We start from the raw sequence: 43113 nt of genomic DNA, 5'->3' as shown, positions 1-43113 counted from the left end.
GCGGCGGCGCGGCCGGCGGCGGCTCCTTCGGCGTGTATATCTACAACGCCTCGTTCGTCTCGCGTGACTCGTCGCTGCGCAGCGGCGCCGGTGGCGCCGGCGGCAACGGCGGCCCGGGCGGCGCGGGCGGCACCGGCGGTCTCGGCCGTTCCGGCGGTACCGGGGTGGACAACTGCGGCACGCCGGGCGTCTATTCCTCCGGAGGCGAGGGCGGCACCGGCGGCAACGGTGGAACGGGCGGCGTCGGCGGCGCCGGCTCGGGCGGCACGGGCGGTCCGAGCGCCGCCGTGTTCCGCAGCGGTGCGGGCTCGTCCTACTCACCGGGGACCACGACCACCACGCAGGTCGGCAACGGGGGCGCCGGAGGCAGCATCGGCACCGTCCCGCTCGGCACGCAATCGGCCAAGGGCGATGCGGTAGCGCTCCTCGTCTCCTCAACGGCCGGCGCGGCGCTGTCGGACTTCGACGGCGACGGCGTCGTCGACAACGCCGACAACTGCCCGACGGCACCCGCCGCCGGCGGGGCGAACGGCTGCCCGGTGCGGCCGCCGGCGCTGGTGGACACCGATGGCGACACCGTGCCCGACACACAGGACCTGTGCCCGACGGTGCCCGTGAACGGCGCGGACGCCAACGAAGATGGCTGCACGGACGTCGTCGCGACGCCGACGCCGACGCCGACGCCGACGCCGACGCCCACGGCGACGGCGACACCGTCACCGACACCGACACCGACGCCCACCCCCACGGCCACTGCCGCGGCGACGGTTCAGGCCAGCAGTTCGCCGCCTCCGTCAGGGATCGACGGTGACGGTGACGGGTTCTTCGCGGGGCAGGACTGCAACGACGCCAACTCCGCGATTCGCCCCGGCGCGACGGAGATCAAGGGCAACCGGATCGACGAGAACTGCGACGGCACCGCCGAGCCGTTCCCGACGCTCACGTCGGGCGTGGTGACGAAGTGGAGCTCGAACGGGAACACGCTCAAGCTCACCGTGCTCCAGGTCACGCAGCAGTTCCCGGCGGGTTGGAAGGTGCAGATCAAGTGCGCCGGCAGTCCCAGGTGCGCATTCCGCACCAAGAGCCTGAAGGCCGGCAAGGTGTCGCGCGGCGCCTCGAACGTGCTCACCTCCCTGACGCAGAAGCAACGCAGCTTCAAGGCCGGACAGACCGTCGAGGTCTGGGTCAGCGCGCCCAACTTCAACACGAAGGTCGCGCGCTTCAGGCTGCGCAAGGGCAAGATCCCCACGACGGAGCCGTTCTGCGCCGCTCCCGGCCAGATCACGCCGACGAAGACCTGCAACTGATCCGGTGATAGCTCGCGCGCGCCGGCCCAACCGGGCCGGCGCGCAGCGGGACGATCAGGGCGTCGTCGTGGAGAGCGTGAAGGTCAGCGTCTTCGTGTAGGCGCCGGTGCGCAACGGGTCACTCGCGCCGATGTGCTGCTGGAACGTCAGCGCGACCGGGTCGTTGCTCGCCGGCCGGGCGTAGACCAGCAGGGTCGCCGCGGTCACATCCGCGAACGCCCCGCCGGAGCCCGACGGGCTCGACGCCTTCGCCTGCAGCGCCGACGGCAGCGAGAACGTTCCGTTGACCAGACGCCCGGTAGCCACGGCGCTCGGGTCGGCGACACTGAGCGCCGCGTCACCCGCGGTACTGACCACGTTCGCGGTCATGTTGGCGACGTAGTCCTTCGCGACCCCCGGTGTGAACGCGCCGAAGCTCGCCGGCGCGCCGAGCGAGAGCCCGAGCGTCGCAGGCACCGTGCCGCTCACACCGCCGGACGCGGTGGTGGACAGGTTCGCGACCTCGGTCCGAGCGTCCGCGACGCTGCCGTCGGTGCCGGTGATCGAGGTCTTGACGGTGAAGCGGCCCTTCTCGGCGTAGGTGTGCGTGCCGGCGATCGCGAACGCGCCGTTCCCGCCGGTCACCACTCCGGCCGAGTGGGTGCCGTCGCCCCAGTCGAGGTCCGCGGTGAAGCTGTCGGCCGCCGCGGTCAGGTCGGAGTTCGTGAAGCTCGCCACGGGTCCGTCGAAGCGGCCGGTGATGTTCGCGGCGGGCGCTCCGGACGCGTCGAGCCGGCAGGTCGGCACGCGCCAGGCGCCGGTGCGCCCGAAGAACGGGCCGCCCGTGCGCGAGGCATCGCCGTAGCCGCCGAAATACCAGAACGTGCAGTCGTCGGTCGGGTCCTGTGCGATGTTCGACCAGTCCTCCCAACGCGAACCGCCGGCCGCGCTGATGCCGTCGATGATCACTCCGTCGCGATAGCTCATCGTGTTCAGCGGGTCATCGGGTTGGCGCGCGGTGTAGCGCTGGCCGACCGGCACACACTCGGGCGCCACGCACATGAACGCGGCGTTCGAGACCGTCGACGTGCTCGTGTGAACGAGCGCGAGAGGTCCGGTCAGCGTCACGCCCGTCCCACCCGCGCCGGCGGTGCCGACGCTCTCGACGGTCGCCGTCTCCAGGGCCGCGCCGGTGCCGATGTTGATCTTGCGGCCGGGCGCGAAGTTGATGTTCGCCCCGCTGACGCCGGCCACCTTGATCGTCGTGTCGCCGACGGCCGAGGCCGCGGCGAGCGTCGTCGCGATCGGCAGGAGGTACGGGCCGCCGCCGTAGGAGAATGCGAGCGCGATGTCGCCCTTGCGGTCGATCGCCGGGCTGCCGAGCCACCGGTAGTGATTGTCCGGCGCGTACGTGCTGTGCTGGTACAGGTACGGATCGCGTGCCCCGTCGAGGCGCAATTCGTACCAGCGCTCCCCACCCGCTCCGGCCTGCGTCCGGATCGAGTGCAGCATCACGATCGACTCCGTGCCGCCACGGTTGCGGTAGACGGCCCGGTGCATGAGCTTGTCGCCCTGAGAGTCCAGCCGCGTCGTGCTTCCCGGCTGCGGCACGCACTGCGTCAGCTGTCCGTCGCAGAGGAAGTGGTACGGCGACACCGTGATCTTCGCGGGGCCGGTGAACGTGGACTTCGACGGGTCGGCGAAGTCGACGTGGAACTTGTAGCTATAGATGCCGTCGTCCTCGAAGATGCCGCGCAGCTGATAGCCGCCGGCGGCGAAGAAGTGCTCGGGCGCCCCGGCCGGCGGGAGGCCCTGGCCGTCGAGGTCCGCCGGCTCCATGAAGCTGACCGCAGGGACGATGATGCACTGCTCCGTGGCGTCCAGGCCCTGCAGCATGCGGACGCGGTCGACGGCGCAGGCGTGCTTCTCGATCACGGTGTCGCCCGTGCTCGTCGCGTTGTAGTACGCGTCCGGCCAGACGGCCACGCGCGGGTAGTCGGGAAACAGCGAGCGGCGGAAGACGTAGCGGTAGAACGGGCCGGTCGGATCGGTACCGACGCTGACCGCGTGGCACATGGCATAGAGCCCGCCGACGCGGGTGAACGACGGCGTCGTGAACAGCCAGCGCTGCGCGAGCTGGTCGTAGCGGATGTGGCCGTCACCGCTGTTGGTGCACGCCCCTTGGCCGATCCCCGGCTTGCCCTGCGTGGTCGTCGTGACGGTCCCGGCGATGTCGCCGGTGACGCTCAGCTGCGGCACATCGCCCAGCCCCGTCTCGCGCGCGCTGCCCAGGGGCGTGAGCGCGTTGAAGGTCACGGTGTAGCCGGTGTCGGCGACCGTGCCGATCGCCACGGTCGTATCCGCGAGCCAGTTCGACACGCCGGGCGTTCCCTTGACGGTCTCGCGGACAGTGCCTGAGCCGTTGACCACCGCGAGCGGTAGGAGGTCCTTGCGCGCGCTCGCGCCGGCGAAGGTGAGCGTGTAGCCGGTGTCGGCGACGGCGCCGACGGTCGCGACGGTACCCGCGGGCAGGAGGCCCGGCGCGCCCTTGACGGTCTCGTCGACGCTGCCGTTGGACACGCCGAGCGGGCTGACGTCGAGCCCACCGGTGAACGTCAGCGTGAAGCCGGCGTCCGTGACCGTGCCGGCCGTCACGTTCAGGGTTGCGGGCCAGTCCGCGACCGGCGCCGAGGCTTTCGCGACCTCGCGGTTCGTCGCGGCGCAGGCGGCCGCGGCCGCGGCGCAGTCCCCGAACACGATCTCGACCGGCGGCACGTCCTTGCCGGCGCTCGCGCCGCCGAACGTGATCGTCGGACCTGTCGTGTTGCTCGCGCCCGTCACCGTCACGGTCCCGGCGAAGCCGAAGATCGCGTTGATCTCGTCGCTGACGTTCTGGTTCGTGACCGGCGTCGCGTCTCCGAGCGCAGAGGCAAACCCCAGCGGACCGGTCAGCTTCCCGCCGATCTTGATCCGGAACGTGTTGCCCGGGTTGGCGGCATTGAAGTTCGAGAACGTGATCGTCTGGACCTCGTTGCCGCCCTGCAGTGCATTCTGGATTCCGGCCGGCGTGTCGTTTTGGCCGCGAACGATCGGGATCGTCGCGTGGCCCGCGTAGCTGAGCGTGTACTGATTGCCGCTCGGAGCGACGGTCTGGACCTCGCTCGTGCCGTTGAGCGCGGTGAGGATCGCCGCGGCCGTGTGATTGGTCCCGCGCACGAACGGCGCGGACACGGCATCGCCGTACTTGAGGTTGTACGAGCTGGTTCCGGTGAAGTTCGTCAGTGCGACCTGCTGCTGCTCGTTGCCGCCCTGCAGCGCCGCCTGGATGCCGGCGGCGGTGTTGTTCTGCCCACGCGTGATCGGCACCGATTCGGCGCCGTCGTAGTTCAAGCGGTACGCGGCGCCGTCCGCGGTGTAGCCGGAGAGGGCGATCTGCTGCACCTCGTTCGTGCCCGCGAAGATGCTGTTGTTGTTGACCGGTCCGAAGAGCGTCTGGCCCGTCTTGCTCATCACCTTGAACTGCGAGTTGCGCATCACGACGATCGAGTCGGGGCCCGCGGCGATGTTGTTGTCTGACGTCGAACCGCCGTTGAGGCCGTTGTCGAAGCTGGTCACGGTGGCGATGGCGGGACGGGGGCCGAACGAGGTCTGTTCGGCGTCGCCGGCATCCGGCAATCCGGGCTGCTGCTGGGCCACGTCGCGCGCTTCGATCTCGGTGCCCTGGCTCAGGCCGGCGGCGTGTTCGAGCACCTCTTCGCTCACCGGCGCCTCGGCCGGCTGTGGCGCGAGGCCACGCAGCGACGCCGAGCGGTCGTGCACCGCCTGAGTGGTGACCTTGGCGAGCTGGTTGATCGGGGCGGGCGGCTGGACGGAGTCCACCGAATGGGTCGTCGCGACGACGCCCAGGGCGAGAACGGCGAGCAGGACAAGCGGAGCACGCATGCCCATCTTGCGCTTCGTGACCATTATGTGACGAACGCTACAAGTGGGTGAGACCCACGGTCAACCGGCGCCGGGAGCAAACACGGCGCCGGTTCTTCGACATCTGCTGGTACGGGATCAATCGCCCGATTTCGACTACGCGGAGACGATCACGCTGAAGTCGCGGGAAGTCGACAGGCCGGAGCTGCCGGTCACCTTCAGCAGGGTGGTTCTCTACAGCAGGCCGAGCTCGCGCCCGCGCGCGACCGCGTCCTCGCGGCTCTTGACGCCGAGCTTGCGGAACACCATGCGCGTGTGGCTCTTGACGGTGTTGAAGGAGACGTAGAGCTCGGCGCCGATCTCGTGCTGCGAGAGGTCGGTGGCCAGCAGCCGCAGCACGGCGATCTCCCGGTCGCTCAGCTCGCCGTCGCCATCGGCGGCTTGCGGCGTCTCGCCTTGGGCGCCGAGCGAGCGCTCGATGCGGGCGAGCCGCGCGACGAGCGCATCGCGCGCGACGAACCCCGGCCGCACGTCGGGAACGTGGACGTTGGTGGCGACGAGAACGAGCCCGGGCGACGTCGCCGGGGCCTCCGCTGCGTTCAGGTTGACCCCCCTCATGCGCGCGAAGATCGCAATCCAGATGACACGCCGCGGCCAAGGCGGCGAGCGAGGCGCCCGTCAGGCAGCCAACGTGGCCGTGAGCGTCAGCATCGCCGCGTCTCGCGCGACCGGCTCGTCCTCGCGGCCCTGCACGGCTCAGCGCGCCGCGGAACGGCCTGCCTCCGCAGAATCCGCACCACGGCTTTCGCTCGGGCGACCACCGGCAGGATGGCGCCCCGCTCCGCGGGTGGGGCGCCGGGCGCAGCGGGCAAGTCGATCAGGTCCGTCGCCGGCGTTGCCGGCTCGCCCGGCGCTTCGACGCCGGGCGTGATGATGTCGACGATGTTCGTCAGTCTGCCCGGATCGGCGTCAGCGTTGACGGTCAGCACAACGTTAAAGCTCGTGCTCTTGCTCGGGGCGAGGCGCGCGATCGAGAGGCAGCGCGCGCGTCCGCGGCGAGTCAGCGTCCGGTCGGAGTGCGCGAACGTCGTGTGGCGCGGGACGAGATCGCACACGCGGAGGTTGCGGGCGGCGAGTTGACCGCGATTGCGGACGCTGATGTTGTAACTCACGCGGGAGCCGGCCGTCGCCGTCGCCGTGTCGGCGTCCTTCTCGACCGGGGTGTCGCACCCGGGCGGGCCCGCGCCGTTGGAGGTCGTGGTCGTCACGTTGTCGAAGAGGTAGCCGCCACCGACAAGGCTTGGGACCTCGCCGCCGCTGGAGCGGAACTGCAGGCTGTTGATGGCGGGGACCGGCTCCGGGACCGTGCGATAGAAGTTCTCCCAGGTCGTGAAGCATTGACCGAGGTCCCGACCGTCGATGTAGATCCGCACGAGGTCGTTGTCCGAGCCGGGCTTGAGCTTGATCCAGAACTTGATCGTGTGCGGAACGCTGCGGTCGAGCACCCCGGCGCCGTAGGCAACGAAGTCGCCATCCTCCTCGGGGGTGTCGTAGACCGTGGCCTGGATGCCGTCCGCGGTGTCTCTCAAACCGACGTAGGACATGCGCCCGCCGCTGCCGGAGTCCGGGCTGATGGTCATATTGAGCCCAGGCTGGCGGGCTGTGGGGGTCTTGGAGATGAACGAGAACTGGGCGGTGTACTCGGTGTTGGCCTCGCTCTCGCCGGCCGCCGCGGCAGTTCGCTTGGAGTACGTCTGGTAGAAGAACTCGCCGGTCGGCTCGTTGTAGGCGTTCGAATGGCGCAGCGATTGGGTGCCGAACGCAGGCGGAGCGCCGCTATTGACGACGACCGCCTGGTCATAGCCAAACGGCAACGCGGGGATGTCCCCCGGCTTTGCGCTCGTCCAGCCATCCTGTCCATTGACGGAGCCAGGACTGAAGCCGAAGGGCTCGAAGTTCGTCGTGACCGAATCCGCAACCGCGACTCCGGTTGCCGGCCCGGCAACACCGACGAGCGCGGTCAGCAGGACGATCACCCAGCGAGATGGGGCGGAACGAGCAACGGAATTGCGACTGAGCACGACGACCCTCTCTCCTGGCCTCGAACCTCACCCGGCACGTTGGCGCGCCGCCGCTATCGAGTCATCACCCGATGCGGGTGATCGGGAGCGACGGGTCCTCGGTCGCCGTCGTGTGCGCACGCGAGGATCTTGCAGGCGCGCAACCCTGGCGAGACCGCCTACCGAGCCTGCCGCTCCCGCCGCGATGAGCGTCCGCGGCGCCGCGGTCCTCGGGATCGGGTCGATGGTCGGAGCCGGGATCTTCGGGGTGCTCGACGTGCGCTTCCCGTCGTCGGGCGGGCTGATCGAATACCTCGTCGCCGGGTTCGGCGACGGGCGCCTCGTCGGCATCGCCGGGTACCGCCCGCGAGCGGATCCCGAGGCGAACATCGTGATCGCGCTCGCCGCCATCGTCGTGCTGGCCTTCTTCGCGGTCGACACGCTCCGCAACGATCCGATGACGTTCGTCGCGATCCTCGCGCTCACCGTGCTGGCCGTCGTGCTCGAGCGCACCTGGAAGGGCACGCCCGCCGAGGCCGGTGCCCCGGCCGCGGACGCCGAGGCGGTTGAGCGCTTCATCCAGACCGGATGATGCGCGCGGTCGCCCCGGGACGCATTGTCACCGCCATGTCCGCGCCGACAGACCCCACGCCCGGTCCGTCCACCAACGGGGCTCCCACCACGCCCGCCCAGCCGACGGGGAGGGAGACGTTCCGCGGCGGGGCGTCCGTACCACCCGACCCGCTCGCGGCACCGGATCAGCCGCCCGAACCGCGGCACCGGCCGTGGGCCTGGATCGCGGTCTGCGCCGTGCTGGCGATCGCGGTGCTGGGCGTGACCATCTGGGCGTTCAGCCTGCAGTCCGATCTCGACAGCCAGCGCGACCAGACCGCAGCGGCGCAGCAGCAGGCCGACCAGGCTTCGTCCGAAGTCGACCAGCTCACCCAGGACGTCAACGACGCGCTCGACCAGGCCGGCGCGGCGGGCGCCGCCCTCAAGGAGCAACTCCAAGGCGCGTTCGCGGATCTCAAGGACCGGTTGAACGCGCTGAAGGGCGACGCCGAGCCGCCCGCCGAAGGGTCTCAATCGCCCGCGGCCTCAGCGACGCCGACGGCGTCCGCGGCGATTCCCACGCCCACCGCGACCCCCGCGGAGAGCGCCACGCCTGACGGGACCTAGTGGCTCAGACGGAGCCCCGCTTGCGTCGCGCTCCGCTCGATCTACTGAAATCTACAACTGTTTTCGTTCGGACATTTAGTTCCCTGCGCCATCAGACATCCTTGAGCGCTCGCCGCCTTCAGACGCGGGAAACGGCGTGCAATGGCGCTCCCCACGCTTGACGCTCGGCCGGGCTCCTGGGAGGTTCAGAGGGAACCGCCTCGGCACACGACGCAAGGAGAGCGGTCATGGCACTTCACGACTCCATTGCGATGGGCGACGGGTCGGCCGCGGAATCGCTCGGGGATACGACCGAGCCGATCGGCGAATCACCGACTGGCAAGCGGCCCACGAGCGGTTGGCGTGAGGAGACACGCCGTAAGGCGGCTGAGATCGGCGATTTCGTCACGTGGCTCTCGGCGAGCAAGCAGGTCGCCGAACGAGCTAGCGGCCTGGAGACGGCGATCAGGGAGCACCTCGCGGCTGCCACACGCGTGGCGGACTACCCGGCCATCTCGATGTGGCGCAGAAGTCTGACGTGGGCGGAGAACGCCTGCATCGAGTCCGCGCTCGGCCATGTGGACGCAGCAGAAGCGTCGACGATGCGCATGACCGCGGTCGAGACGCTCCACAGACAGCTGCCGTCGATCCAGGCCCAGGTGTTCCGGTACCTGCCGAAGTCCGACCCGCGACGGATGCGGGTCGACGAGATCGTGCACGACGTGAAAGGGCGGCCGCTGCAGGAAGACGAGAAGGAAGCGCTCGTGCTCGCCTTTCACGCCGCCGGGTCTCAGCGGCTACGCGAAGTCGTGAGACTCGGGGCATTCTTCGTGGTGCTCGTCCGCGCCACGCTGTGTGTCGCGGTGCTCGCGGCCGTGATCGGACTCGCCGGCGGTATCTGGCCGAAGGCGCTTCCGCTGTGCTTCTTTCCCCAGGAGAAGAGTCTCGTCGCCTGTCCAACGGAGCAGTCACGGGCGCAGGTCAACGGGGCTCCGGTGAATACCGCCGGCGGAGATCTCGACGACGGATTCGACGCGACGGTCAGCCGGGCCGACTACGTGCTCGTGGAGTTCGCCGGATTGATGGCGGCGGCTGTCGTCGGCATCGCCGCCCTGCGCGGGATGCGAGGGTCGTCGACGCCATACAGGGTCCCGATCGCCCTACTGCTGCTGAAGCTTCCAGCGGGCGCGATCACGGCGGTCGTCGGGCTGCTGCTGATGCGCGGCGGGTTCGTGCCGGGACTCAGCGCGCTCGACAGCTCTGCGCAGATCATCGCCTGGGCGATTGTCTTCGGGGCTGCGCAGCAACTCGTCACCGGGCTCATCGACCAACGCGCGCACGGCGTGCTCAATGACGTTGGCGGGCGCGGTGCGTCAGGCGATCGAGCGATGAGTACCGCGGATCAATGACGCGACGTGCACACGCTCGGTCAACCCAACCAGCGTGCAGCCGGTTCTCGAACGGCGCGGGCCGTGTCCCACAGCGCTGTGGTGATCTCCGCCTCGCGCGCGGGTGACATGCGCCCGCTCCCGCAGGAAGCGGTCAGGAGCGACTGCTCGCCGCCGGCCTCGACGACGGCCAGGGCCTCTCGCAACCGTTTGACCGCGTGCAAGCCGTGCTCTGGTCGGTGCGGCTGGACGACCCCCCACGCCACGCGGCCGCCGCGCGCGAGCAATCCGCGCAGCGCGCTCGCGGCGCTGCGGTCCAGTGGCGAGAGCGCGAGGTCGAAGGAGAGCACGTCCGGCTCGGCCCGGGTGACCGTCTCCCACGGAACCGGGCCGCAGAGATGGAGGCCCCAGTGCGGCGCGACGGCGCGCAGCGGATCCCACACGCGCTCGATGTCTTCGGTGCCGAACACGTGCAGCGCCGGCTCGTCGACGACGAGCAGCGTGTCGAGGCCGCGATCGCGCAGCGTCCGGATCTGCGCGGAGACGTTGGCCGCGAGCCAGACGGCGAGCTCGTGTGCCAGCGCGAGCGCCTCGCGCCGCGACGGTGTCCCGCTCGCGCGCGCGAGCGCGCACGCGAGCGTCGCGGGACCGGTGACCTGGAGCTTGACCACACGATGCGCGGGCGGGGAACGGTCGAGCTCGCACAGGAACGCGTCCCAGGCTCGCGGCCGTTCGCGATCGCGCGCCGGCGACCAGCCGCAGCGGCCCGGGTCACCCCCGAGCCACTCGCTGATCATGTCGCCGTCGAGCCGTGGGAGCTGCGGGCAGAACGGCACGTCGTACGCCGTCGCCACGTGGGCGACGGCGTGGTCGACGGCGTTGAACGGGAGGCTCCCGACCCCCGTGGTCGCCCAGGCCGGAAGCCGGTCGAGCGCGTTCATGCCCGCACGGCCGCGCGGCGACGGTGGGCGGCCGCGACCATGTTCGTCAGCGCCTGCCGCACCTCGTTCCACCCGCGCGTCTTGAGCCCGCAGTCGGGGTTGACCCAGAGCCGGTCGCGCCCGACCCGTGCCTCGGCCAGCTCGAGCAGCCGCTCCAGCTCCTCGACCGATGGCACGCGCGGCGAGTGGATGTCGTAGACGCCCGGACCGATCTCGTTCGGGTACTCGAGCGAGCCGGTGAACGCGTCGAGCACCTCCATGCCCGAACGCGAGGCCTCGATCGAGATCACGTCGGCGTCCAAGCGAACGATGTGCTCCATCATCTCGTTGAACTCGGAGTAACACATGTGGGTGTGGATCTGGGTGTTGGCTCGCGCCGGCGCGACCGTCAGGCGGAAGCAGTCGACCGCCCAGCGCACGTAGTCGTCCTGCTCGCCGCGGCGCAGCGGCAGCCCCTCGCGCAAGGCGGCCTCGTCGACCTGGATCGCGAAGCAGCCCGCGGCCTCGAGGTCGGTGACCTCGTCGGCGATCGCCAACGCGATCTGGGTGCAGGTCTCGCGCCGCGGCTGGTCGTCGCGCACGAACGACCACTGCAGGATCGTCACCGGCCCGGTGAGCATGCCCTTCATCGGCCGGCTCGTCAGTGACTGGGCGTACTGCCACCAGCGCACGGTCATCGGCTCCGGGCGCGACACGTCGCCGTAGAGGATCGGCGGCTTCACGCACCGGCTGCCGTAGGACTGCACCCAGCCGAACTGCGAGAACGCGAACCCGTGCAGCTGCTCGCCGAAGTACTCGACCATGTCGTTGCGCTCGGGCTCGCCGTGGACGAGCACGTCGATCCCGAGCTGCTCCTGATGGGCGACGACCTCGGCGATCCGCGCCTGCATGAAGCGGTCGTACTCGGGCGCGCCGAGCTGCCCGGCCTTCAAGTCCCGGCGCGCTGCCCGGATCTCCGCCGTCTGCGGGAACGAGCCGATCGTCGTCGTGGGGAGCTCCGGCAGCGACACGCGGTCGCGCTGCGCCTCGCGGCGCGAGGGGTACGGCGCGACGCGGTCGTAGTCGCCCGCCGACAGCGCACCCGCGCGGGTCCGCACCGACGGGTCGTTGGTCAGCGGCGAGGTGCGCCGCGCGCTCGTCACGGCGCGGTTGTCGGCGAGCAGCGCGTCGCGGTCGCCGTCGACCGCTTCGCCGAGAATGCGCAGCTCGTCGAGCTTCTCGCCGCAGAACGCCAGCCACGGGCGGATCTCGGCGTCGATCGCGGTCTCGCGCGCGGCGTCGTAGGGCACGTGCAGCAGCGAGCACGACGGCGCGATCGTCACCCGGTCGCTGCCGAGCTTCGCGACCGCCGTGTCGATCGGGTCCAGCGCATGGTCGAGGTCGGTCGTCCAGACGTTGCGCCCGTCGACCACCCCGAGCGAGAGCCGCCCGGGAACCTGGTCGAGGGCGGCGGCGAGCTGCTGCGGCGCCCGCACGAGGTCGAGGTGCAGCTCTGCGGCGGGCAGGGCGAAGACGCGCGGATCGGCGGGCGCGAAGTACGTCGCCAGGCAGAGCTCGACCGGGGCCTGGACGAGCGCCGCGAACACCTCGGCGTACGCGTCGAGCTCCACCGGCGAGCGATCCAGAGCGAGGCACGGCTCGTCGAGCTGCACCTCGCGCGCTCCCGCGGCCGCCAACTCGCCGAGCAGCTGCACGTAGACCGGCACGAGCGATTCCAGCGGCGGCTTGTCGCCCTTCGCGAGCGCGAGGAACGTTAGCGGCCCGAGCACCACCGGGCGCGTGCGGATGCCGAGCGCCGCGGCCTCACGCAGCGGCTCCGTCCAGTGCGACGCGTCGAGCGCGAAGCGCTGATCGCCGACGAGCTCGGGAACGAGGTAGTGGTAGTTCGTGTCGAACCACTTCGTCATCTCCAACGGCCGCCGCGTCGCGGTCCCGCGGGCGTGTGCGAAGTAGTCGCCGGGGTCCAGGACGCCAAGCGCGCACGCCGTATCCAGCACGTGGTCATAGAGGCTGAAGTCCCCGGCCGGGATCACGTCGATCCCGGCCGCGCGGGCGCGCTCCCAGCCCGCGCGGCGAAGTCCGCGCCCGGTCTCCTGGAGCTCCTGCGCCCCGGTCCGACCTGCCCAGAAGGACTCCAGAGCGAATTTCAGTTCGCGATTCGGGCCCACGCGGGGAAGGCCCAGGACGGCGGTACGTGCCATCGATGTACGACTCCATTTGTGCCGTGCAGCCCTGTCGCGAGGCCGCGTTTTCGGTGCCCCGAGGGGCGGAGTCGACAGGTCTTCGGGCTTGGACGCGATCGGACGGCCGCCTTCCCAGACCGTGGTCCAGTGGCAGTGGCCGTGTCGCGCGTCCCTACCGCTGCGCGCCAGCTCCGGATTTCGAACCGGATTCCCTGACCCGTTGCTTCGGGTGCGATCGACTCCGGCGCGAACGATACAACGGCCGCCCTCGGTCTACCGCAGCGTCAGCGTCTGGTTGACCTTGCGGTACGTGCCGGAGCCCGTGGGCAGCGTCAGGACCAGCGTGTAGCGACCGGCCTTGGCGTGCAGGCGCAGGGACGCCACTGCCGGTCAGCTTGCAGGAGACGGTGAACTTCGCGGTCTTCCCCGCGGGTCCGACAGGCCCGGCCGGGCCGGCGGGACCGGGGGCGCCGGCCGCGCTCACCACGGTGGTGTCGCCGGCCGGGCCGGTCGCTCCCGTCGCGCCGCCGGGACCGGTCGGGCCGGCGGGACCGGCGGGGCCGGCGACCGCCGGCGGGAGGTCGAGGCGCACCAGCGCCGCGCGGTCGGTAGGTCCGGCCGAGGCCCCGGCGCGGAAGGCGGCGTCCACGACCTTCGTGCCCCCAAGCGCCTGCGGCTGCGTCGCTGAGACGCGGCCCGTCAGAGCGGTGCGACGTCAGTGATGTGCGCTTTGAAGAACGGCGCGTAGCGCGGGGTGTCGAACCACCAGCCGACGCTCGCCCGGCTGGGCAGCACGAGGTCGCCGAACCGTCGCTCGGCGTCGACCTCGCCTCCGAAGGGGAGGTATTGGAACGTCTTCTCGCCGGCGTTGCCCCAGCGAAGGGCGCTGACCGTCCGCAGCGCGCCGTGGTCGTCGATGCGCAGGCGAACCTCGGGATGCTCGGGGGCGAGGTCGAAGCGCGCGACGAGCGTGTGCTCGGTCTCGGCTCTCCAGGCCACGCCGCGATGCGGCAGCACGCTGGGCGGCGCGAAGACGACGCTCTCGATCGCCGCCCGCGTCGCCGCCGAACGGGCCGTGTCGACGTCGGCGCTGCGAAAGAGGGTCACGCGCCCGAGCAAGCGACCCTCGGTGCGACCGACCGCGTCGGCGTAGCGGTCGGTGACCTCCAGCGGCGTCAGCCGCCCGCGCCCGACGCGGGCGCGCCAAGTGAAGGATCGACCGTCGACCGTCTGCTCGGCGGTGAACGGCAGCCACACGCCGACCTTGATGCGACCACGCATCGTCATGCTGACGCCGTTGCTCAGGGGCGCGCCCTCCCGGATGGCATGCGTGAAGTACCGGCGGACGGGCTCGTCGAGACCGGCGAGCATGTCCGCGCTGAAGCAGCGTGCAACGTCGGGGCTCGTCGTCATGGCCGGCTACGTGAGCCCGGTGGCAGGCCGCGGCGGAAGCGGGTCGGCCGGCAGCGTCTCGGACTCCGGCTCGTGGTCGCCCATGTCGAGCCGGAACGGCGGGTACGTGTCCGTCATCAGCGCGGCGTAGGCGGCGACGCGGAACACCCACCGGTTCATGCCCATGACGAAGTCGAAGATCGCCCGCGGGTACCGGCCCGTGAAGAGCAGGAAGACGCCGGCGATGCAGACCAGAAGACCGATGAGGCCGCCACCGGACGTCCACATCGAGTTGTCGCTGGAGGCGTTGAAGCCGGCCCAGGCACCACCCGCGAAGATGGCGACGATGAAGTACTGCGGCAGCGCGAGCAGCCACCACTTCACGAGCGCGAGGCCGCGCGAGAGCGACTGCGGATACTCGACCTCCAGACGCGCCGGATAGTCGGGCACGTCAGCGAGCGTGAACGGTGGATAGCGATCCGTGCCCAACGCGCTGTAGGAGTAGAAGCCCACGCGCCACGACCAGCGCAGCACGCCGAGGTTGAAGTCGAAGATCGCCCGCGGGTACCGGCCCGTGAAGAGGATCGCGACGAGCGCGACCACCCACAGCACGATGAACGCGACCCACAGGAACGCGAGCACGATCACGTGCGGGATCACGAGCAGCCACTTCACCAGCCAGCGCCAGCGACTGAGGTCGGCGTGGAGGTCGCCGTCGAGCCGCACCGGGTACGGCGACGAGGAAATCGGGGTCATGCCAGGTCCTGTCGTTGCGGGGCGTCAGAGGAACTGCGGGTGGCACGTGCCGCGACGCTCTCACACTGGCCCGGTGGCGCCATCCGTATTAGTCCCGCCGCCCGCGACTGTGATCTACGCGCGTGGGTCCGATCGCGCCGAGCCACCTCGAGTCCTGCGTGCCAGCCAGGTGCTCGTCCCCGGGGTGGTGGCCGAAGCCCATCGGCCGCCAGTCCCGCGGAGGAGATCAGCCAGGCGCCGACCGAGTTGGAGTTCCACATCTCGCCGGCCTTCAGCTCGTCGCGGCCCCATACCGGCCGCGGAACCTCGGCGACGAGGCCGAGCAGGCGACGAGCGACCTCCGGATCCGTCGTCAGCCGTCGCGGCCCGCCGACCGCCGCGCCGAGGTCCGGGATGGATCCGTTGCGCCAACGGCGGATCTCGTAGCGAAACACCCGCAACGCACCGAGGTGCCGGCTGCCGACGGCCCCGGTGCCGACGACGCCGCGACTCGCGCTGTCGGCGTCCGGCGACGGTGCGACTTCGATCGTGTAGCGATCGCCGTCGAGTTGCACGACGATCGCGGCGTGGTAGAGATCACGACGCCGGCGGCGTCGCCGCGCCGCGTCGATGGCCTCGAAGACCTGTCCGTTGAAGCGCACCGAGTGACCACCGGCGCCCAGCGGGATCCAGTAGAGGTCCACGGCCGCGAGAACCACGTCGGGCGCGGCAGGGGACGGCTTCGCGTTCATGACCCGACGGTACGCGCCGGTGCGACCGCCGCCATCGGGTGAACGCCCGTCCGTCGGGCGGGAAAACCCCGCAGCCGTAGCCGAGGTTCAGGGCACGAGCGCGCCAGTCGGCAGCACGTATCGCGCCGGGCCACGGGACGGTGTGACTCCGCCTCCGAACCCGGACCCGTGCAGCCCGCGCGGCGGTGCGGCCGGGGCGGCGAGCTCCGCCGTGCCCTCATGGTCGGTGATCCACCGGAAGATCGCCGCGCTTCCAGTGCCCTCGGCGAGGATCGCCGAGCGTTCGATCACCGAGCCGCCCGACCGATGCGGGCGCGCCAGGCGCGCAACGACCCGGCGGATCTCGTCGTCGTCGGAAAGCTTCTTGCCGTGCATGGTCATGCTCCTGTTCGATCGTTCTCCGGCGCACCGGCGAGCTTGAATTGCATCCGCAGAAGGAGACCGGGGCGCGACAGGCGGGACACGATCTCCAGGACGTCGGTCACCTGGGCGATGAGCGGCAGACCGAGCCCGAGGCCAGGCGAGTCGTGGCGCGGGAGCAGGCCCCGCCCCTCGTCGTCGACCTCGACCACGAGCATCGCGTTCGCTCGGCGGGCCCGCACCTCGAGCCATCCGGGGGCGTCGGCGTCGAGGTAGGCGTGCATCACCACGTTCGAGCAGGCCTCCGTCACGGCGAGCGCCAGCGAGGAGCGCACCTGCTCCGGCGCCCCTTCGGCTTCCGCGAAGCCGGTCACGGTCGCGCGGATGAGCGGCACCGCGCTCGGCTCGGCGATCACGCGAACCACCATCGTGCCCTCGCCCGCGCCGTCCACGGTCCACCGTCGCCGCGAGTCCGTTCCCTCGGGAGCGAGGGCGACTTCGCGCACCGGGTGTCCCCGGCGGCGCAGCTCAGCGCAGGCCGCGGGCATTCGCTCCGCGATCACGCCCGGCCAGCTGGCGACCAGCCCTGGGCTCTCGGGGTGCTCCAGCGCGCGAGCGCGGAGCGCGCGCAACAGCTCGTCCATCGTCGCCGCCGAGAAGCCGCGGGGCGGCGCGGGCGCGCTTCGGGTGGCTCGGATCGGACGCACAGTGTCCTGCTTTCCTCGCCCCTTCAAGCGATGGAGCGCGCAGAGGTGGAAGGAGCGGAGGGCCCGAGCGCTTACCTACAGGATAGACCCCCCGGACGGTCTCGCCGGACCATGCGCGTGGCAGTAGGAAAGGGCGCGTAATCCGACACGGTGTAGGACATCGCCGATACTCTGTTGAGAATGAGTCTCAACACGGTGTATCCCTACGTTCAGCGCGGCCTCGCCGAAGTGCTGCTGCTGAGCGTCGCCGCAGGGGTGCTCGGCACGTGGATCGTGATGCGCGGCCTCGCGTTCTATTCGCATGCGGTCGCCGCCGCCGCGTTCCCGGGCGTCGTGCTGGCCGCCGGCCTCGGCTTCGCGCCGTTCGCCGGTGCCCTCGGCAGCGGCGCGCTGGTCGCGCTCGGCGTCGGCGGCCTGTCGACACAGCGGCGCCCCGGCTATGACGTCCTGACGGCCCTGGCGCTGGTCGCGGCGCTGGTCGTCGGCGTCGTCCTCGCCTCCGACGTGTTCCACTCCGGGTCGGAGGTCGACACGCTGCTGTTCGGCAGCCTGCTCTCGATCACGGGCCGGGATCTCGTCAGCGCGGGTGTGGCATCGGCCGCCGCGGTGCTCGGGACGTTCACCCTCGGGCCGCGGTGGTTGGCCGCCGGCTTCGATCCGACGGCCGCAAAGGCCCTCGGGGCACGTCCCCGTCCGGCCGATCTGGCCCTGCTGGCGCTCGTCGGCTTCGCGGCCGTGGCCGCACTGGCCGCGGTCGGCGCGCTGCTGGCCACCGCGCTGCTCGTCGTGCCCGCCGTGACCACGCGTCTGTGGGTGCGGCGCGTCCTGCCCTGGCAGCTCGCGACGGTCGCGCTCGCGGCGGTCGAAGGCGTCGCCGGCGTCTGGCTCTCCCTGCGTACCAACGCCCCGCCCGGGGCGACGATCGCGACGCTCGCCGGCGCGGTCTTCTTGCTTTCGGCCCTCTGGAAAGGACGCCAATGAATACCCGCATCGCCCTCACCACCCTGCTGCTCGGGCTCGCCCTCGCGGCGTGCGGCAGCGAGGACCCGCCCGGAGCCGCCAAGGAGCGTCCGCTCGTGGCCGTCACGACGACCCAGCTCGGCGACATCGTCCGCGAGGTCGCCGGCACGGACGCGCAGATCCATCAGCTCCTGCAGCCCAACAGCGACCCGCACGAGTACGAGCCACGCCCCGCCGACGTGCAGGCCACGGCCGGGGCGAAGCTCGTGGTCGAGTCCGGCAACCTGCTCGATCACTGGATGGGTGACGTCGTCAAGCAGGCCGGTGGCAGCCCCGCGGTGCTGACGATCGCCCCCGACCACACGCCGTTCAAGCTCCCCGGCCAAGCGGAGGAGGGCGAGTTCGATCCGCACTGGTGGCACGACCCGCGCAACGTCGAGGCCGCGGTGACCGCGATCCGCGACGAGCTCACCAGGGTCGCGCCCGGCAACGCGCAGGTCTACAAGGCCAACGCCGACGCCTACCTGAGCAAGCTCAAGGCGCTCGACGCGGGGATCGCTGAGTGCATGAACCAGGTGCCGGCCGCCGAGCGCAAGCTGGTCACCAGCCACGACGCCTTCAACTACTTCACCAAGCGCTACGGCATCACCGTCGTCGGCGCGGTCATCCCGTCGCAGTCGACGCAGGCGCAGCCGTCGGCCGGCGAGGTTGCCAAGCTCGCGGCGCTCGTGCGGCGCGAGCACGTCAAGGCGGTGTTCCCGGAGAGCTCGATCAACCCGGCGCTCGCGAAGACGCTGGCGCGGGAGACCGGGGCCAAGGCCGACTACGTGCTCTACGGCGACACGCTCGGACCCGAAGGCTCCGACGGCGACACATACCTGAAGATGGAGGCGGCCAACGCGAACGCGATGGTCAAGGGCTTCACCGGAGAGCAGCGGGGATGCTCGATCAGCGGCCTCTGATCGAGGCGCGCGGCATGGCCGTCGGCTACCGCGGCGGCCCGCTCGTGCTCGAGGACGTGACGCTGGCCGTCGCCCGCGGTCAGCGGGTCGGCATCCTCGGGCCCAACGGCGGCGGCAAGACGACGCTGATGCGCGCTGTACTCGGCGAGCTCGCCCCGCGTCGCGGCGTGCTGTCCGTGCGCGGGCGCTGCGGCACGGTCCCGCAGACCGAACGCTCGCGCCTGGACTATCCCGTCTCCGCCCTCGACGTCGTGCTGATGGGCGTGATCGGGCGCGGCCCGTGGTGGCGCCGCCCGGGACGGGCCGACCGTGGGGAGGCGCTCGCCGTGCTCGAACGCGTCAGCCTCGCCGAGCACGCCCGCGTGACGTTCGGCGAGCTGTCAGGCGGCCAGCGCCAGCGGGTGCTCGTCGCCCGCGCCCTGCTGCAGGACGCGGACGTCGTGCTCTTCGACGAGCCGTTCACGGGCATGGACGCGCCCAGCGCCGCGCGGCTGATGGGACTGATCGACCTGCTCGCCACCGAGGGCCGCGCGGTGCTCGTAGCCACGCACGACGTCGGGCAGACGCTCGCGTGGGATGCCGTGCTGTGCTTGAACGGACGCCGCGTGGCCTTCGGACCGCCCGCGGACACGCTGACCGAGGACGTGCTGCGCGCGACGTACGGCCACGCGCTGGTCCGGCTCCCATCCGGCGGCACGTTCGCCGTCGCCGCGCATGCTTGACGCGCTTCTGGACCCCTGGCGCGAACCGATCCTGCGCGAAGCGCTGATCGAGATGGTCCTGGTCGGCGTCGCCTGCGGCGCGCTCGGCGTGTGGATCGTGCTCTACGGGCTCTCCTACAGCGCCGAGTCGCTGGCGCACGCGATGTTCCCCGGGCTGGCGGTGGCGGCGCTGGTGGGCGTCCCGCTGGTGCTCGGCGGCGCGGCCGGGCTCGCGCTGGCCGGCGTGCTGATCGTGCTCGCCGGGCGGGTGCGAGGCATCGGCGCCGACAACGCCGTCGCCGTGGTGATCACGACGCTCTTCGGCGTGGGCGCGCTCCTGGCGCTCTCGCCCGCCTCGCCGCCAGGGCTCCAGGGCCTGCTGTTCGGCGACGTGCTGGCCTCGAGCACCTCCGACCTCGCCCTCGCCGGAGCGCTCGCGGCCGCCGTGCTCGCGGGGATGTGGCTGGTGCACTGGCGGCTGCTCGCCGTCGGCTTCGACCGGCTCGGCGCCCGCGGTCTCGGCGTCGACCCGCTGGGCGTCGAGCTGGCGCTCTTCATCCTGCTCGCGGGAGCGGTCCTGGTCGGTGTCCAGGGCTTGGGCAACCTGCTCGTCGTGGCGGCGCTGATCGGGCCGGCGGCCGCCGCGCGGACCGTTGCACGCCGGGTCGCGCCGATGATCGTCACCGCGTGCGCCATCGGCGTCGGCGCGGGCATCGGCGGCCTCTACCTCTCCTACTACGCGGGGGTCTCGGCGGGCGCGGCGATCGCCGGGCTGCTCGTGGTGGCTTCCGTCGTGGCAGCGGGGTTGGGCCGCGCCCGCAGGCGCGGCCCAGACGGGGGTTTCCACGCTCAAGACGGGGTCTAAGACGTCGTGAACGTACGGCGATCTTACTCCTACATCTTGTAGGTATCAAGCCCCGAATGCGTCGCGCTCATGAGCTTCGACAGGCTGTAGGAATTCGACCCTTTCGGTGGCATACTGCCGAGGTGGCCGATTCCCAGTCGATCCAAGGTGAGCTCCAGGGTCAGGTGATGGCGGCGATCTGGCGGCTCAACGCCGGCACCGTCGAGCAGGTCCGCGAAGAGCTCCCGTCGCGCTACCAAGGCGCGTACAACACCGTCCAGACCGTGCTGAACCGCCTCGCCGAGCGCGGCTTGCTCGAGCGGGTCCGCGAGGGTCGCGGGTTCGTTTACAAGCCGCGGGTGAGCGAGGCCGAGTATCTCTCGGGCAGCATCCGCAGGACGCTGTCCGGGGCGTCGAGCGGCGCGCGCCAGGCCGCGCTCGCCAGCATCATCAGCGGCCTCCGTCCCGAAGAGCTGTCCGAGCTCGAGCAGCTGGCACGCGAGGCCCGCGACAAGTGATCGGCGTCGCGGCCGGAGTCGTCGTTCTCGCGGCGATCGGCCTTCCGCATCTGTTGCGGCTGGAACGGACTCCAGCGGGCTTTGCGGCCGCGATCTGGCTGAGCGTCCTGCTGCTGCGCGCGATGGCGTGCCTGGCGGCGGCCGTCGCGGCCGAGCTGTATCTCCCCGTCACCGGGCTGGTCACGCCGCTGGAGAGCTGGTGCGTCGCGGGCTCGACCGCGCTCAGCGGCCACGACGCCGCCGACTTCGTGCTCGCGCTTCCCGCCCTGACCCTCGCGGCGTCGTTGTGCGGAGTGATGGCCGGGCTGTGGCGCGCGTCGCGGCGCGTCCAGACGCTGCTGCGCACGTCGGTCGTCGGGCCAGGGCCGGATGGCAGCCTCGTGGTGGCCGATGGCGCGATGCTCGTCGCGGTTGCGGGCCTGCGACGCCCCAAGGTCGTGATCTCGGCCGGCGCGCTCGTCGAGCTCGACGACGACGAGCTCCTCGCCAGCCTGGCCCACGAGCAAGGCCATATCGCGCTCCGCCACCGGTATCTGCTCGTCGCCGGTGAGCTGGCCCGCGCGGTCGCGCGCTTCCTGCCGGGCACGCGTGCGGCGGCGCGCGAGCTGCTGTTCTCGCTCGAGCGCGATGCGGATCGCTACGCGCTCGAGCGCAGCCACGACCCGGCCGTGCTGGCGTCGGCGATCTTCAAGGCCGCGCGCGGGTCCACCGCGCCGGCGATGCTGGCCCTCGGCGGCGGCGTGGTGGTCCGCCGCGCCCGGCTGTTGCTCGAGGCCGGCGCGCAACCGGCGCATCTGGGGCTGATCGCGCTCGCCCCGGTCATGGCGGCGTTGGTCGCGGCAAGCGCCATCGCGCTCCCGTTCGTCGCGCACGCGGGCTACCACCGCTCCCACGAGCACGGTCATGCGTGCTCGACGTCTCACAGCGTGTAGGTCGAACGTTCGGCCAGACCGGCCGCGGACGATACCTACTAGTTGTAGGGATTGCTGGGCTCGGAGACCTTGTCGAGGGCCGTCGCGGCGACGCTGAGCGTTGAACCGGGCTGTCCCGCCAGCGTCCCGCGGACGCGAACCCAGGCGTCGACCGGGGTGGGCGGCTCGCCGGCGGGCGGCGTGATCTTCACGCTGTAGGCCGTCGCATCCGCCGCGCAGCAGCTGACGAAGAACCGCGAGAGCTCGAGCTGGCCGCCGGGAAGCTTGTCGCGGGACACGAAGCCGACAAAATCGACCGCCTTGCCGGTCGCGAGGTCGTTGGCCGCGGCGTACTTGGCCGAGTCGGCCGCCCAGGCGATCTCGTAGAGGCGGATCTCGCCGTCGACCGGGGCGTCGATCGGCGCGGGCGGGTTCTTGGTGCGCTTGTTCTTGACCGCGAGCGCGCCGAGTGAGGGCGCGGGGACCATCAGGGCGAGCAGGATCGGGGCGATCAGCAGGCCGTTCGCCCCGACCTCACGGGCTGAAGCGGCTCGCGGGTGGCTGCGCGCGCCCCAGAGGTACGCGACCGCGACGAGCGGCAGGGTGAGCGCGCCGAGGGTCACCACCCACGCGGTCTTGGGGCCGATGTAGGTCGTCGCCCGCCCGCTGATCCAGAGGTAGGCGAAGAAGGCGCCCCAGGTCGCGAGCGCGAGCCCGCGGACCACACGTGTCCAGTCCCAGTTCATCCCGCCACCGCCTGAAAGACCATCGAGCCCGCCACGACGACGGGCACCACCACGAGCGCGAGCTTGAGCACGAACGCCCGTCCGAACGTGCCGCCGTAGAGCAGCGCGAGCTTGGTGTCGAGCACCGGCCCGGCGGCGAGGAACGCGAGTTGCGGGCCGAGCGGGAACTGGATGAACGACACCGCGACGAAGGCGTCGGCCTCCGAGCAGAGCGAGAGAAAGAACGCGAGCACGATCATCAGCAGCGCGCCGATCACGGGTGAGGTGAGCACGCCGGTGAAGACGCTCTGGGGGATCACGGTCTGCATCGCCGCCGCCAGTGCCGCGCCGAGCACGATGAACCTGCCCATCAACAGCAGATCGGCCGCGAGGTGGTCGACGAAGCCCCGCGCGCGCCCATCCCCGTGGTGGTGGTGCTCGTGCCCGGGATCGTGGGCGCGCGCGTTGTCGACCAGCTTGCCGGCGCCGCCGCGGGCGATCAGCGTGCCGGCCGCAAGCGCCACGACCAGCCCGAGCGTGGCGCGCCCGATCACCATCTCCAGCGCCCCGCGCCCGCGATAGGCGACCGCGGTCGAGAACAGCACGACCGGGTTGATGACCGGCGCGGCGAGCATGAAGGCGATCCCCGCTGCGGGATGCGCGCCCCGCACGATCAAGCGCCGCGCGACCGGCACCGATCCGCACTCGCACACCGGCATCGCCAACCCCGCGAGCGCCACGCCGGGAATCTGCAACGGCAAAGGCAGCCGCGCGATCGCGGCAAACCACCGCTCGGGGACGAACACCTCGATCGCCGCCGACACCGCCGCGCCGAGCAGCACGAACGGCAGCGCCTCGACCGCGATCGACGTCCCGATCACCAGGAACGTCTGCACGCGTGCGAGATCACCCACCTGCAGCAGACGGCCTGCGGCGATCAGCAGCGCGATCAGCGCGAAGCCGCCGATCGCCACGCTGCGACGCCGCCGCGACAGCACGCCCCAGGTGCCGGCGACCCCGAGGGTCAGGAGACCGGGCAGGGCGACGCCGAGTGCGCGGTCGCTGGGGTCGAGCGTCTGCGAGAGCTGCACGGCGGCGACCGTCCCCGCGACCAGCGCAGCGCCGAGCAGGGCGGCGGCACGCCGATCGAGCCCGCCGGCGAGCGCCGCCAGCACGACGAACGGCAACCAGCACCAGAGATGGAAGGGGACGTACGCGGGCGAGAAGCCGAGGCCGCGCCAGCTTTCCATCCACACATAGGGCGAGAGCGCCACCGCCGCGCCCAACGCCGCGATCCCCGGGACGCGCAGCCGCGGGACGCGGGCGTTGATGAGGAGTCCTGCCATCGGGGCATCGTCTGTCTCTCACCACACACCGGTCTAGGGGTCGCAGGTGTGGAGTTAAGTCCACACCTCCGTAGGAACACGAGGTAGGTCGCAAATGCCTTGCGGACGAATGATCGACAGCTAAGTCCTAAGGTCTGTAGGATCATTGCGCGATGAATCGCGTTCAGGACATAGGCGAGTCCGCCGTGGTCGGCCGGCTCGCTCAGAGCCGGATCGTCGCCGTCGCGGCGCTCGACGATGCCGAGCAGATCGAGGCCGTCGGCGCCAGCCTCTCCCGCGGCGGCGTTCCGTGCCTGCAGCTCGCGGAGTCGCGCAGCGGCGCGATCCGGGCCGCGCGGCGCGTCGATGGCCTGCTGGTCGGCGTCGGGAATATCCGGACGACCGACGCGGCCGGGATCGCCGTGCGCGCGGGCGCGCACTTCGCGACGGCGCCCGTGACCGACATGGAGATCGTGCACGCATGCCGCGAGCTCGAGCTCCCGTTCTTCCCCGGGGTCGCGACGCCGAGCGAGATCGGGCGGATGCACGCGCTGGGCATCCGCACCGTCTGTCTCTTCCCGGTCGACCTGCTCGGCGGGCCGGCCTTCGTCGAGACCGTCGCGGCGATCTACCCGGAGATGCGCTTCATCGCGAGCGGGAGGATCGGCCCGGAGTCGCTGCGCGGCTACCTGCAGCTGCCATCGGTGCTGGCGGTCGCCGGCAACGGGCTCGTGCGGCCAGACCTCGTGCGGACCCGCCACTACGAGCGCATCGAGTGGCTCGCGGGCGAAGCGGTCCGCGCGCGGCGCGTGACCCGTCCCGCCGCCGCGGCCTAGAGGGACGAACGTCAACTGCGCCGGGTGGGGGAGGGGGAGTGGCGCGCCGGTCGCCGTGGTTGACCGTGCGCGTTTGAGGGCCGGATCGCGAGTTTCGATCAGGTTCGCACTGGTCGAGTTGGCGCGCTGGCGGGGGTGAGGAACAAATGAGTCCTCACAGGACGCATTTGTTCGTCACCCCCCACGCGCATGACTTCGTTGCTCGCCGAAACCGATCACCGCAAGGCCCGGCGCGGACCGGGGTGTCAGCACCACGCCCGTAACTGTCGGTATCCCAGCACGGCACTTCGACCCCAACAGAGCCGCGCACCGAGGCGGTCCACGACAGTCGGACCCGGAGGGTGCGCCACTCCCCCTCCCCACCCGGCGCAGTTGACGTTCGTCCCTAGCCGCGCTCGAGGCGCGTCACCAGCTCCAGCACGCTCTCACCCACGGCGTCGATCGCCTTCGGGGACAGCTGGTCGATGCCGTCCTGGAGCGTGTGGCCCGGGTAGCTCCAGTCGATCAGGTCGATCGCCGGCACCCGCGTCTCGAGGAACGGCGTGTGATCGTCGATGATCGCGGTCCCGGTCTCGTCGGGGAACACCGACTGCTGGCCGACGGCGCCCGCCGCCGCGCGCAATGCGTTCCACAACGGCACGTCCGACGTCCCCTCACGCGGGAGCCGCAGACCGCGATTGCCCACGTAGTCGAGCAGAATCATCTGGGCGGTCTCATCCGGATGGGCGCGCACGTAGGCCCGCGAGCCGCGGAGCCCGCTGTTGGCGAAATCGGGGTCGTCCTCCGGCAAGCCGCTCGGCGGCTCTTCGCCGTCGAAGAGCACGAACGTCACCTCGCGCGCGTTGCGCGGGCGCGGCATCCGGGACAATGCCCGGCTGAGCTCCACGACGATCGCGCTGCCCGCCGCGCCGTTGTTGGCTCCGACGAATCCCTTGGGCTTGACGAGCGTGTCGTAGTGGGCGCCGACGACGATCCCCGGCCGGCGTCCCGGGAGCCGGGCGACGACGTTGCGCAGCCCCGGCTGGCCGGGGATCGCCTCGAACCGGCCGCCGGGCATCCGGTCGCGTAGCCGCACCGCCAGGCGGCGGAGCTGCCGCGACCCGGCCGGACGCTGGCCTGCGGCCACCTGCAGCTCGATCAGCGACCAGGCGCGGCGCTCGTCGAACCGTGCGGGCGGCGGAGACGCTGATCCACATCCGGCGAGCAGTAGGAGCGCGAGCGTCGCCACCGTCTTCGTTCGGTTCATCGCCGCCATTGCGCAAGATCCTACGAGCCGTAGGTCAACTGCGGAGACATCTCCACACCTCGCACCCCTCGCGGGACGCCAGAGAGTCTGGGAGCTTCGCTCAGGAGAGTGGTCTGAGTGCAAGATGACCGGAGGGATTCATGGTCGGGAGAGGGTCAGTAGGTCTCACGACGAGGCGCGCGCGAGTGACGGCGCTGCTCGGTCTGGCGTTGGCGTCGCCCTTGGGAGCGAGCCAGGCGTTCGCGCAGCTGCCGGACGACGCGGGGCGGCGATTGGTGATGGTCACGGCGGACACCCGTGACGAGATCGACCAGCTGCAGAGCAAGTACGACGTCGGCTATGTCGGCGAACCGACCGAGGCCGCCGTCTACCTCAACGACGCAGAGGAAGGCGTGCTGCGCGCGGAGGGCTACACGATCGGCGAGACGATCGCGGATCGCAACACCTGGCTGGCCCGCAAGGCCGAGATCGCGGCGACGGACGAGGCAGAGCGCAAGGCGCGGGAGTACGCCGTCGAAGGCGCTCCGGCCGCGGGCAAGGCCAAGGGTGCGGTGGCGCCGCCGGGCGAGACCGTGATCATGCGCGCGTACACCTTCACCAACTACGCGGGCAAGTTCCTCTACGTCGAGGCGCACAACAAGGCGACGACGCCGACCACCGGCCCGGTGCTGACGATGGCCTACGCCGGCCCGGACGGCGTCTTCCGCACCGGCGTGAACATCAACAACAGCGCCATCACGCCCGACGGCAACGACTCGGCCAGCACGGGCAACAAGCTCGTCGACGCCGGGCAGTACATGTACCACCGCATCCTGCTGCCGCTGCGCGGCGACGACGCGAACCTCAAGGCGTCCGACATCACGGTCCGCGTCGCGGCCAGCACCGGGTCGGTCGACACGAGCTCCGTCAAGGAGTGGGCCGGGGCCGAGCTGCCGACGCGCGCCGGCGGCTTCCTGAAGGACTTCATCACCAAGTACATGGACCCGACCGAGGCGTACGGGCGGCTGGACGCGCTCGCCGCCGAGTTCCCGGACATCGCCGAGATCGTCCCGCTGCCGGAGAAGTCGCCCGGCTACCAGCGTCCCGCGATGGCGATGATGGCCGGGACGACGGCGTCAGGCTCCAACCCGGCGACCGCCAACCAGCCGCTCGCGGTGCAGCTGTTCTCCAAGGCCATGGGCCATCTCGGCGGCAACCTGATCAGCGCCGAGTTCAAGCACCCGGGCTCGCCCAGCTCGGCGCTCGGCGTGACCGTCACCGGCAACGACATCGTGGTGAACCTGGCGACGGACGCCGCCGGGGCGCCGAGCAGCACGGCGGCGCAGGTGGTCGCCGCGATCAACGGCAGCGAGGCCGCGAGCGCGCTCGTCACCGCCTACACCTACGCCGGCAACGCGGGCGCGGGGATCGTGCCGGTGCGCGCCAAGGTGCAGCTGTCGGACTTCCTCGCCGCGCCCCCGAGCGTGCAGCGCGGGCCGTTCCCGATGCGCGTCATGCGGATCGGCAAGCACCGCGACGGCACGAAGACCGGCGTGTTCATCTACTGCGAGCAGCACGCGCGCGAGTGGGTGACGCCGATCACCTGCGTCGAGACCGCCGAGCGGCTCGTGCGCAACTACGCGATCGACCCGACGACGAAGGCCTACGTCGACAACCTCGACATCTTCATCCTCCCGTCGGTGAACCCGGACGGGTCGCACTACTCGTTCTACGACTCGAGCGTCCAGCGCAAGAACCTCGTCGACTACTGCCCGGTCAACGCCGCCAGCGGCGCGATCGGCGGGCGCAACAACTGGGGCGTCGACCTCAACCGCAACAACAGCGTCGGGTCGCTCTTCGACGGCTACTCCGGCGCGAGCACCAACTGCACGAACGAGACCTACTCCGGGCCGTTCGAGCAGTCCGAGCCCGAGATCCGCAACGAGCACTGGCTCGTGGACACGTTCCCGAAGATCAAGTTCGCGATCAACATCCACACCCACGGCGGGTACTTCATGTGGGCGCCCGGCTCCTACGTCCAGCAGGGCCGCGTGACGCTGCCGGCGCCGAACATCGGCATCGAGAACTACTTCTTCGACGTCGCCGACGAGATCCTGTCGCACATCCGCTCCTCGCGCGGGACGGTGATCCTGCCGCAGCGCACCGGCCCGATCGCGGACGTCCTGTACTCCGCCGCGGGCAACTCGGCCGACGATCAGTGGTACCGCAAGGGCATCGTCGCCTACTCGTTCGAGGCCGGCGCCCAGCGGATCTCGGTCAATCAGACCACGGGCGCGGTGACGCGCACGAACGTCGGCTTCCAGCCCTGCTTCGGCGGGCCCGGCACCAACGGCGGCCAGGGGTCCACGTGCGGGACCGTCACCACGCCGAACCCGCTGCTGGTCAACGAGGGCCATGACTCGGCGATGGAATTCGCCGAGGGCAACTACGGCCTGCTCCAGGGCGCGTACGAGTTCTCGCAGGACGCCACGCCGCCGGTGACGACGCTCGACTCGGGCAACGTCACGGTCTCCAACCAGCCGATCGCCTACCGGTTCACCTGGCCGGGCGAGTCGGCCGTGATCCGCTACACCACGGACGGTTCCACGCCCAACGCGGACTCCCCGCAGTACCAGAACCAGGGCGCGCGACGCCCCGGCGAGGTGCTGACCGTCGGCAGCACCGGCAAGACCACCGTCAAGTGGTTCGGCACCGACATGAAGGGCAACGTCGAGGCCGTGCGGTCGCAGACGTTCCTGATCGAGCAGACGCCGCCCTCGGTGACGATCGCCAACCCGGTCGACGGGGCCGTGTACACGCAGGGCCGGCCGGTGCCGGTGTCGTTCGCCTGCGCGGACGAGGCGGGTGGGTCCGGCGTGGCCGACTGCGTCGGCTCGACCGCCAACGGCGCGACCCTGCCGACGGACACGCCGGGGACGTTCACGTTCACCGTGACCTCGCACGACGTGGCCGGCAACGTCACCACCGCCACGCGCTCCTACACGGTCATCCCGGCGGTCAACACGAGTGGCAACACCAGCGGGACCGTGCCGGCGACGCTGTCGCTCACCCTCGGCGCGGCGGCCTCGTTCGGCCCGTTCACGCCGGGCCTGGCCCACGACTACACCGCGGGCACGACGGCGACGCTGATCTCCACGGCGGGTGACGCGCTGCTCTCGGTCGCCGATCCGAGCGCCGTGGCGACCGGCCATCTGGTCAACGGGTCGTTCTCGCTGCCGCAGCTCCTGCAGGCCCGCGTGGGGTCGGCGGCGTTCGCGCCGGTCGGCGGCTCGGCGGCCCCGACGCCGTTGCTGGCGCTCTCGAACCCGGTCAGCAACGGGGTGCAGACGGTCGACTTCAAGCAGTCGATCGGGGCCACCGACGCCCTGCGCACCGGCCCGTACAGCAAGACGCTGACGTTCACGCTGTCGACGACGGCGCCGTAGAGCATCGCTCGGCGGGGGAGGCGGTCACGCCTCCCCCGTGGCGATGCCCGCAGGCATGCGCTCCACGCCCGGGAGCAGCTGGACGAGCGCCGCCACGGCCAGCGAGACGCCGACGATCGCGGTCACCGCCAGCTCGAATGCCCCCGCGAAGTCGCCCGCGGCACCGAGCGCGCCGTAGAACACGGCGCCGATCACGGCGACGCCGAGCGTGTTGCCGACCTGCGTGGCGGTGGACAGGACGCCGGTGGCGGCGCCCGCGTCACGCGCCTCCATCCCCGCCAGGACGGTCGAGACGAGCGGGGCGGTCAGCAGGCCCATGCCGATCCCGTCGACCACCAGCGCCGGGATCAGCACGCCGGTGTCGCCGCCGAGCCCGATCGCGCCGACGGTCAGCGCCAGCGCGCCCAGGCTCGCCGCGCGGATGACGCCGCCCAGCGCCAGCGCCTGCTTGCCCAGCCGCGGCACGAGCTTCTCGGAGGCGATCGACGCCGCCAGGTAGCCGACCGCCAGCGGCGTGAACACCAGGCCGGAGCTCAGCGCGTCCAACCCGCGGCCCTGCTGGAGGTAGACCGCGAGGACGAGGAAGAACGACGCCATGCCGGCGTAGAAGACGGTCGTGCTCACCAGCCCGACCACGAACGCCCGCTTGGCGAACAGCGCGGGCGGCAGCAGCGGCGCACCGCCGCGGGCGGCCAGCCGGCGCTGCCAGGCGACGAAGCCGGCGAGCAGCGGGCCGGCGGCGGCCAGCGACACCCACGTCCACAGCGGCCAGCCGCGCTCGCGACCCTCGGCCAGCGGCAGGACGACCGCCACCAGCGCCGCGGCCACCAGCACGGCCCCGCCGATGTCCAGCCGGTCGCGTTGCGCGCCGCGCGACTCCGGCACCACGCGCGGGGCGAGCGCCAGCGCGACGGCACCCACGGGCAGGTTCACGAGGTAGCAGCTGCGCCAGTCCAGCCCGAACACGTCGAAGTGGATGAGCAGCCCGCCGATCAGCTGGCCGCTCGCCGCGGCCAACCCCATCACGAGGCCGTAGAGCGTGATCGCGCGCACGCGCGCCTCACCCGCGTAGGTGACGCCGATGATCGCCAGTACCTGCGGGGAGAACAGCGCCGCCCCCAGGCCCTGGACGATCCGCCCGGCGATCAGCACCGCCGGATCACCCGCCACGCCGCACACCGCCGAGGCGAGCGTGAACAGCGCGAGGCCGAGCATCAGCGCCCGCCGGCGGCCGATCAGGTCACCGAGGCGGGCGCCGACGATCAGGCACGACGCCAGCGCGATCGCGTAGCCCGTGACGACGAGCTGGATCTCGCCGTCGGAGGCCTGCAGGTCGCTCTGGGTCGCCGGGATCGCGACGTTGACGATGAAGAAATCCAGGACGAAGATGAACGTCGCGGCCATCAGCACGGCGAGAGCCAGCGCCGGCCGCTGCTTGGTCTCGGTCATGCCAAGCAGCGTGCCGGGCACCGGGGCGCCTGTCGATTACGTCCCAGGTAATGCGGCTACGGCATCGTCGTCGCCAAGGTGAAGGTCAGCGTCTTGGAGTAGGCGCCGGTCCGCAGGGCGTCGGTGGCGCCGATGTGCTGGTTGAACGTGATGGTGATCGTGTCGTTGGACACCGGCGCCGCCCAGGCGGCCTTCGAGAACGACACCTGTAGCGGTGACGGCAAGCTGAACGTGCCGTTGGTGAGGCGGCCCGGATCGCTGACGCTCAACCCCGCGTCGCCTGCGGTGGAGATGACCGTGGCGGTCGTGCTCGTCGTGTAGTCCTTCGCGAGGCCGGGCGTGAACGCGCCGAACGTAACGGGTGAGACAACGGAGAGCGCGAGCGTCGCGGGCACGGTCCCACCCACGCCGCCCGGGATCGTCGTCACCGGGTCGCACGCGTCGCCGAGCCCGTCCTTGTCGCTGTCGAGCTGGCCGTCGTTGGCGACCTTCGAGCAGTTGTCGACCTCGTCGAGGCGGGTGTCCGCGTCGCTGTCGCCGACCGTCGAACGCCACGCGTTGACCAGGAAGTGCGAAGCCATGCCGTCAGGCTCACGCGCGATCCAGCCGTTGCGGGTCGTGCTGGTGTGCCACGGATCGACCACGACGCTCGGGGGGTTGGGGAACGGGTCCAGGTTGAACACGAGCAGGCGGGTGTCGAACGGCGGCTGGCGGTTCTCGGCGAACAATGGATTCGTGCGGTCGATCGGCTCCGGCGGGATCGTGTACTTCGGCAGCGGGCAGGACGGAGCCAGCTCGAGGGCGAGGTACGCGTAACACGTGCGTGCGAAGAAGGCGTCGTGCGCGTGGATCAGTGCGAAGTAGCGATCCGCAGGCGTCGCCACCGGCTTCTTCACCCACCCGTGCTTGGCGTCGGTCCACCCGTGAAAGAGCGACACGCGGGCCATTTCGTGCCCCGCCGCCATCAGGACGGCCTCGCCGGCGCCGAGCGACGCGCCGCTGATCACGGTCTTCTTCCACACGGGCACCGGCTCCACGCCGCTCGAGTCGACGAACTGCGACCAGCCCTCGGCCGGGAAGGCCCCGGCGAGGTAGGAGAGGACCTTGTTCAGCCGGTTCTCGATGCTGTTCGGCCGGTCGATGTCGACGACGCTCGACTCTCCGCGCCCGTCGAGAATCTCCATCCGGGCGTTGATGGCGCAGTCCGGCGGCGCCTCACTGGCCTCCACCCCCGTCCCGCATCCGGCGGGCGGTAGCGCCGCGATCGGCGCCTCGTTGCGGTATGCCAGGACGATCGTGTGGTAGCCGAGCCGCGCCATCTCGCTACCGAACTCGGTCCAGTCCGTCGGGACGTTGGTCGCCCCGCCGCCGGGGAGGAACACCAGCAGCTTCCCGACGCGCCGAGCCGGATCGGCGCTCAGCCAGATCAGATTCGACCCGCGCGACGTGGCGATGCCCGGATCGTTGACGTTGGCCGCGACCGTGTGCGTCGGAGGCAGCACCTGAGCCCGAGCGTCGGTCGCGGACGCGGACAACACCAGCACCGCGAGCGCCAGGAGGCTTCGCCGGAGGGTCATGCTGTCTCCTCTCTGGAGACTTAGGGTGCAAGCGAACCTAACCGCTTAATGCCCCCTGCGCAAGCTCACGCTCCGCTCATGCCGCGACCGTCTCGTCGGCGCCGCGGAGGTAGGGCGCGAGGTAGCGGCCCGGCACCTGCGCCGGCTCGTCGTTCCCGGCGCCGTCGCCGACGGGGATCGGCGCCGCGGTGCCGGCGAGCAGCGTGGCGCGCAGGACCGGCGTGAACGGCTCGCTGCCGGCGGGAGCCGCGATGGCTGCGGCGACCGCGTCGGCCTGCTGGCCGGCCACGCTGCCGTGCTTGACCGGGTAGTCGGTGGCGTCGCCCGCGGCGTACACGTCTTCCAGCCCTTTCACGCGGCCAAACCGGTCGACCGGGATGAGCCCGAACTCGCCACCCGCCGGGATCCCGGCGATGCGCAGGCCGCGCACGAGCGGCAGCGCGACGATGCGATCGGCCGAGATCGAGCCGCCCGCCACGCGCACATCGCCCTCAACGACCCGGGCCGTCTGGCCCGCGATGAAGTCGATGCCCGCGGCCGCGAGCGCCGCGGCAACCGTCGCGCTGGCCTCGGCGCCGAACGCTTCCAGCGGCCGGACCTCACGGGTGATCAGCGACACGCGAACCGTGTGTCCGCTCTTGGTGGCCAGCAACGCGGCGTCGTAGAGCGGCACCAGCCAGCCCGCGCGCGAGGGCGCGACGAACGCGACGCTGCGCACCCGCCCACCGGCGATCTCCTCGCGCAGCGTCCGCAGCTCCTGCGACTCGACCGTGCCGCCGAGCGCGATCACGCCCTCGAACGCCGGGACCGTCTGGGCGCCGTGGGCGAGCACGAGGCTGTCGTACGGCAGCGGATCCCCGCGGCGCAGGACGACCCGGCGCCCCACGGGGTCGACGGAGGCGACGGCCGCTTGGACCAGCGTCACGCCCAGGTCGTCGGCGATCGCCCTCAGCGGGCGACGATGCGCCCCGTGGCGACTGGGCACCGCCGCGACGAGCGCAGGCTGCAACACGAAGTCCGGTTGCGCGGCGACAAGGGTGATGTGGACGCGATCGCCCGCCGCCTCGCGGAGGGCGAGGACCAGCTCGAGCGCCGCGATCCCACCCCCGACGACGACGATCTCGGCAGTGGGCGAGCTGGTGGGCATCCACCCACCCTACGCGCCCACGTGCGCGGGGCCGTTCGCGGACGGCCTCCAAGTGTGCGGGAAACCCGCACGGTTGCCGCGTGCGTCACCCCGATGACGCGCCCGGGCGACGCACCTACGGTGACCGCACCGGCCGGGCAGCACCAACGAAACAAGGACCCACCATGAGCACCATCCTGATCGGCGTCGACGCGTCCGGGCGTTCTGAAGACGCGATCGCGTTCGGCCGCGACCTGGCCGCGGTCACCGACGCTCATGTGGTCGTGGCGTGCGCTTTCCCCTATGACGACCTGCCGGCCCGCGGGTCCAACCCGCCCTACCGCGAAGCGCTCGGCGACGAGGCGGAGCGGATCGCCGGCGCCATGCGTGACCGCCTCGACGGGATCGCCACCGACCGGACGCGGCTCCGGATCGTCGCGAATCAGTCGCCGGCGCACGCCCTGCACGACCTGGCCGTGGCGGAGCACGCGGAGATCATCGTCGTCGGTTCCTCGCATGCGGGCCGTTTCGGCCGCGTCACCCCTGGCACCACCGGCGAGCGGCTTCTGCACGGGTCGCCGTGCGCGATCGCCGTCGTGCCGCACGGGTACGGCGCCCGCCATGACCGGCCGATGCGCCGGATCGGCGTCGCCTACGACGCGTCGGACGGCGCCGAGCTCGCGGTGACCGCGGCGGTCGAGCTCGCGCGCGCCCTTGACGCCGGACTCGAGATCATCGGCGTCGTCGCGGCCGCGGACGACACAACCTCGGGCACAGACGTCGAGCGCGACGCGCAAGCCGCCCTTGACGCCGTCGCCGCGGAGCTCCCTGCTGTCGGCTTGTGCCTCACAGGCGACCCGGCCGCCAAGCTCGGTGAGCGCAGCGCCGACCTCGACCTGATGCTCGTCGGCTCGCGCGGCTACGGCCCGCTGCGGTCCGTGCTCGTGGGCGACGTCAGCGGACGGTTCGTGCGCACCGCCGCGTGCCCGGTGATCGTCCTCCCGCGAGGCGCCGGCGCGCCGCTCGGAGCGCTCTTCGCTCGCGCTCCGGCGGTCGCGGCGTGAGCGCCGCCGGTTCGCACAGCTTCGAACCCACGGACCGCGCCGAGCGGCTCGTGTCGAGCCTCGACGAGACCCTCAACACGCTGGCCGCTGTGGGCGCGCCGCCGCGACGGCTCGCCGAGCTCGCCCGCTTCTGCCACGCCGCGTTGGAAGGGCTCGGGCCGGAGCTCGCGCAGCGCGGGACCTCGCGCGAGAACCTCTCCGTCCCGCGCATGCGAGGCGGAGATCCGGCGAGCGAGCCGCTGCTCGCCTTCCTGTGCGCCTTGCGCGCGCTCAGCCGCGCGAAGATCGAGTTCCTGCGCGCGACGCAGCTCGCGGGCACGGCCGGAGACGATCGCTCGATGCGCGGGGTCGAGCTGATCGGCGTGGCCGAGCGCTTCGCCTGGTGTGCGCGACTGCCCAGCGTCGTCTGCGTCGCCGGGCTCGCTGCCAGCGGCAAGTCGACCGTTGCCGGGGCACTGGCGGCTGCGGCCGGGCGTTCCGTCGTCTCGTCGGATCGCGTCCGCACCCGTCGCGCCGGGCTCGACCCGGACGAGCGCGCGGTGCACAGCTCATACGGCGACGAGGAGAGCCGCGCGGTCTACGTCGAGCTCGCGCAGTGCGCGGCCGACGCCGCCGACCGCGACGGCGGGGTCATCGTCGACGCGACGTTCCGCCGGACGAGCGATGTCGACGCCTTCGCCGCGGCGGCGCCGATCACCTCGGCGGCCGAGTGGGTGGTGTGCGAGGCGCCCCCGGCCGTGTTGATCCAGCGCGCCCACGCACGCGAAGTCGCCGGCGCGGATCCCGGCTCCGGGCCGTCGGTCGTCGCCGCTGAGCTCGCCGGCCACCGCGGGCGATTCGTCGCTCCCGTCGCGCCGTTGGTCCGGCTCGACACGACCCGACCGGTTCCCGACCTGCTCTCAGACCTCGCCGGCGTGCTGGACGCACGGCTGGCCCGCCAGATCACCGACGAAGGGACTCCGTCGTGAGCACCATCCTCATCGGCATCGACGGCTCGGAGCGCTCCGAGGAGGTGATCGCCTTCGGCGGCCGCCTCGCGAACGCCTCCAGCGCCGACGTCATCGTCGCCGGCGCGAGCCTCCGCGACGATGTGCTCGACCGGCTCGAAGGGATCGCCCCGGGACGCGTGACGATCCGGCCACTCGACCACGCGTCGCCCACGCGCGCGCTGTACGACCTCGCCGAGGCCGAGCTCGCCGCGTTGATCGTCGTCGACTCCACCCCGGGTGGCATGAGCGAGCGGTTGTTGCACGGCGCGCCGTGTGCCGTCGCCGTCGTTCCGCATGGCCCCCGCGCCGCGGCGCCGATGGGTCGCATCGGCCTCGCCTACGACGCGTCGGAGGAAGCGCGCGCCGCCGTGACCGGCGCCGTCGATCTCGCGCGCGCACTCGACGCCGAGCTCGAGGTGCTCGGCGTCGTCTCGACCACGGGCGTCGGCGCCATGCTGCGCGGCGCGGAATTCCGCACGATCCGCAAGGACCTCGAACACTCGGTCCAGCACGGCCTCGCCGCACTGATGGCCGGGCTCGAAGCCGACGTGACGGCGACCAGTCACCGGTTGACGGGCGACCCCGCCGAAGTGCTCTGCGAGCGCACCGCCGATCTCGAGCTGTTGCTGATGGGCTCGCGCGGCTACGGCCCGCTGCGCTCCGTCCTCGTCGGCGGGGTCAGCGGACGCGTCGCGCGTGCCGCGCAGTGTCCCGTGATCGTCGTCCCGCGCGGGGTCGAGGCGCCGCTCGGCGCGCTCTTCGCCGGCGATCGGACTGCCTGCTAAGTACCCAGGTCATGCCGAGCCGGGTCCTCGCCGCGGTTGATGGCTACCAGCGCAGGCACCGCTGGCTCGGCTTCCCGATCGCCGTCGTCTACAAGTTCTTCGACGACCAGGGCAGCTACCTCGCCGCGCTGATCGCCTACTACGGCTTCCTGTCGCTGTTTCCGCTGCTGCTGCTGCTCGTGACGATCCTCGGCTTCGCGCTGGACGGCAATCCGGACCTGCAGGCCGACCTCTTCAACTCCGCGCTCGCGCAATTCCCCGTCGTCGGCACGCAGCTGCGCGAGAACGTCCACTCGCTGACCGGCAGCGGCGCCGGGCTGGCGATCGGCATCGTCGTGCTGCTCTACGGCTGTCTGGGCGTGGCGGGAGCGCTGCAGAACGCGTTCAACCGCGCCTGGGCGGTCCCGCATCACCGGCGCCCCAACCCGATCGTCGCGCGCCTGCGCAGCCTGCTCCTGCTGCTCGTGCTCGGCGCGGGCGTGCTCGTGACGACTGTGCTCGCGGCGCTCACCACGGGCGCGGACGCCTACGGCGCCGACGTCGGCGGCGCCCTGCGCATGGGCGCCATCGTGCTCGCGGTGCTGGCCAACTTCGGCCTGTTCACGATCGCGTTCCGCGTGCTCACGGCGAGCGAGATCGCCACGCGCGACCTGCTGGTCGGCGCCGTCGTGGCCGCCGTCGGGTGGCAGGCGATGCAGATCCTCGGCACCTACTTCGTCACCCACTCGCTGAAAGGCACGCAGGAGGCCTACGGCGTCTTCGGGCTGGTGCTCGGCCTGATCGCGTGGATCTACGTGCTCGCGCTGCTGACCGTGTTGGCGACCGAGATCAACGTGGTCATCGCCCGGCACCTGTGGCCGCGGGCGCTGCTCACGCCGTTCACCGACAGCGTCGAGCTGACCGGCGCCGACGAGCGCGCCTACACCGGTTACGCCGGGAGCGAGGCGCGCAAGGGCTTCGAGGTCATCGACGTCGGCTTCGAGAAGCCGGCCGGCGATGACCCGGAGCGGTGACTAGGCGACGGGAGCGGGCTCCTTGACCGCCGTGCGCTCGAACTTCGGCGTGGTACGGACCGCCGCCGCCTTGCGGCCGAGGCCGCCGAGGGTGAGGACGAGGAACCCGATGCCGCTCAGCAGCAGCGCGAAGCCCATCACGATCGCGAACGTCGCCACCTGCTCGGCGAAGTACGCCGTGTTGAGGGCGGTGGTGAGCGCCGTCTCGGTGACCCAGATCTGGCGCGCCTGGTTGGCGACCGGCTGCTTGGTCTGCGGGTCGAGGGCCGCCTTGGCCTTGTCGTCGGTCGGCTTGCCGGCGGAGTCGAGGTACTGGCCCATCTGCGAGTAGGTCTTGCCGTCGGTGGCCTCGAGCGTGTGGTGGCGCATGATCTTCGCGAACGCCTGCGCCTTGGCGCCGGTGTCGACGAGCTGACCCGGGATGGTCGAGTCAGGTGTGCCGACGATCTGCTCCGCGGCGAGGTCCGTGCGAACCGTATGACGTCCGTTGAAGCCGGTGTAGATCGCGCCGATGCCGAACGCGATGAGGACGACGCTGGCAACGATTCCGCCGTACTGCAGGAGTTTTCTCATGCCTCCATCTCACTGCCAAACGGCTCGCGGCACATCAGCAGTCAGGCGCTCATCGGCTGCGGGAAACCCGCAGCCGACGGGGGCTATACGCGGTACAGGAACGTATAGCGAGCGGACTTGCCGCTCTGCATCCACCCCTCGAGGCAGTACCGGCAGGTGGTCCCGTCGTCGGCCGGGACGTCGAGCGTCTTCGGCGGGCGGCCCTCGATCACCTCGGCGTCCTGCGTCCCGCCCGCGAGCGGACCGTCCTCGAAGCTGGCGATGATGGTCGGAGCAGACATGGTGTTGAAGGCACCCTACTCCGCCGGCGGACGGCGCCGATCAGTGCAGGCTCAGGACTTCGACCGGGTGCGTGTCGGCGACGACGCGGGACTCGACCGGGATGCCTTGGACGTGGCCGAAGTCCTCGTCGAGGCTCTGCAGGTAGCCCGCCAGCTCGCGGCCGGCGATCTTGGCCGGCGGCCACCACAGCGCGCGGCCCGCGACGGCGGACTCGTCGGCGGCCACGTCGCGGCGCAGGAAGCGCGCCCAGCGTTCGGTCAGCAGCATGCCCCGCAGGACCGGGCTGAACGGGACCGGCTCCAGGTCGGCGCCGGCGCGAGCCGCGATGTGCTCCGCCGCTGCGTCGGCCTGCTGGCAGGCGAGTCCGCCCTGCTTGACGGGGAAGGCCGTGACGTCACCCGCGGCGTAGACATCTGGCGCTCCGGTCACCTGGCTGTAGCGGTCCGTGACCAGGAAGCCGTCGCCGTCCGCGGGCAGACCGCTGATCGCCGGGCCCTTCAGGCGCGGGAGGGTGACGACGCGCTGGACGGCGAGCTCCTCCCCACCGGGCGCGAGGTGCAGATGGCCGTGCTCCAGCCGCTCCGTCCTGCTCGAGGTGTGCATCACGATCCCCGCCGTGGCCAGCAGCTCCGCGACCTCGCGCGAGGCCTCGGGACCGAACAGGGCCAGCGGCGAGTCCTCGAGCGTCACGAAATGCAGTTCCGGATTGACGCCCATCTCGAACGCGCGCTCGGCGAGCATCAGCGCGAGCTCGTACAGCGGCAGCGGCCAGGCACCGCCCGGCGGAACCACGAACGTGACGCGCTGCGTGTAGCCGCCCTCGATGTCCTGGACGAGGCCGTGCAGCGCCTTGGCCGCGTTGAGCGAGCCGTCGAACGCGGTCTGCCCGCGAGCGGGCGCCACCGGCACGGCGCCGGCCGCTACGAGCAGCACGTCGTAAGCGATGCGCTCGCCGTCGGCGGTCCGCACGGTGTGCGCCGCCGTGTCGACGCTCGCCAGCGTCCCCAGCCGATGCTCGAACCCGGCATCGGTCGCGAACCGGGCGATCGGATAGTCGATCGCGCCCCCGGCGGCGAAGGGCTCGAGCACGCTCAGCGGGCGGTAGTTGAACTCGCGGTCGGGCGCCAGGAGGGTCGTGACGACGCGCTCGCCCGCGAGCCGGTGCAGGCTCAGCGCGGCTTCGAGCGCCGCGGGACCGCCGCCGGCGATGAGGACGTTGGTGGGCATGCAAGCCACGCTACGTCCGCGCGAGCGCCCACGGGACCGGGAGAACGCCGCTCCCGCGCGTGGAAAACCCACATGCCGGCACGGGCAACCCGAACTGCGGCTCCTCCGGCCCGGGCTGCGGGCTTCCACGGATGGACGCCGGCGCGGCGGCGCTCACCCTGCAGGAATGACCTCCGCCGCTCCCCTCCACGTCATTCCGCACCGGCTCGGGACCTGGCACGTGCAGCGCGAGGGCGAGGAGGAGCCGCTCTCCGAGCACGGCAGCGAGACCGAGGCCGAACTGGCGGCCACGCGCGACGCGGGCGGCGCCGACGTCTTCGTCCACGACCGCTACGAGCGTGTCCACATCGCCGGCTGCGCGGACGAGTAGACCTACGCCGGGAACGAGCCGTGCACGGTGGTCCCGGCCACCGACGACTCGACACGCATCGCGCCGCCGACGAGGCCGGCGCGCTCCTTCATCCCGACCAGGCCGAAGCCATCGCCGCGCCGGGCGGGATCGAAGCCGCTGCCGTCGTCGGCGATCTCGAGCTCGATCGTGCCGGGCGCGCGCCGCATGCGGACCCGCAGGTGCTCGGCGCGGGCGTGCTTGGCCACGTTGGTCAGGGCTTCCTGGGCGAAGCGGTAGATCGTCGTCTCAAGCTCGGGGTCGAGGCGTTCTGACCCGATCTCGAGATCGCCGGTTACGTCGAGGCCCTCGACGGTGCCGATGCGCGCGAGCAGGCTCTCCAGCGCCGGTTTGAGGCCGAGCTGGTCGAGCGCCGCGGGCCGCAGCTCGGTGATCAGCGTGCGCACCCCTTCGATCTGTTCCTGGATCCGTTCGGCGACCAGCCCGACCGCGAGGTCCACGCTGCGGCGATCGGCATCCGGGCCGGCAGACGCCAAGAGGACGCTCAGGCCCGCGAGACCCTGCAAGGTGTCGTCGTGCAGCTCGCGCGCCCAGCGGCGGCGTTCGCTCTCCGCCGCCGCCAGCGAGTCGTGCAGGCGCTCGCGCTCGACCGTCTTGGCGGTCGCCACCGCGGTCGCGGCGCTCGCCGCGAACGTCACGAGCAACGACTCCTGCGCGGCGTCGAACTGGCCGTCGCCGGTCATGCTGTCGAACGCCGCGAGCATGCCGAGCGCGTGCTGGCGATACACCAGCGGCACCAGCATGCCGGTCTCGGCGCCCACGACCCCGAGCCCGGCGTCCTCGAGCCGCAGCATCGTCTGCGCGTCGGTCATGCGCGTCGGGCCCGCGGCGGAGAGGACCTCCCCCGCGGCCGTCCCTCCGATCGGGATCCGTGAGCCGACGGCGCGGCTCTCGACCTGGCCCGCGCTCGCCGCGACGACGAGCTCCGTCCCCTCGGCGAGCAGCAGCACGAGCGAGCGAGCGTCGATCAGCGCCCGCCCGCGCGTGACGATCAGCTCCAAGACGCGACCCACGTCGGTCTCGGTGCCGATGGCGCGCACGATCGCGGTCGTCGCCTCGAGCCCCTCAACCGCGCGCTCGAGTTCCTGCTTGCGCACCTGGACGCCCTCGTAGAGCCGGGCGTTGTCGATCGCGATCCCGGCCCAGCCGGCCAGCACCGTCGCCGTCTGCTCATCGGCCGCCGTGAACTCGGTCGCATCCCGCTTCTCGGTCAAGTGCAGCGCGCCCCAGACCTCGCCGCGGATCACGATCGGCACGCCGAGGGAACTGCCGGTGGCCGGACGAGCGATGACGCCGATCGCGGCCTCGCGCGCGCCGGTCAGCTCGGTCGCGACGTCGAGCAAGAGCTCGAGGATGCCGTCGAGGTCGAGGTGCGCGACCAGCGCCCGTCCAGCCTCCAGCAATCGCCGGAGGGTCGCTTCGTCGAGCGCGAGGAGCTCGTCGATGGTGCGATCGGGCACTCCCCCCGCATCCTAACTGCGGCTTTCCCCCGGGCGCCGACGTATTCCGCCCCGGCGCGAGCCGCAGCGCTCGCCGTAGGTTGGTCCGATGGCCGAGGAACCGTCCAGCAAGGTCCTTGTCGCGGGCGGCGGCGTCGCCGGCCTGGCGGCGGTGCGCGCACTGCAGGCCGCGGCTCCCGGCCACTTCGACGTCGAGCTCATCACCCCGCAGCGCCACGTCACCACGCGGTCGCTCGACGCCGGCCCGCCGTTCCTACGGGCGACGACCGCGCGGGTCGAGCTCGCCGAGCTCGCCGGCGAGCTCGGGTTCCGCTTCACCCGCGACGCGCTCGAGGCGGTCGACCCCGGCGCGCGCGAGTTGCTGACGCAGGGAGGCGCTCAGCGCTTCTACGACACCTTGATCCTCGCGCTGGGCACGCGGCCGGCGGTCGCCGTCGAAGGCACCGTGCCGTTTCGCGGACTCGAGGACCTGGGCGCCGTCGTCGCCGCGCTCGAGCCGGTCGCGTCGATGGCGTACGTCGCCCGTTCGGCGAACATGTGGACACCTCCGCTGTATGAGGTCGCGCTACAGACCGCGGCATGGGCGGCCCACCGGGGCGTCGCGCTGCGTGTGCTGGTCGTCACCGCCGAACGGACGACCGACCCGCTGAGTGCCCGGCTGCTCGCATCCGGCATCGGCCTCATGGACGAGACCGTGGTCGAGCGGTTCCATGACGGCCGCCTGGAGCTCGCGGGCGGCGGCACGATCTCCGCCGAGATCGCCGTCGCCCTACCCCACCTCGTGGGGCGGGCCGTGAGCGGTCTGCCGCCGGGAGCGGCGAACGGCTTCACCGACGTCGACGAGACGGGGCGGGTGACCGGCGTCGAAGACATCTACGCCGTCGGCGACATGACCGGCAGCCGCTTGCTCGCCGCGCGGCAGGCCGGCCTGGCGGCGGACGCCATCGCCGCTCGTGCGGTCGTCTAGCCGCGGGGGGATATCGTCGCCGGCATGTCAGACCTCGCGGAGGACCCGCCCGCGATCGACATCGTCCTCGCCGACGATCATGAGGTCGTCCGCGCGGGGCTGCGGCTTCTGCTGCAGGGCCAAGAAGGCCTGCACGTCATCGGCGAGGCGGGCAACGTGCCGGACGCGCTGCGGCTGGTCGAGCAGCGGCGCCCGCACGTGCTCGTGCTGGACCTCAACATGCCCGGCCCGTCGAGCCTCACCGCGATCGCGGAGGTCAAGGCGACGTGCGCGGTGGTCGTCCTGACCATGCAGAGCGATCCCGCGTTCGCGCGCGAGGCGCTGCGGGCGGGTGCTCGCGCCTACGTGCTCAAGGAGGCCGCCGGCGCCGAGCTGGTCACGGCGATCCGGACGGTGGCACGCGGCGGGACGTATCTGAACCCCCAGATGGGCGCGCGGATGGCGCTCGAGCTCACCGCCGCCGCGGCGGCGGCGCCCGACGACCTCAGCGAACGTGAGCTCGAGGTCCTGCGCCTGATCGCGCTCGGTCACACCAACGCGGAGATCGGGGAGCGCCTGTTCCTCAGCATGCGCACGGTGGAGACCCACCGCTCGCACATCCAGCACAAGCTGCGCCGGACCACACGCGCCGAGCTCGTTCGCTACGCCCTCGACCACGGCCTGATCGACGCCTGAGTGGTCAAATGTGAGTCAGCCTTTTGGAATGTCAGAGCGGGCACAAATTCAACACCGATTCTAAAATCTTGCACATGGTTGAAGTACCGTCATCACTGGAGGGCATGGCGAGGCGAGGCAAGTCGAGCCGAGTCAGCAGCGCTTCCTGACTTCCGTAGCGACTCATCCGAGCGTTCGGAGG

At 71.5% G+C, this 43113-nt stretch carries 39 protein-coding genes and 1 riboswitch; of the genes, 19 read left to right on the top strand and 20 right to left on the bottom strand.

The window, feature by feature from the left end:
* The coding region (locus tag OM076_RS23480) for a putative metal-binding motif-containing protein (RefSeq protein WP_270042518.1) at positions 1-1307 on the top strand (1307 nt) is incomplete at its 5' end.
* Between the two features lie 54 nt (positions 1308-1361).
* Here OM076_RS23480 and OM076_RS23475 read toward each other — a convergent pair.
* The 3 genes from OM076_RS23475 to OM076_RS23465 all read right to left on the bottom strand — a co-directional run bounded on the left by OM076_RS23475 (position 1362) and on the right by OM076_RS23465 (position 7243).
* Entirely contained in the window at positions 1362-5252 is a 3891-nt protein-coding gene (locus OM076_RS23475) for an autotransporter outer membrane beta-barrel domain-containing protein (RefSeq protein WP_270042517.1), read from the bottom strand.
* Between the two features lie 189 nt (positions 5253-5441).
* Positions 5442-5825 (bottom strand): helix-turn-helix transcriptional regulator, encoded by a 384-nt coding sequence (locus OM076_RS23470; RefSeq protein ID WP_270042516.1) that lies wholly within the window; start codon positions 5823-5825, stop codon positions 5442-5444.
* Positions 5826-5911: 86 nt separating this feature from the next.
* A complete protein-coding gene (locus tag OM076_RS23465) occupies positions 5912-7243 on the bottom strand; it encodes a hypothetical protein (protein ID WP_270042515.1) in 1332 nt (443 codons plus the stop codon).
* A gap of 229 nt (positions 7244-7472) precedes the next feature.
* Between OM076_RS23465 and OM076_RS23460 the strand changes: the two genes are divergently transcribed.
* The 3 genes from OM076_RS23460 to OM076_RS23450 all read left to right on the top strand — a co-directional run bounded on the left by OM076_RS23460 (position 7473) and on the right by OM076_RS23450 (position 9834).
* The gene (locus tag OM076_RS23460; protein ID WP_270042514.1) at positions 7473-7859 is read left to right on the top strand and encodes a hypothetical protein; all 387 of its coding nucleotides are present in this window, start codon (positions 7473-7475) and stop codon (positions 7857-7859) included.
* Between the two features lie 35 nt (positions 7860-7894).
* Positions 7895-8446: a hypothetical protein gene (locus OM076_RS23455; RefSeq protein ID WP_270042513.1), complete on the top strand. Its 552-nt coding sequence runs from the start codon at positions 7895-7897 to the stop codon at positions 8444-8446.
* Between the two features lie 473 nt (positions 8447-8919).
* Positions 8920-9834: a hypothetical protein gene (locus tag OM076_RS23450; protein ID WP_270042512.1), complete on the top strand. Its 915-nt coding sequence runs from the start codon at positions 8920-8922 to the stop codon at positions 9832-9834.
* A 20-nt stretch (positions 9835-9854) separates the two neighbouring features.
* On the opposite strand, the gene OM076_RS23445 is transcribed toward OM076_RS23450, so the two are convergent.
* The 7 genes from OM076_RS23445 to OM076_RS46280 form a co-directional block, all read right to left on the bottom strand.
* A complete protein-coding gene (locus OM076_RS23445; protein ID WP_270042511.1) occupies positions 9855-10754 on the bottom strand; it encodes a uroporphyrinogen decarboxylase/cobalamine-independent methonine synthase family protein in 900 nt (299 codons plus the stop codon).
* The gene (gene metE / locus OM076_RS23440) at positions 10751-12955 is read right to left on the bottom strand and encodes a 5-methyltetrahydropteroyltriglutamate--homocysteine S-methyltransferase (RefSeq protein ID WP_270042510.1); all 2205 of its coding nucleotides are present in this window, start codon (positions 12953-12955) and stop codon (positions 10751-10753) included. The genes OM076_RS23445 and metE overlap by 4 nt, the downstream gene beginning before the upstream one ends.
* 56 nt (positions 12956-13011) lie before the next feature.
* A riboswitch (cobalamin riboswitch) is annotated at positions 13012-13192 on the bottom strand.
* Positions 13193-13636: 444 nt separating this feature from the next.
* Complete coding sequence (locus tag OM076_RS23435) at positions 13637-14350, bottom strand: DUF6544 family protein (RefSeq protein ID WP_270042509.1); 714 nt, start codon at positions 14348-14350, stop codon at positions 13637-13639.
* Between the two features lie 6 nt (positions 14351-14356).
* On the bottom strand, positions 14357-15085 hold the full coding sequence (locus OM076_RS23430) for a DUF4389 domain-containing protein (RefSeq protein WP_270042508.1): 729 nt from the start codon (positions 15083-15085) through the stop codon (positions 14357-14359).
* A complete protein-coding gene (locus OM076_RS23425; protein ID WP_270042507.1) occupies positions 15082-15816 on the bottom strand; it encodes a hypothetical protein in 735 nt (244 codons plus the stop codon). The genes OM076_RS23430 and OM076_RS23425 overlap by 4 nt, the downstream gene beginning before the upstream one ends.
* An 87-nt stretch (positions 15817-15903) precedes the next feature.
* A complete protein-coding gene (locus OM076_RS23420) occupies positions 15904-16191 on the bottom strand; it encodes a hypothetical protein (RefSeq protein ID WP_270042506.1) in 288 nt (95 codons plus the stop codon).
* Positions 16192-16193: 2 nt separating this feature from the next.
* Positions 16194-16883, bottom strand: coding sequence for an ATP-binding protein (locus OM076_RS46280; protein WP_270042504.1), 690 nt, complete (start codon positions 16881-16883; stop codon positions 16194-16196).
* 180 nt (positions 16884-17063) lie between these two features.
* On the opposite strand from OM076_RS46280, the gene OM076_RS23410 reads away from it, so the two are divergent.
* The 6 genes from OM076_RS23410 (at position 17064) to OM076_RS46275 (ending at position 21800) form a co-directional block, all read left to right on the top strand.
* On the top strand, positions 17064-17864 hold the full coding sequence (locus OM076_RS23410; RefSeq protein WP_270042503.1) for a metal ABC transporter permease: 801 nt from the start codon (positions 17064-17066) through the stop codon (positions 17862-17864).
* Positions 17861-18805 (top strand): metal ABC transporter substrate-binding protein, encoded by a 945-nt coding sequence (locus OM076_RS23405; RefSeq protein WP_270042502.1) that lies wholly within the window; start codon positions 17861-17863, stop codon positions 18803-18805. The genes OM076_RS23410 and OM076_RS23405 overlap by 4 nt, the downstream gene beginning before the upstream one ends.
* Positions 18806-18819: 14 nt before the next feature.
* The gene (locus OM076_RS23400) at positions 18820-19527 is read left to right on the top strand and encodes a metal ABC transporter ATP-binding protein (RefSeq protein WP_270042501.1); all 708 of its coding nucleotides are present in this window, start codon (positions 18820-18822) and stop codon (positions 19525-19527) included.
* Positions 19520-20371, top strand: a complete 852-nt coding sequence (locus OM076_RS23395; RefSeq protein ID WP_270042500.1) for a metal ABC transporter permease — start codon at positions 19520-19522, stop codon at positions 20369-20371. The genes OM076_RS23400 and OM076_RS23395 overlap by 8 nt, the downstream gene beginning before the upstream one ends.
* A 122-nt stretch (positions 20372-20493) precedes the next feature.
* Complete coding sequence (locus OM076_RS23390) at positions 20494-20868, top strand: BlaI/MecI/CopY family transcriptional regulator (RefSeq protein ID WP_270042499.1); 375 nt, start codon at positions 20494-20496, stop codon at positions 20866-20868.
* Positions 20865-21800: a M56 family metallopeptidase gene (locus OM076_RS46275; RefSeq protein WP_270042498.1), complete on the top strand. Its 936-nt coding sequence runs from the start codon at positions 20865-20867 to the stop codon at positions 21798-21800. Before OM076_RS23390 ends, OM076_RS46275 begins: the two co-directional genes overlap by 4 nt.
* Before the next feature lie 38 nt (positions 21801-21838).
* Here the strand turns inward: OM076_RS46275 and OM076_RS23380 are convergent, their stop codons facing one another.
* Both OM076_RS23380 and OM076_RS23375 read right to left on the bottom strand, forming a co-directional pair.
* Complete coding sequence (locus OM076_RS23380) at positions 21839-22525, bottom strand: TIGR03943 family putative permease subunit (RefSeq protein ID WP_270042497.1); 687 nt, start codon at positions 22523-22525, stop codon at positions 21839-21841.
* Positions 22522-23850 (bottom strand): permease, encoded by a 1329-nt coding sequence (locus OM076_RS23375; protein ID WP_270042496.1) that lies wholly within the window; start codon positions 23848-23850, stop codon positions 22522-22524. Before OM076_RS23375 ends, OM076_RS23380 begins: the two co-directional genes overlap by 4 nt.
* A 152-nt stretch (positions 23851-24002) precedes the next feature.
* On the opposite strand from OM076_RS23375, the gene OM076_RS23370 reads away from it, so the two are divergent.
* Positions 24003-24665, top strand: a complete 663-nt coding sequence (locus OM076_RS23370; protein ID WP_270042495.1) for a bifunctional 4-hydroxy-2-oxoglutarate aldolase/2-dehydro-3-deoxy-phosphogluconate aldolase — start codon at positions 24003-24005, stop codon at positions 24663-24665.
* Positions 24666-25050: 385 nt separating this feature from the next.
* On the opposite strand, the gene OM076_RS23365 is transcribed toward OM076_RS23370, so the two are convergent.
* Entirely contained in the window at positions 25051-25911 is an 861-nt protein-coding gene (locus OM076_RS23365) for a M28 family metallopeptidase (RefSeq protein ID WP_270042494.1), read from the bottom strand.
* A gap of 185 nt (positions 25912-26096) precedes the next feature.
* Between OM076_RS23365 and OM076_RS23360 the strand changes: the two genes are divergently transcribed.
* Positions 26097-29336, top strand: coding sequence for a M14 family zinc carboxypeptidase (locus tag OM076_RS23360; RefSeq protein WP_270042493.1), 3240 nt, complete (start codon positions 26097-26099; stop codon positions 29334-29336).
* 24 nt (positions 29337-29360) lie between these two features.
* Here the strand turns inward: OM076_RS23360 and OM076_RS23355 are convergent, their stop codons facing one another.
* The 3 genes from OM076_RS23355 to OM076_RS23345 form a co-directional block, all read right to left on the bottom strand.
* Positions 29361-30785, bottom strand: coding sequence for an MFS transporter (locus OM076_RS23355; protein WP_270042492.1), 1425 nt, complete (start codon positions 30783-30785; stop codon positions 29361-29363).
* 56 nt (positions 30786-30841) lie between these two features.
* A complete protein-coding gene (locus tag OM076_RS23350; RefSeq protein ID WP_270042491.1) occupies positions 30842-32362 on the bottom strand; it encodes a BPSS1187 family protein in 1521 nt (506 codons plus the stop codon).
* Between the two features lie 76 nt (positions 32363-32438).
* Positions 32439-33509, bottom strand: coding sequence for an FAD-dependent oxidoreductase (locus OM076_RS23345; protein WP_270042490.1), 1071 nt, complete (start codon positions 33507-33509; stop codon positions 32439-32441).
* A 164-nt stretch (positions 33510-33673) separates the two neighbouring features.
* Here OM076_RS23345 and OM076_RS23340 point away from each other — a divergent pair, with 164 nt between their 5' ends.
* Genes OM076_RS23340 through OM076_RS23325 form a run of 4 tightly spaced genes read left to right on the top strand, consistent with a single transcriptional unit; the run spans position 33674 to position 37339 of the window.
* A complete protein-coding gene (locus OM076_RS23340) occupies positions 33674-34552 on the top strand; it encodes a universal stress protein (RefSeq protein ID WP_270042489.1) in 879 nt (292 codons plus the stop codon).
* Positions 34549-35520 carry a P-loop nucleotide/nucleoside kinase family protein gene (locus OM076_RS46270; RefSeq protein WP_270042488.1) on the top strand — a complete coding sequence of 324 codons (972 nt, stop codon included), beginning with the start codon at positions 34549-34551 and terminating at the stop codon, positions 35518-35520. The genes OM076_RS23340 and OM076_RS46270 overlap by 4 nt, the downstream gene beginning before the upstream one ends.
* A complete protein-coding gene (locus OM076_RS46265) occupies positions 35517-36326 on the top strand; it encodes a universal stress protein (RefSeq protein ID WP_270042487.1) in 810 nt (269 codons plus the stop codon). The genes OM076_RS46270 and OM076_RS46265 overlap by 4 nt, the downstream gene beginning before the upstream one ends.
* An 11-nt stretch (positions 36327-36337) precedes the next feature.
* Entirely contained in the window at positions 36338-37339 is a 1002-nt protein-coding gene (locus OM076_RS23325) for a YihY/virulence factor BrkB family protein (protein WP_270042486.1), read from the top strand.
* Here OM076_RS23325 and OM076_RS23320 read toward each other — a convergent pair whose 3' ends face one another.
* The 3 genes from OM076_RS23320 to OM076_RS23310 form a co-directional block, all read right to left on the bottom strand.
* Positions 37340-37912, bottom strand: a complete 573-nt coding sequence (locus OM076_RS23320) for a hypothetical protein (protein WP_270042485.1) — start codon at positions 37910-37912, stop codon at positions 37340-37342.
* Between the two features lie 83 nt (positions 37913-37995).
* A complete protein-coding gene (locus OM076_RS23315; protein ID WP_270042483.1) occupies positions 37996-38193 on the bottom strand; it encodes a hypothetical protein in 198 nt (65 codons plus the stop codon).
* A 40-nt stretch (positions 38194-38233) separates the two neighbouring features.
* Positions 38234-39421, bottom strand: a complete 1188-nt coding sequence (locus OM076_RS23310) for an NAD(P)/FAD-dependent oxidoreductase (protein ID WP_270042482.1) — start codon at positions 39419-39421, stop codon at positions 38234-38236.
* A gap of 166 nt (positions 39422-39587) precedes the next feature.
* On the opposite strand from OM076_RS23310, the gene OM076_RS23305 reads away from it, so the two are divergent.
* Positions 39588-39791 (top strand): DUF2188 domain-containing protein, encoded by a 204-nt coding sequence (locus tag OM076_RS23305; protein WP_270042481.1) that lies wholly within the window; start codon positions 39588-39590, stop codon positions 39789-39791.
* A gap of 2 nt (positions 39792-39793) precedes the next feature.
* Here the strand turns inward: OM076_RS23305 and OM076_RS23300 are convergent, their stop codons facing one another.
* Complete coding sequence (locus OM076_RS23300) at positions 39794-41290, bottom strand: GAF domain-containing sensor histidine kinase (RefSeq protein ID WP_270042480.1); 1497 nt, start codon at positions 41288-41290, stop codon at positions 39794-39796.
* A gap of 88 nt (positions 41291-41378) precedes the next feature.
* Here OM076_RS23300 and OM076_RS23295 point away from each other — a divergent pair, with 88 nt between their 5' ends.
* Together OM076_RS23295 and OM076_RS23290 are read left to right on the top strand one after the other, a co-directional pair.
* Complete coding sequence (locus OM076_RS23295) at positions 41379-42257, top strand: NAD(P)/FAD-dependent oxidoreductase (protein WP_270042479.1); 879 nt, start codon at positions 41379-41381, stop codon at positions 42255-42257.
* A gap of 24 nt (positions 42258-42281) precedes the next feature.
* Positions 42282-42932: a response regulator gene (locus tag OM076_RS23290; RefSeq protein ID WP_270042478.1), complete on the top strand. Its 651-nt coding sequence runs from the start codon at positions 42282-42284 to the stop codon at positions 42930-42932.
* Positions 42933-43113: the final 181 nt, after the last annotated feature.

The sequence above is a fragment of the Solirubrobacter ginsenosidimutans genome (genome assembly GCF_027587205.1).
This window is presented reverse-complemented; position numbering and strand designations above follow the sequence as displayed.

Excerpts from the sequence above, each read along its gene's own strand:
- OM076_RS23305 (WP_270042481.1), top strand. The coding sequence starts at position 39,588 with ATGACCTCCGCCGCTCCCCTCCACGTCATTCCGCACCGGCTCGGGACC.
- OM076_RS23460 (WP_270042514.1), top strand. The coding sequence starts at position 7,473 with ATGAGCGTCCGCGGCGCCGCGGTCCTCGGGATCGGGTCGATGGTCGGA.
- OM076_RS23310 (WP_270042482.1), bottom strand. The coding sequence starts at position 39,421 with ATGCCCACCAACGTCCTCATCGCCGGCGGCGGTCCCGCGGCGCTCGAA.
- OM076_RS23325 (WP_270042486.1), top strand. The coding sequence starts at position 36,338 with ATGCCGAGCCGGGTCCTCGCCGCGGTTGATGGCTACCAGCGCAGGCAC.
- OM076_RS23435 (WP_270042509.1), bottom strand. The coding sequence starts at position 14,350 with ATGACGACGAGCCCCGACGTTGCACGCTGCTTCAGCGCGGACATGCTC.
- OM076_RS23410 (WP_270042503.1), top strand. The coding sequence starts at position 17,064 with ATGAGTCTCAACACGGTGTATCCCTACGTTCAGCGCGGCCTCGCCGAA.
- OM076_RS23345 (WP_270042490.1), bottom strand. The coding sequence starts at position 33,509 with ATGCCCACCAGCTCGCCCACTGCCGAGATCGTCGTCGTCGGGGGTGGG.
- OM076_RS23295 (WP_270042479.1), top strand. The coding sequence starts at position 41,379 with ATGGCCGAGGAACCGTCCAGCAAGGTCCTTGTCGCGGGCGGCGGCGTC.
- OM076_RS23430 (WP_270042508.1), bottom strand. The coding sequence starts at position 15,085 with ATGACCCCGATTTCCTCGTCGCCGTACCCGGTGCGGCTCGACGGCGAC.
- OM076_RS23405 (WP_270042502.1), top strand. The coding sequence starts at position 17,861 with ATGAATACCCGCATCGCCCTCACCACCCTGCTGCTCGGGCTCGCCCTC.
- OM076_RS23355 (WP_270042492.1), bottom strand. The coding sequence starts at position 30,785 with ATGACCGAGACCAAGCAGCGGCCGGCGCTGGCTCTCGCCGTGCTGATG.
- OM076_RS23425 (WP_270042507.1), bottom strand. The coding sequence starts at position 15,816 with ATGAACGCGAAGCCGTCCCCTGCCGCGCCCGACGTGGTTCTCGCGGCC.
- OM076_RS23475 (WP_270042517.1), bottom strand. The coding sequence starts at position 5,252 with ATGGTCACGAAGCGCAAGATGGGCATGCGTGCTCCGCTTGTCCTGCTC.
- OM076_RS23365 (WP_270042494.1), bottom strand. The coding sequence starts at position 25,911 with ATGAACCGAACGAAGACGGTGGCGACGCTCGCGCTCCTACTGCTCGCC.
- metE (WP_270042510.1), bottom strand. The coding sequence starts at position 12,955 with ATGGCACGTACCGCCGTCCTGGGCCTTCCCCGCGTGGGCCCGAATCGC.
- OM076_RS23350 (WP_270042491.1), bottom strand. The coding sequence starts at position 32,362 with ATGACCCTCCGGCGAAGCCTCCTGGCGCTCGCGGTGCTGGTGTTGTCC.
- OM076_RS23445 (WP_270042511.1), bottom strand. The coding sequence starts at position 10,754 with ATGAACGCGCTCGACCGGCTTCCGGCCTGGGCGACCACGGGGGTCGGG.
- OM076_RS23400 (WP_270042501.1), top strand. The coding sequence starts at position 18,820 with ATGGCCGTCGGCTACCGCGGCGGCCCGCTCGTGCTCGAGGACGTGACG.
- OM076_RS23340 (WP_270042489.1), top strand. The coding sequence starts at position 33,674 with ATGAGCACCATCCTGATCGGCGTCGACGCGTCCGGGCGTTCTGAAGAC.
- OM076_RS23315 (WP_270042483.1), bottom strand. The coding sequence starts at position 38,193 with ATGTCTGCTCCGACCATCATCGCCAGCTTCGAGGACGGTCCGCTCGCG.
- OM076_RS23420 (WP_270042506.1), bottom strand. The coding sequence starts at position 16,191 with ATGCACGGCAAGAAGCTTTCCGACGACGACGAGATCCGCCGGGTCGTT.
- OM076_RS23320 (WP_270042485.1), bottom strand. The coding sequence starts at position 37,912 with ATGAGAAAACTCCTGCAGTACGGCGGAATCGTTGCCAGCGTCGTCCTC.
- OM076_RS23395 (WP_270042500.1), top strand. The coding sequence starts at position 19,520 with ATGCTTGACGCGCTTCTGGACCCCTGGCGCGAACCGATCCTGCGCGAA.
- OM076_RS23375 (WP_270042496.1), bottom strand. The coding sequence starts at position 23,850 with ATGGCAGGACTCCTCATCAACGCCCGCGTCCCGCGGCTGCGCGTCCCG.
- OM076_RS23380 (WP_270042497.1), bottom strand. The coding sequence starts at position 22,525 with ATGAACTGGGACTGGACACGTGTGGTCCGCGGGCTCGCGCTCGCGACC.
- OM076_RS23470 (WP_270042516.1), bottom strand. The coding sequence starts at position 5,825 with ATGAGGGGGGTCAACCTGAACGCAGCGGAGGCCCCGGCGACGTCGCCC.
- OM076_RS23370 (WP_270042495.1), top strand. The coding sequence starts at position 24,003 with ATGAATCGCGTTCAGGACATAGGCGAGTCCGCCGTGGTCGGCCGGCTC.
- OM076_RS23290 (WP_270042478.1), top strand. The coding sequence starts at position 42,282 with ATGTCAGACCTCGCGGAGGACCCGCCCGCGATCGACATCGTCCTCGCC.
- OM076_RS23455 (WP_270042513.1), top strand. The coding sequence starts at position 7,895 with ATGTCCGCGCCGACAGACCCCACGCCCGGTCCGTCCACCAACGGGGCT.